Genomic DNA, 55,682 nt, shown 5'->3' with positions numbered 1-55,682 from the left:
TTGGCCGGGTCGCTCGCAGGAGCGGCCCGGCCTTTTTTATGCCCTGCCCAATCTAGCGCAGTTCGAAGCGCATCGAGAGCGTCATGGCGATTTCCTGCTCGCCCGGACGAATGGGTACCGAGCGCGAGCCAGTCGCGACGATCTGGTCGGACATGGCCATCGTTTCCGGCGGCGGCGGCATGTTCCCGCCCCCCTCGGACACGTGCGCGAGCCGCACGACGCGCATCCCCAGCGCATTGGCATATGCCTCGGCACGTTGCCGCCCGACGGTCAGTGCATTGAGCCGCGCGCGATCCTGCAGGGGCTTGGCATCCGCAAAGGTTAGCGACGGCCCGTTGATCTGGTTAGCACCGGCCTTGACGAGCGCATCGACGATTTCGCCCGCCTGCTCGATGTCGCGAAACCGCACGGTGACGCTATTGCCTGCACGATACCCCGTCAGTCTCGGTTCGCGATCGTTCTGATAGTCGAACTGGGGATAGAGGTTGATGCGGCTGGTCTGGATATCGCGCTCGGCCACGCCTGCCCGATCGAGGGCCGCGAGGATCGCCTCGACGCGCGCGCTGGCCTCGCTGAGGGCCGCATCGGCGGTCGCACCGCGCGTCTCGACGCCGGTGTTGATGATCGCGAGGTCGGGCACGGCGTCGACGGTGCCGGTCGCGGCGATGTCGAGATAGGTGGGCGCGGTCGCCATGTTCTGCGCAGCCGCCGGAGCCGCCGCAAGCGACAGCGGAGCGACGGCGCACAAGGCAAGTGCGGTTTTCAGATGACGCATTCGTAAAGTCTCCCGAAATGAAGAAAGGCCGGTTTGTGCAGAGACGCACGACCGGCCTTTCCTGGTGCTGAATATGGTGAGGACTAGCGGCGTTTCATCACCAGTCGATACAAGACCAGAAGGATCAGCGCGCCGACGATGGCAGCGATGAAGCCCGCACCCTCGCCCGCTTCGTACCACCCGACCATCTGACCGAGGAAGCCCGCCAGCAATGCCCCTGCGATTCCGAGCAGGATGGTCACGATGCATCCGCCCGGGTCCTTACCCGGCATGATAAGCTTCGCGATCGCACCGGCGATCAGGCCGATGACGATCCAGGCAATCACTCCATAATCTGCAAGCATCTCGGTCTCCCTGTCATTTCTCGTAATTCGGCGGGCAAGACGCGCATCGCCTCCCGCTGTGAAATCGGTTTGCCTAGAATGACCACAATGCATGACAGAGGCAATGGCTTCTGCCATTCGTCGAAAGGTTGCTGCGATGGCTTGCGGAATCGTCTTTTTAGGCGGTGCAACTGTGCTACTGATGTGATACGCCTCCAGCGAAGATGGCGGAATTCTCCGAACAAGACGGACATGAAATGGATACGATGACCCGCGAGACCACGATGGAATGGCCCATGCTGACCGACGAAGCCGCAAAGACGCGCAAGCGGCGGCGTATCGCGCTGATCGCCGGGATCATCATCGTCGTCGCAGCACTCGTGTTCGCCTTCACATTGATGCGCGGCGAGGAAGAGGGCGCCAGCGGCCCTGCCGCCGCCGGCGCGCAGAGTGATGGCCGCGCACCGACCGTGACCGTCATCGTGCCGGGCCAGAGCGAGGTCGGACAGACGATCGTGGCCTCGGGCACGATGGGTGCGCGGCGCGACCAGTCGATCGGCGTTTCGGGCCAGGGCGGCCGCGTGACCCGAGTGCTTGTCGAGCAGGGCGATTTCGTGCGCCAAGGCCAGCTTCTCGCCTCGATCGAGCGCGACGTGCAGACGCAGCAGGCCGCACAGCAGCGCGCCTCGATCGCCGCCGCGCAGGCGGATGCCGAGCTCGCGCGCAACAATCTCGAACGCGCCCGCCAGCTCGTCGAACGCGGGTTCGTGAGCCAGGCCGACATCGACCAGCGCCAGGCGACCTACGATGCCGCTGTCGCGCGGGTCGAAGTCGCCCGCGCCCAACTTCGGCAGACGCAGGCCTCGATCGGGCAGCTCGACATTCGCGCCCCCAATTCGGGGCTCATTCTCGAGCGAAACATCGAAGTGGGACAGGTCGTCGGGGGCGGCACGCCCGTCTTCCGCATGGCGCGCGGCGGCGAGATGGAGATGCGCGCCGAGGTCTCGCAGCAGGATCTCGCCAGCATCAATGTGGGCATGAACGCCATCGTGAAGCCGACGGGTACCGAAAGCGAGTTCCAGGGCCGTGTCTGGCAGGTGGAGCCGACCATCGACCCGCAGAGCCGCCAGGGTGAAGTGCGCATCGCCATTCCCTACGATCCCGTGATCCGGCCCGGCGGGTTCGCCGAGGCGCGGATCGGCGCGGGCGCCACCACCGCTCCGCTGCTTCCCCAGTCCGCCGTCCTCGCCGATGCGCGCGGCAACTACGTGATGATCGTCAACGACGAGAACAAGGTCGAGCGGCTCGACGTGGTCATCGGCGCGGTCGACGACCGCGGCGTGACCATCGCCTCGGGCCTCTCGGGCAACGAGCGGATCATCAGCCGCGCGGGCAGCTTCGTCACGGTCGGCCGCGAAGTCTCACCGGTGCGCGCCGCCGCACGACCCGCCGCGAACGGAGCGCAATAGTGAACTTTCGCAACATTTCCGCATGGAGCGTGCGCAACCCGGTGCCACCCATCGTGCTGTTCGCGATCCTGCTCCTCGCAGGCATCGTGTCGTTCAGCCGGATGGAGATCACCAACAACCCCGACATCGATTTTCCCGCCGCCACCGTGACGGTCGTCCAGCCCGGCGCGGCGCCCGAGGAGCTCGAGAACCAGGTCGCCCAGCGCGTCGAGGCGGCGATCCGCTCGATCGAAGGCGTCGACGAGATGGAAACCACCATCAACCAGGGCAGTTCGAACACGTTCGTCCAGTTCGAGATCGGCACCGATACCGATCGCGCGGTCAACGACGTGCGCAACGCCATCTCGCAGATCCGCGGCGATCTGCCCGCCGGCATTCTCGAGCCGCGTGTCGGTCGCGTCGATATTTCCAACGATTCGCTGAGCTTCATCGCGGCGCGCACCACCGACATGACCCTCGAGGAACTGTCCTGGTTCATCGATAACGAGGTCTCGCGTCGCCTGCTCGGCGCCGAGGGCATTGCCGAGGTCAGCCGTTTCGGCGGTGTCGACCGCGAGATCAAGGTGACGTTGCGGCCCGAAGCCATCCAAGCGCGCGGCCTCACCGCTGCCGACGTCAACAACCAGCTGCGCCAGCTCAACATCAACGCGGCGGGCGGGCAGACCGAACTTGCGGGCTCGAGCCAGTCGGTTCGCGTGCTCGGCAATGCCGATACTGCCGCCGAACTCGCCGAGACCGTGCTCTCGACCCGGCAGGGCACGGTGCGCCTTCGCGACATCGCCGACGTGCGCGATGCCGCCAGCGAACAGACCAGCTTCGCGCGGATGAACGGCGCCGAAGTCGTCGTCTTCAACTTCAGCCGGGCCAAGGGCCAGTCCGACATCACCGCCTATGATGCGGCGTGGGAAGTGCTCAACCAGATCGAGCAGGACGATCCGCGGATCGATTTCATCGAGATTTCCAACAGCGTCGATTACACCCGGACGCAGTACGAAAGCTCGATGCAGGCGCTCATCGAGGGCGCGGTGCTCGCCGTGCTCGTCGTCTTCCTGTTCCTGCGCGATTTTCGCGCCACCATCATCGCTGCCGTCGCGATCCCGCTGTCGGCGATCCCGGCCTTCTTCTTCATGGACCTGATGGGGATCAACCTCAATTTCCTCAGCCTGCTGGCGCTCGCGCTGGTGGCGGGGGTGCTGGTCGACGATGCGATCGTGGAGATCGAGAATATCGTGCGCCACATGCGCATGGGGAAGACCCCGTATCAGGCCAGTATCGACGCCGCCGACGAGATCGCGTTGGCCGTGCTCGCCACCACGACCACGATCATCGCGGTCTTCCTGCCCGTCGCGCTGATGCCGGGCATTTCGGGACAGTTTTTCCAGAATTTCGGCTTCACGGTCGTTCTCGCCGTGCTCGTCTCGCTGTTCGTCGCGCGCATGATCACGCCGCTGATGGCTGCCTATTTCCTGCGCGACGAAGGGCATGAACAAACCGCCGACGGCTATTTCATGCGCAAGTATCTCAACGTGCTGCGCTGGACGATTTCGAGCCGCAACTCCAAGGCGCGGCTTGCGCGCCTCGAGGCACCGGACGGCCGCACGTCGTACAAGCGCGTGCCGCTGATCATTGCGGCGATCCTCGCCTTTGCGGGCGCGCTCATGCCCTATCTGTCCGGCCGTCCGGGCCCGGACGGCGAAATGATACCGCCCAAGGCCTTCGAAGGTCTTTCGAGCATCTTCGAATTCCTCCTGATGTTCGGGCTCTATTTCCTCGTCGCCGCGGTTCTCGTGAGCCTCGTCACCATCCTCATCGGAAGCCTTTTCGGCGCGATGAACGGGCACAGCGGCTGGGGACAGCGCGCGCGCTATCGCCTCAAGCGGATCTGGGCGCGCCTGCACGACCACCGCCTCTCCGCAGTCGTCGCGGGCATCGCGATCCTCGCGCTGACCGGTGTCCTGTTCGGGATGCTTTTCCAGACCTTCCGCTTCAGTCCCGAAGAGAACCGCGACACGTCCTCGGTCTCGATCAGCCTGCCTCCGGGGGCGACCATCGAAGCGACCGCCGACGTCGTCGAGGATGTCGCCACCATCGTCCAGCAGCATCCGCAGGTCGAGACGGTCTTCCAGCGCATCTTCGCCGGCAGCGGCTACGTCAACGTCATCTGGAACGAGGATCGTCCGCGGCCCTCGCCCGAATATGAGCGCGAACTCGCCCCCGAACTTGCCGCCGTCCCCGATGCCCGCGTCAACTTCCAGTCGCAGGGCCAGGGCGGCGGTGGCGGGCAGGCCATTACGGTCAACCTCGGCTCGAGCGATCCGCAGCTGCTCGAGGAGACGGCCTACAAGCTGGTCGAGGAAATGTCCGGGCGCCCCGAACTGGTTGGCGCGCGCGTGACGGGCGACGACATCCGTCCCGAGATCAACATCATCCCCCGCTTCGACCTTGCGGCCGATCTCGGCGTCACCACGACCTCGCTGAGCCAGACGATCCGCATCGCCACGCAGGGCGAGATCGACCAGAACAGCGCGCGCTTCAGCCTGTCCGACCGGCAGGTGCCGATCCGCGTCGCGCTGTCCGAAGCCGAGCGCGAGAATTTCGACACGCTGTTGAACCTTCCCGTTCCCACCGCGAATGGCGGCTCGGTTCCGCTTCGCGCGGTCGCCGAGATCGGCTTCGGCGCGGGTCCGACGTCGATCCGTCGCTACGACCAGCAGCGCACGCTGGCGGTCGGCACCGACCTTGCGCAAGGCGTCGAGCAGGGCGTGGCCCGCAAGATCATCGACGAACTGCCGACGATGCAGAACCTTCCGCGCGGCGTGCAGAAGGTCGAGCGAGGAGAGGAGAAGTGGCAGGGCGAGCTTCTCAATAACTTCTTCGTCGCGCTGGGCTCTGGCGTCCTGCTCATGTTCGCGGTGCTGGTGCTGCTCTACCGCCGGTTCCTCGCGCCGCTCGTCAACATGGGGTCGCTGCTGCTCGCGCCATTGGGCGCCGCGATCGCGCTGCTCCTGTCGGGCCTCGTGCTGTCGCTCCCCGTCTTCATCGGCGTGCTGCTCCTCTTCGGCATCGTCGCCAAGAACTCGATCCTGCTGGTCGATTTCGCGCTCGATATGATGGACCAGGGAATGACCAAGGACGAAGCTATCGTGGAAGCGGGACACAAGCGCGCCCAGCCGATCGTCATGACCACGGTCGCGATGGTGGCGGGGATGATCCCGATCGCTCTGTCGCTGCACGGCGATTCCAGCTGGCGCGCGCCGATGGGCGCGGCGGTGATCGGCGGTCTCATCTTCTCGACCGCGCTGACGCTGCTTCTGGTTCCTGCCTTCTTCAGCCTCGCGCTCGACGTCGAGAAGAAGCTGGCCGGACGTCTCGGAGGCCTCGTCAACGAGAATGAGCAGGATCCGCATCGCATCACGCAGGGCGAGCCGACGCGCGCCTTGCCCGCGGAGTGACTTTCGCAACCCTGATGCGTTAGGCGGGGACGATGACCGGCCCCGCCTCCCTCTCGCGATTTTCGCCCGACCAGCCAGGCGCCGGGGGCATGAAGCGGCTCGCCACGGGACTTCTGCTCCTGATGGCGGTCCTCTACTTCGGTTCGCGCCAGCTCGAGCCCGCGTATCCCTGGCTCGAATGGGTCGAAGCCTTCGCCGAGGCCGCGATGGTCGGCGCACTCGCCGACTGGTTCGCGGTGACCGCGCTCTTCCGCCATCCGCTCGGCCTCCCCATCCCGCACACTGCCATCATTCCGCGCAACAAGGAGCGGATCGGGAACGCCCTGTCGCGCTTCCTCAAGGAGAATTTCCTCACGCCCCCCGTCATCGCGCGCCGGATGCGCCGGACCGACGTGGCGGGAGCGCTGGGTCGCTTCCTCGCTCGCCCCTCGGGCGCGGAAAGCCGGATGCGCGCGGGCGCCAGCCGTCTCATCGCCGATGCCTTCGAAAGCCTCGACGACGAACGCCTGGGCGGGATCGCCAAGCAGGCGCTCGCCACGCGTCTCAAGCGGATGCAGGTCGCGCCCGTCCTCGGCCGCGCACTCGCGGTCGCCATCAACGAGGACCGCCACCTGCCCGTCATCGACAAGGCCGTTGCCTATCTCGCCGACGCGCTCGACGACAATGAGCATATGATCCGCGACATGGTGCATAAGCGCACCAGCTGGCTGCTGCGCATGGCGACGGTCGATGAAAAGATCGCCGACCAGATCGTGGAAGGGCTACGGAAGCTTTTCCGCGACATGGAGGGTGATCCCGCGCACCCTGTCCGCATCCAGATCGAGCATCGCCTCGCCGACTTCGCCAACGACCTCCAGACCGACCCCGCGCTGCAGACCAAGGTCGAGGCGTGGAAAATCCGCGCGCTCGAGAACAACAGCTTCACGCTCTGGCTCGACGATCTGTGGCAACGCTTCCGCAAGGGCATCGTCGACACCGCCCATGCCCCCGATACCGCCATGGCGGGGCAATTGGGCGACGTGCTCCAGTCGATGGGGACCAGCCTTCAGGAAGACGAGCGCCTCAAAACCGCGATCAACCGCTTCACCCGCCGAACCGTCGTCGGCATGGCGGCGAGCTACGGCGACAGCATCGTCACCCTCGTCAGCGACACGATCCGCTCGTGGGACACGTCCACGGTTACCGACCGGCTCGAGGGCGCGGTCGGGCGCGATCTTCAATATATCCGCATCAACGGAACGCTGGTGGGCGGGCTCGTCGGTGCGAGCCTGCATGCGCTGGGGAAGCTTGGGATTTAATTTACCGCCCACTCGAGGCCTTCGCCGGGATGACCTATCGCGAAATCAATCTGCAAAACGCGGCGGCGTCGATGAGTAACGGAAGGAGCGGATCGATGGACGATCAAGGTCCGATAAGCCCACAGGTCGCCAGCGGCCGCAAAGCATCGGTACACGTCGTCCGCTTGGTTCGCCCGCGCCTCCAACTTGCTTTTTAAGATGCGGCCTTCACGATGTGATCCGGGAAGAACTTCCAACGCGCCATTGTCGCGATCGACTGGATCGAGATGCGCCCTCAGGGTGATCATTTCCTGCAGCAAGGCGACGGGCGGCTCGGCATGCGGAATCCCGTCCTTAACTGTCCAAGGCCCAAATCCGATAGCATCGGTCCGCTTTGCCAACGCCACCGTGCGGTCCTGATGCCATCCGACGCCCCAATTGGTCTGCAACTCTTTATCGAAGAGCGTAATACGAACTGGCCGCGCTGTGCCCTGCAAAAGTCGGCTCGCGGCGCGGACAAGGCTGGACTGCTCGGCCAATAGCGGTCCGGCCTCCTTTCGATTGTGCAGTCGGAGGCCGGGGCGCCCGGCCAAGCGCTCGAACAAATTCTTGCCGAATGAAAGCTCATCGCAGGACATAGCGCCTGCTAGATGAAGGTAACCCAACCGCTCGAAGTCGGTCGTCACCCGCTACTCCGAGCGCCGCTCGATCGTCGCGCCGACCGCCGCCAGCTTTTCTTCCAGCCGCTCGTAGCCGCGGTCGAGGTGGTAGACGCGAAGGACTTCGGTCTCGCCCTTCGCCGCCAGCCCCGCGATCACGAGGCTCATCGAGGCGCGCAGGTCGGTCGCCATCACCTTGGCGCCCGTCAGCCCCTCGACGCCGCGCACGATCGCGCTGCGCCCGCGCGTCTCGATCTCGGCGCCCATGCGGCGGAGTTCGGGAACGTGCATATAGCGGTTCTCGAAGATCGTCTCTTCCATGAAGCTGTCGCCGTCCGCGAGCGTCATCATCGCCATGAACTGCGCCTGCATGTCGGTCGCGAAGCCCGGATAGGGTGCGGTCGAGATGGCGAGCGGACGCAGCTTGTCGGTGGCGGAGACCTTGATGCCTTCGTCGGTGAACTCGGTGAGCAACCCAGCCGCCGCCAGCGCATTGGTGGTCGCCAACATGTCGCCCGAACGCGCGCCGACCAGCTCGATCGACCCGCCGGTGATTCCCGCCGCACAGGCGTAGCTGCCCGCCTCGATCCGGTCCGGCATGACCTCGTACTCGGCCCCGTGCAGCGCTTCGACGCCCGTGATGATGAGGTGTCCCGATCCGATCCCGTCGATCTTGGCGCCCATCGCGACGAGGCAATTGCACAGGTCGATGATTTCGGGTTCGCGCGCGGCGTTGAACAGCTGGGTCTGACCCGTCGCCAGCGTCGCCGCCATCACCGCATTTTCGGTCGCGCCGACTGAAACAACCGGAAACGTATATTCGCCCCCAGGCAGCTTCCCGCCCGGTGCGCTCGCCTTCACATAACCCTCGGCCAGCTCGATATCGGCGCCCATCGCTTCCAGCGCGCGCAGATGCAGTTCGATGGGCCGATCGCCGATCGCGCAGCCGCCGGGGAGCGAGACGGTGCTCTCGCCCATCCGCGCGAGCATCGGCCCCAGCACGAGGATCGAGGCGCGCATCTTGCGGACGAGCTCGTAGGGCGCGACGGTCGAATCGATATGGCTGGCATCGAGCGTGATCGCGCGGTTGGTGCGTCCGCCCTTCTTGCCCGCAAAGGCGGTGCCGACGCCAAGCTCGTTCATCAGGTGCGAAAAACTGTCGACGTCCGCAAGACGCGGCAGGTTCGACAGCGTCAGCTTCTCTTCGGTGAGCAGCGCGCAGGGGATGAGCGTGAGCACGGCATTCTTCGCGCCCGAAATGGGGATCTTCCCCTCGAGCCGCTTGCCGCCTTCGATCCAGATCGTATCCATGGGGAAAAGGGCTTAGCGCCGCCGACGCTCAGCGCAAGGGCAGGCTCACGCCTTCTCGAGCGTGCACTGTAACGGGTGCTGGTTCTCGCGCGCGAAATCCATCACCTGGCTGACCTTGGTCTCGGCCACCTCGTAGGGAAAGACGCCGCAGATCGCGACGCCCTGCTGGTGGACCTGCAGCATCACGCGGGTCGCATCCTCGATGCCCATATTGAAATAGCGCTGGAGGACGAGAACGACGAATTCCATCGGCGTATAATCGTCGTTGAGCATCAGCACCTTGTAGTTGCTGGGCTTCTTGGTCTTGGGGCGCGTGCGGACCGCGACGCCGGTATCGGTATCGTCGTCCTCGTCGGCAGGACCCGCCATCATCGGCTGATTCGTCAGTTCAAGCATCACGGCACCTGATATGGGATGGCGCACGCGCATCGCAACAGGGCGATACGTCCACACCGGCTTCCAAAAGAAAAGGGCCGCCGTCCCGCAATGGGAAGGCGGCCCTTCTTCTCGATCGGTCTTTACCGAGGCTTACGCCATCAGGCTCTTGACCTTTTCGGCGTTGACGCTGGCGCGGTTCGAAACCGGCTGCATCGCGTCACCGGCGAGCTTGACCATGCGTTCGGTCAGCTTGCTCGATTCCGAAATCATGCGATCGAAGCTCGACTTGGCGAGTTCGGCCTGGAGGCTCATGAACTCGGCCGGGGTCTTGGCTTCGGCGAGGAGGCGCAGATTGTCCGAGCCACGCTCGAACTGGCTGCGGCTGTCCTCGATCATCTCGGTGCCGAGATCCTTGGCACCCGAGGCGGCAATGCGCGTGGCTTCGATCACGGCTTCGACGTTGGCCTTGGCCATCTCGGCCAGTTCCTCGGTCGCGGCGCGCGACTTGGCCATCAGCTCTTCGCCCTGCTTGCCGGCGTTCGCCATCAGTTCCTCGACCTTGTCGGCGTTCGGCATGTCGTAGCCACCAAACCAGCTGTTCATGTCAAAATTGGTCATTTTCTTTCCCTTATTCTTGTTCGGCGCGACCTTGGCAGCGGCGTCGATGTTGTTCTTGGCGGCCTTGGCGACCTTGCGGTTGGCAGCGGTGGTGGCCTTGGCGGATTTCTTCACCGTCTTCTTCGCAGCAGCAGCAGTCTTTTCGACCGCCTTCGTCTGCGTCTCGGCGACCTTCGCGGTCACGTCGGCAACGGCTTTTTCGTTATTCTCGACCGCTTTCTTCGCGGTTTCGTCAAGTTTCTTCTGATCGGTCATCGTCTCGTTCTTCCTATCTCTTTGTTGCACCCATTTTATGGTGCAGCGCACAATATGTCAAGGTCTATGCTGCGATGCACAATGGTTCGTCGCGGCTGGGCAACGACTTGACGCGCGGCCCCGCGCTCGCCATCCATTCGCGATGGAACGGCTCTCCAAAGATCGCCGCGGTCTGCTGATCGTATTGTCCAGTCCCTCGGGGGCCGGAAAGACCACGATCAGCCGCGCGCTGATGGCCGCCGACCCGACGATTTCCATGTCGGTCAGCGCCACTACGCGTCCGCCTCGTCCCGGCGAGGAAGACGGCGTGCATTATCACTTCGTATCGGACGCGAAGTTCGACGAGATGGTCGAAGCCGGCGAATTCGCCGAATGGGCCTATGTCTTCGACCATCGCTACGGCAGCCCCAAGGAGCCGATCAAGCAGTCCTTGAAAGACGGCCGCGACATCCTCTTCGACATCGACTGGCAGGGGACGCAGAGCCTCGAATATGCCTTCGGCAACGAGTTGGTGCCGATCTTCATCCTGCCCCCTTCGATGGCCGAGCTCGAACGGCGCCTGCGCAGCCGCGCGACCGACAGCGAGGAAGTGATCAAGTCTCGAATGAAGCGCGCCGCCAGCGAGATCGGCCACTGGGACAGCTACGATTACGTCCTCATCAACGATGATGTCGAAATGTGCCTCGCGCAGGTCAAATCGATCGTCGAGGCCGAGCGGCTTCGCAAGATCCGCCATCCCGATCTGCCCAATGTCGTTCGCGCGATGGTCGAGCGCCCCAACTAGAGAAGTTCAAGAAAGCGCGCGCCCGCGAGGAAATCCGCGCGCCGTGCGGCGGCGGCCTTTTCGGCTTCCTCGTCCGCGCCCCATTGCTCGTTCTGGTACAGCCGATCGACCTCGACCGCGTCCCACGCCGCCTCGGGCGCCACCGCCCCGTGCCGCACGGCGAGCGCCGCCACGAGCGAGCCCCCAATCCGCACCAGCGGCGTCAACCCCGCGAGAGCGAACGCATCCTCGCTTCTGACGGCTCCTGCCAGCCGCTCGAGCGTCGTCTCGGGCTGGTCGACCGGCGCGATGCCGGAGGTGCGCTCGAACGCGACATCGTAGCGCTGCGCCGCCCAGTCGAGGAGCGGGTCCCACGCTTCTGCTTCGCGCTCGGCCAGCGCGTCCGGATGGTCGGCGCGGTAGCAGCACAATTCGCTCGTCGCGAAACCTGCAAGCTCGTCGGCAAAGGCGTCGCGGCCGTTCTCGATGCGATCGATCGCGGCATTGGCCAGCCCCGTCAGCGGCATGTCGCGCGGGTCGATGTCGCCCTCGCCGACAGTGTTCCATTCATCCGCGATCGCGTTCGCCAGTGCCTCGCTCGGCACCACGAGCGCCTTGCGCGCCGGCGTCTGGACGTCGCGCCCGTCCAGCACGACGCCCCAGCCGTCTTCGCGTTCGACGACGGCGGCCTCTTTCCAGAACCGTTTCACGCGCGGTCGGCCATTTCCCACCGACGGCGTAACAGCCGCGGCCCGCCAAAGCCGGTGGCGACGCCGGCGAGCGCCAGCAAGACGCCCAGCACCGGCTGATCCTCTCCCAGCGGATTGCGTGCGCCCAGCAGCGCTCCGGCGAGCACCAGCACGACGCCCGTCATCCGCACCAGCGCGAACGCCTCGAACCGGCGCTTCCACTCCGCATCGCTGACGCTCACTGCCCGTCTTCCCACCACGCGCCCGCGCGCCAGGCCTGCGACAGCGTCAGCACGTCCTCGGGCTTGGCGGCGATCGCATGCGCGCCGCCTTCGTCCAGTTCCTGTGTCGAGTGATAGCCCCAGGTGACTCCGATCGCCCCCACGCCGGCATTGCGCGCCATGCGCATGTCGTGCGCGGTATCGCCGATGAGCACGGTGTCCTTGGCCTCGGCATAACAATCGCTCATCGCCGAATAGATCATCGACGGGTTGGGCTTGGAGGGATGACGGTCTGCGGTGTGGAGACATTTAAAGAGATCGTGCCAGCCGTGCAGGTCGAGCACGTGGTGCAGCCCCTTTTCGGACTTCCCCGTCGCGACCGCCAGCGTCCAGCCCTCGATACGGAAGGCTTTCAGGAGATCATCGATGCCATCGTAAGGCGTCTCGACGGCTTCGCCCCGCTGCCGCAGATCGACGAAGGCTTCCTTGTAGGTCTCTGCCAGCGCGGCATGATCGGCGTCGGGAATGAGTGCCTGCATCGCTTCCACCAGCGACAGGCCGATGACCTTTTGGGCCTCCTCGCGCGGCGGACAGTCGTGCCCGTGGCGCCTGAGCGACTGATCCAGCGCCTGGTGGATGGTCGCACCGCTATCGACGAGCGTGCCGTCGCAATCGAAGATCGCGAGTTTGGTCACGGCATCGTTCACCGCCCACGCCCCTTCGGCGGCCCCTTGCGCCCCGGCTTGCCGCGTGCGGGATTGGCCCGCCCTCTTGCGCCGCGACTGCGACGCTCGGTCTTGCGGACCTTCTTGAGATCCTTCTGGATGTTCTTCTTCCGCCGGATCTTCGCCTCGAGACTCTGCCCAGGATCGGGGGCGGTCAGCGGCAGGTTGTCGCCATCGCGCGCCTCGAAGCCGAGGTTGGCGAGGCTGTCGGAAAAATGCGGCGGCAGATCGGCTTGTCGATCGATGGTCTTGCCGCCGGGCGCATCGATCCGCAGACGCCGTGCGTGGAGGTGCAACTTGCGACTGATACCCCCCGTCAGCATCGCGTCGGCACCGCCATATTTGGCATCGCCCACGATCGGATGTCCCACCGCCGCCATATGCGCGCGCAGTTGGTGGGTGCGGCCCGTAAGCGGCTGCAGCTCGACGAAGGCGGCACGATGGCCGGCGCGGTCGATGACGCGGATCTTGGTGCGCGCCGACTGGCCGCCTTCCATGTCGACGTGCATCTTCTCGCCGCCCGAACCCGGCTGCTTGGCGAGCGGCAGGTCGATGATCCCGTCCGAGACCTCGGGCACGCCCGCCACGATCGCCCAATAGACCTTCTTCGCCGTCCGCCCCGCGAAGGCTTTCGAGAAATGCGCCGCCGCCCGCGGCCCGCGCGCCACGAGGATGACGCCCGACGTATCCTTGTCGAGCCGGTGGGCCAGCTTGGGCTTGCCCTTTTCGTCCTCGTCGAGTCCGTTCAGGAGGCGGTCGAGATGCTGATTGGTCTTGGTCCCGCCCTGCGTCGCGAGGCCCGGCGGCTTGTTGAGCACAAAGGCATCGGGCGTTTTGGCGATCACCATCGCCTGCACCGCGTCCAGTTCATCGTCGGTCAGTTCGACCTTCGGCTTTTCGCGCTTCTCGACCTGCGGTTCGTGATCGGGCGGCACGCGGATCTGCATGCCCGTGCCGATGCGGTCGCCGGGGTTGGTGCGCCCGCCATCGAGGCGCAACTGCCCGGTACGCGCCCATTTGGCGATCGTGCCGAAGCTCGTCTCGGGCTGGTGGCGCTTGAACCATCGGTCGAGGCGGATGCCGTCATCCTCCTCGTCCACGGTATAGGTGCGGACATCGTCGCTCATGCGCCGCTCCCTAGCGCCTCGCCGCCCAATAGTCGAAGACCTTCTGCTGGCACGCTGCGATATAGCGCGCGGCCTCGGGCCCTTCCCACGGGCCTCTATAGTCGCCCGTGTCAAGTCCGATCCACCAGCCCTGCCCGGGCAGCCCGTCCGACTGGCGAACGACCAGCACCGCAAGCTCGGGCTCGCCACGCCCCCGCGCATCGGCATCGACGTCGGCGAGCGTGGCGCACAGGGCGCGCATCTTGGGGCGCGAGAAGCGATAGCCGAGATGTTCGAGAATTTCCGAATAGGTCAGCGCGGTGCCGGCCTGCGCCGCGCCGACCAGATGCGCGCGCACTTCTTCTGGGTCGTCGATTGCCATGGTGCCAGACGTTAAGGCTGGTCGGGCGTCGGCACCAGTTCGAAGACGTCGAGGATGCCGCCGTTGCGCGGATAGGGGATCGAGAGCCGCCAGCGGAACGGGCCGACCCGTTCCCACACCCCTGCCATGTCGCGCTCGGGATCCTCGCCATAGGCCAAGGGTTCGCGTTCGTTTCCGAGCGCCAGACTGCCGAGGAAGATATAGCGCGAGCCTGCATCGTACAGCCGCCCCGTCGGGCGCTGGCTGCCGGTCTGCTTCACGATCGTGAAATTCTCGTCCTCGATCTCGACGTAACAGAAGAAGGGATTGTAGGCGATGAAAGCGGGGTCGCCGGACTTTGCAGCGCCGAGCTTGACGAGGCGACACTGGTAGCTGCCCGGCGTCGGATCGGGGCGTTCGAGGGCGCCGTCGGGATCGAGGAGCGCGCCTTCGTCCTCGATCGCGCTCACGAACCCTTTGCCTCGCGCGGTTTCCAGTCCTTCGGTCCAGGCATCGCCGAGCGTATCGATCCGGTCGGCATCCGCGGGTGCCGCATAGCCGCGCCAGTCGGCATCGGGGTCGACGCCCGCCGCGCTGACGGGTTCGCTCGGGACGACCATTCCCTGCCGTTCAGGCTCCAGCGCCGCGCAGCCCGAAAGCGCCACCGTCGCGGCGCAGGACAAAGCAAGGCGAAGAAGGGCGGTCATGCCGGCTCAACGTGACGTGCGGCGATGGGTTGCGCAAGGCGATTGACATTCCCGCAGCGGGACAGCAGCGGCACGATCATGTCCGATGATGCCCGAACCCGGAGCGGCTATGCCTACGCCATCACCGCCTTCGGGCTGTGGGGCGTCATCCCCCTCTTCTTCAAGGCGATGTTACCCATTGATTCGATGGACATCGTCTCGTGGCGCGTCGTGCTCGGCGTTCCGACGCTCGCCCTGTTCATCGCCGCGGTTCGCAAATGGGACGCGGTTCGCACGGCGCTCGCCAACCGGCGCGTCATGTGGACGTTGCTCGCCAGCGCGGTGCTGATCGCGATCAACTGGGTCGTCTATGTCGTCGGGGTCAATTCGGGCCGCGTGCTCGCCACCAGCCTTGGCTATTATCTCAATCCGTTGCTCAACATCCTGCTCGGCCACTTCATCCTCAAGGAGAAGCTCGGCCCCTTTCGCTGGGCGGCGCTCGGCGTCGCGAGCATCGGGGTCGGCGTGCTGGCCTTCGGCGCGCTCGGCGACCTGTGGATCACGCTCACGCTCGCCTTCTCCTTCGCGCTCTACGGCCTTCTGCGCAAACAGGTCGACGTCGGCGCCGCCCCCGGTCTGTTCGTCGAGACGCTGCTGCTCGCACCTTTGTTCGCCGCCTGGCTGATCTTCTTTCGCGACATGGGCGATCCGCTCTTCGGCCCCGAACCCTACCATCTCTGGTTGATCCTCGCTTCGGGCGCGGTCACCTGCGTGCCGCTGCTGCTCTTCACCGAGGGCGCCCGGCGCCTGCCCTATTCGACCGTCGGCATCCTGCAATTTTCCGCGCCCACGGTGCAGTTCCTGCTCGGCGTTCTCCTGTTCGGGGAAGCGTTCACGCCCACACGCATGATCGCGTTCGCAGCCATCTGGATCGCCGTCATCCTCTACACGATCTCGCTGGTGCGCGATGCGCGGCGGTCCAAGCGTGTTAGCCTTGTAGAACAGTCGATCTGATCCTATATCAAGATCATGCTCAATATCGTCTCGATCCTCATCGGCATCATCGCCATCCCGTTCCTGATCATCGGGCAGGTTCCGCTGTTCGGCTGGACCAACCTGTTCTGGGTGATCATCCCTATCATCGGTGTGATCGTGGGCGCGCTGTCGTCCAAGACCTCGGGCCGCAACTTCAACGCGATCATCCTCGTGCTGATGGTGCTTCGTCTCGTCCTTCTCGGCGGGATCTAGCGCGTCTTCACGTAGCGCCCCGGCGCGTCCTCGATGGGCTCGAGCTTCCCTTCGCCCGGGATCCGTGCGCCGGTCGCGTCGACTTCGGCGCTGTCGATGCCCTTCAGCCAGTCGATCCAGTCGGGCCACCAGCTGCCCTCGCTTCGCTTCGCCTGCGACTGGAACGCCTCGAGGCTGTCTGCGCTCGCCCCCGCGTCCAGGACCGAATAATGATATTTGTTCGCATTGGGCGGATTGACGACTCCCGCGATATGCCCCGACCCCGCGAGCAGGAACCGCACGGGTCCCTGCACATGATCCTGGATCTTCCAGACGCTCGCCGCCGGCGCGATATGGTCCTGCTCACCAGCCTGCACGTACATCGGCGTCTCGATCATCGTGAGGTCGATGGGATGGCCGCCGATCTGGATCGCGCCGGGCTGCACCAGTAAGTTGTCGCGATAGAGCCGCGCCAGATAATCGCGATGCCAAGCGGCCGGCAGGTTCGTCACATCGCCGTTCCAGTGCAGCAGGTCGAAGGGTCGCGGCTCCTTGCCCATGAGGTAGTTGTTGACGACATAATTCCAGACGAGGTCGCGCCCGCGGAGCAGGTTGAAGGTCGCCGCCAGCACCCGCCCGTCGGTCACCCCCGTCTCGGCCGAAAGCTGTCCCAGCGTCGCCAGCGTCTCGTCGGAGACGAACATGGTAAGATCGCCCGCATCCTCGAAATCGACCTGAGCGGTGAAGAAAGTGGCGCTCGCGACCTTGTCCGCCTCGCCGCGCGCCGCCAGCTGCGCGAGCGTCATGCTGAGCACCGTGCCTGCCACGCAATAGCCGATCGTGTGGACAGCCTCGACGTCCAGCAGGTCGCGCACCGTGTCGATCGCCTGTTCCTGCGCGGCGACATAATCGTCCATCTGGATATGCGCGATACTCTCGTCGGCCGACTTCCAGCTGACCATGAACAGCGACACGCCCTGGTCCACCGCCCATTTCACGAAGCTTTTTTCGGGCGTGAGATCGAGAATGTAGAAGCGGTTGATCCACGGCGGGAAGATCACCAGCGGCGTCGCCAACACCATGTCGGTCGTCGGTGCGTAGTGGATCAGCTGGAAGAGCTCGGTCTCGAGGATCACCTTCCCCGGCGTCGTCGCCAGATCCTTGCCCAATTCGAACGCCCCTTCGGGCGACTGCGTCACCTGCCCGCTCGCGAGGTCCGCGAGGAAATTACTCATGCCCTGCGCCAGGCTGTCGCCCTTGGTCTCCGCCGCGCGCGCCAGCACTTCGGGATTGGTCAGGGCGAAGTTGGCGGGGCTCATCGCGTCGACGAACTCGCGCGTCGCGAAACGCAGCGTCTCGCGCGCGTCTTCATCGAGGCCGTCGAGTACATCCACCGTCCCCATCATCTTCTCGCTCCAGGCGAGATAATTCTGCTTCATCGCGGCGAACAGCGGATGGGCCGACCATTCCTCCGCCGAAAAACGGCGGTCGGGCTTGGAGCCGGCCGCCTGCATGTCGGCCATCATCTGGCCCCACGCCTGCATTCCGTCGGTCCACGCCTTGGCCCCCGCGTTCATCAGTTCCATGGGGTCCGCGCCCATCGGATTGCCCGGTGGCGGTGCAAAGCCGAGGCCGGGTTTCTGCGCACTCGCGCCGAAACTGTCCGCCCAGGCGTCCATCCACATCTTCTGCGTCGTCGCCATCATCGCGGCCCAGTCCTCGGGCCCTGCCTGCTTGTCGTCGCTCATGCGCCTCTCCTTGCACCTCGCCATAGCCTAAATGGATTGCACCGTCGCTTGGCTCCGTTATGGGCGAGGAAATGGAGCCCGACATCATTCCTTCCGGCCCGTTGGTACTGCTCGACTTCGTCGGGATCGGCGTTTTCGCCGTTTCCGGCGCTCTCCTCGCAGCGAAAAAGGGCCAGACGCTCGTCACCTTCTTCTTCTTCGCGCTCGTCACGGGCGTTGGTGGCGGCACGCTGCGCGACCTGTTGATCGGCGCACCCGTCTTCTGGGTCCAGCACAACGAAACCCTGTTCGTCATCACCGCCGCCGCGCTGGCCGTCTGGTTCATCAAAGGCCTGCAGAAGTCCGAAAAGCCGCTGCTCTGGTTCGACGCCATCGGGCTCGCCGCCTATTCGGTATACGGAGCCTCCAAGGCCCTGCGCTACGATATCGCGCCACTGCCCGCGATCGTCATGGGCGTGATGACCGCCTGCGTGGGCGGCATCATCCGCGACGTGCTGGCCAATGAACCCTCGATCCTCATGCGCCCCGAACTTTATGTCACCGCCGCCGCGCTGACCTCGGGGAGTTTCGTCGTCATGACACTTCTCGGCTTTCCGATCCTCATCGCCGGCAGCATCGCCGCGCTGCTCGGCTTCGCCCTTCGCGGCGCGGCGATCGCGCGCGGTCTCTCCCTGCCCTCCTACGCCAACGCCAATCCCTATCCGACCGAGGACTAGAATGAGCGACTATTATCGCATCGAGCGTCTCCCGCCCTACGTCTTTGCCGAAGTGAATGCGATGAAGGCCGCCGAGCGTGCCAAGGGCCGCGACATCGTCGATCTGGGCATGGGCAACCCCGACGGCGCGCCGCCCGCGCACGTGATCGCAAAGCTCGCCGAGGTTGCCGCCAAGCCGACCGCGCACCGCTACAGCGCGAGCGCGGGCATCAAGGGTCTGCGCAAGGCCCAAGCCGATTATTATGCCCGTCGCTTCGGCGTGTCGCTCGATCCCGATGCCGAGGTGTGCGTGACATTGGGGTCGAAAGAAGGCTTCGCCAACCTCGCGCAAGCGATCACGGCACCGGGCGACGTCGTGCTGACGCCCAACCCCAGCTACCCCATCCATCATTTCGGCTTCATCATCGCGGGTGCCGCCATCCGCTCGATCCCCGCCGCGCCCGGGCCCGACTTCTTCGACAAACTTCAGAAAGCGATGCGCTACTCGGTGCCGCGCCCCAAGGTGCTGGTGCTGGGCTATCCGAGCAATCCTACCGCGCAGACCGTGGGGCTCGATTTCTACGCGGGCGTCGTCGCCTTCGCGAAGGAGGAACGGCTCAAGATCATCTCCGATCTCGCCTATGCCGAAATCTATTTCGGCGACACGCCGACACCCTCCATCCTCGAGGTCCCCGGCGCGCATGACGTCGCGGTCGAATTCACGTCGATGAGCAAGACCTATTCGATGGCGGGCTGGCGGATCGGGTTCGCGGTCGGCAATGCCGAGATGATCGCGGCCTTGAAGCGCGTCAAATCCTACCTCGATTATGGGGCCTTCACGCCCATCCAGGCCGCCGCCGTCGCCGCGCTCAACGGCCCACAGGACATTATCGCCGAGAACCGCACCCTCTATCGGCGGCGGCGCGACGTGATGGTCGACAGTTTCGCCCGTGCGGGCTGGAATGTTCCGCCGCCCGAAGCGACAATGTTCGCCTGGGCGCCTATTCCCGAACGTTTCCGCGGCATGGGAAGCATGGAATTCTCGAAGAAACTGATCGCCGAGGCGGGGGTCGCGGTCGCGCCCGGCATCGGCTTTGGCGAAGAGGGCGAAGGCCATGTTCGCCTTGCACTGGTCGAGAACGAGCAACGCATTCGGCAGGCTGCGCGCGGCATCAAGAAAATGTTCGGCTGAAATTCGGTAACGCGGTTTACGACCGAAGGCCGCGCGTGGCCGACGAACGGTCGGTCGCCTTGGCCCATGTCGCGGCGAAAACGTCTAAAGACCGGCACATGAACGCTTTTTTCCGCATTGCCCTCCTCGCACCCGTCGCGCTGCTCGCGGCCTGCTCCGCTACGCCCGAACCGATCGTCTCGGCCCCCGTTGCCGAAGAGCCGGTGGGCTTCGTGATGCCCGAAGGCTATCGCTGGAGCCACGGCCATGGCCCCCGCAGCCATGCCGCGATGGCCGACACGTTCGGGAAAAAGGCGCTCGCACCCAACCAGTTCGTCTGGGCCGAGACCATTCCCGAGGACGGCGAGGTCAAGGTGGTCGTCGACCTCAAAACGCAGATGACCTACGCCTGGAAGGGCGAGACGCTCGTCGGCGCTTCGTCGGTATCGACCGGCAAGGAAGGCCATGAGACGCAGTTGGGCTTCTGGCCGATCCTCTCCAAGCACCGTCACTACAAGAGCCGCAAGTACGACAATGCGCCGATGCCTTATTATCAGCGGATGGATCGCTTCGGCATCGGGCTGCACGGCGGCCACAACCCCGGCACGCCCGCCAGCCACGGCTGCATCCGCCTCCCCGACGCCTTTGCCGCCAAGCTCTTCGCGTTGACCCAGACCGGTGACGAAGTAATCGTCGAGGGCTAGGCCGTGCGCCCCGCCTCTGGCAAAGGCGCGGCATGATCGATTCCACCGACCTCAACCAGCTCGGCCATACCATCGAGCTCGCGATCGCGCCTGTCTTCCTCCTGGTCGCGGCGGGCGGCTTTCTCAACGTGCTGTCGGGCCGCCTCAGCCGCGTCGTCGATCGCGCCCGAACCCGCGCGACCGACCTGCTCGGCGCGCGCGGCGAAGAGCATGACCGGATCCGCGCCGAGTTGCGCGTGGTCGACCGGCGGATCACGCTCGTCAACGCCGCGATCGGCCTCGTCGTCCTTGCCGCCGTTCTGGTGTGCTGCGTCGTCATTCTGATCTTCATCGGCAAGACCAGCGGATTTATTCTCAACCATGTCATCACCTGGCTGTTCGGGCTCGCCATGCTGCTGATTGCGGCGAGTTTCACCGCTTTCCTGATAGAAACCCGCATCGCGAGCCGCTGGCTGCGCGTCTCCGCCGACCTGCTCGACCACCAGGAGGAGCGCGACTGACCTCGACAGCGTCGCCATCGCTTGTCAAAGCGGAGAACGTCAGGAGAGAAGATTTCATGCCCAAAGCCTCGTCCGTGCTCGACCGCGTCCTCGTCCTCGAGATGGTGCGCGTTACCGAAGCCGCCGCCATCGCCGCCGCGAAGCTCATCGGCCGCGGCGATGAAAAAGCCGCCGATGCCGCCGCCGTCGAAGCGATGCGCGAGGCGCTCAACCGCCTCCCCATGAAGGGCACCGTCGTCATCGGCGAGGGGGAACGCGACGAGGCGCCCATGCTCTACATCGGCGAAAAGGTCGGTTGCGCGAGCGACGAGGATGCGCCGGTCATCGACATTGCGCTCGACCCCTTGGAAGGCACGACCATCACCGCCAAGGCCGGTCCGAACGCCCTCGCAGTGCTGGCCATCGCCGAGCAGGGAAACCTGTTGAATGCTCCCGACACCTATATGGAAAAGATCGCCGTCGGCCCCGGCTATCCCAAGAATGTCGTACGCCTCGAAGACGATGTGGAGACCAACATCAGGAGGCTCGCCGACGCCAAGGGATGCAACACGGGCGACATCATCGCCTGCGTCCTCGATCGTCCGCGCCACCGCGAGATCATCGCCGAACTGCGCCGCCTCGGCTGCGGGGTAAAGCTCATTCCCGACGGCGACGTGGCGGGCGTCATCGCCACCACCGACGAAGCGACCGGCGTCGACGTCTACCTGGGGACGGGGGGCGCGCCGGAAGGCGTGCTCGCTGCAGCCGCGCTTCGTTGTGTCGGCGGGCAGATGCAGGGCCGCCTCGTTTTCCGGAACGAGGACGAGAAAGCCCGCGCGCGTCGCTGGGGTATCGAGGACCTGGACCGTATCTATAAGCTGAAGGACATGGCGCGCGGCGACTGCATCTTCGCCGCGACCGGCGTCACCGACGGATCGCTGCTGGCCGGGGTTCGCCGCCGCAAGTCCGGAAGCATCGAAACCGAGACCATCGTCATGCGCGCCTCCTCGGGAACCGTCCGCACGGTGAGGACCGAACATCGCAAGGGCGTTGCCTGACGGGCGCACCCGCGGCCTTTTCCGCTGTCCTTCGGTCGTGCCGCCTTTCCCCTTGGCGCGGGACGACTTACATTGGGCGCGATGACCGACACCATCTATGACGACGCGGCCGGCGGCCCGCTCCCCGAGGCGCTCGACGCCGATCGACCGCACTTGCCTGCCGGTCTGCACCCGGTCGAGCCCGCCTATCGCGCGGTCCTGCGCACCAAGTTCGCGCTTTTCTGGCTTCCCTTCCTGGTCGGCGCGCTCGTCCTCGACAATTTCGCCTTCGACGGCCAGAGCTTCCGCGGCATCGCCAGCCTCGTCGTATTCGTCCTCATGGCCTCGATCGTCAGTCTGGCGCCCAATCGCATCTGGCGGCGTCTCGGCTATGCCTTGGGTGAGAAGGAATTGCGCATCGTGCGCGGCTGGCTGTTTCATGCCGACACGATCGTCCCCTTCGTGCGCGTCCAGCATCTCGACGTCGCACGCGGGCCGCTCGACAAGCTGTTCGGCACCGCGAGCCTCATCGTGCACACCGCGGGCACCCACAATAGTGTCGTGACCCTTCCCGGCCTCGATCCCGAGCGCGCGATCGCGCTGCGCGACACCATCCGCGCGCAGATCAAGACCGATTGGCAATGAGCGAGGCGGGGGCAGCACTGGCTATCGAGAACGAGGATATCGCGCCCGAGCGCGAACGGCTCCATCCGCTCACCCTCTTTACCGGCCTCGGCGCGGCGCTGAAGGGGGCCTGGGGCGCGGTGCTGGGCGGCCTCTTCTTCGTTGCGCAGGGGCGGGCGTGGATCGCCGCGCTCCTGTTCGGCGGGGTCCTCTTCCTCTCGCTCGCATCGATCGTGGCGCGCTACCTCAGCTTTTCCTTCCGCGTCGAAGACGACGAGATCGACCTCGCCAGCGGTATCCTCAGTCGCAACCAGCGCTCGATTCCCTTCGACCGGATCCAGGACGTCAATATCGAGCAGGGCATCTTGCACCGCATCGTGGGACTCGCGCGAGTCAAGCTCGAGACGGGCGCATCGGCCGCCTCCAACGAAGAGGATGGCGTGATCGACTCGATCGCGCTCACCCGCGCGGACGACCTGCGCGACCGCATCCGCGCGCATCGCAGCGGCGTTATCGCCCCCTCCCCCGACGCGCCCGTCGAGGAGCAGGCCGATCGGCCCGCCCTCTTCGCGATGGACGTCAAACGTCTCGTCCAGCTTGCGCTGTTCAGCTTCTCGCTCGCCATCGTCGGCGCGCTGTTCGGTGTGTTGCAGACGTACGGTGAAGCGCTCGGCATCGACATGTTCGAGGCCCAATTCTGGGAAGGCGCGCTCGCGCGCACCGGCCCCCTGCAGGATTTCGTCCTCGCCAACCGTATCACCACCGCCGCCTTCGGCGTCTTCACCTTGCTCCTTGCGGGCGTCCTCACCGGTTTCGTGCGCGTCATCCCGCGCGACTGGGGCTTTCGCCTCGACCGTACCGAAACCGGCCTTCGCCGTCGCCGCGGCCTCTTCACGCTCACCGACGTCGTCGTGCCGCTGAAGCGCGTGCAGGCGGCGATCATCGCAACGGGCCCCGTCCGCCGCCGGTTCGGTTTCGCCGAGTTGAAGCTCCAGAGCCTCGGGCGCGATACCGCCAAGGCAGGCGACCATGTCGTCGTCCCGCTCGGGACCGACGCCGAGATCGACGATGTGCTGGGGGAAATCGACACGATCCACCGCGACGCCGGCAACGCGCCATGGCACCAGCCAGCGCGCGGCTTCATCACCAGCTATCTCGTCTCGGCGTCGCTGTGGCTCGTTCCGATCAGTGTCGGTATCGCCGCGGCGGTTGCCGGTATCCGCTTCTCGGGCCAGCGCGACCTTGCCGATCCCTTCGACGGCGCGCTCCTGACCGTTGCCATCGCCTTCGCCGGCCTGCTCGTCCTGACCGCGCTCTTCCGTCTCCTCGACTATCGCCACCGCCGCCACACCATCGCCGACGGGCGACTGCTCGCCCATCGCGGCTGGTGGCGTCGACGCCTCGTCATCCTGCCGCTCGGTCGCATCCAGAGCGCCGACATCCACTCCAGCTTCTTCAAGCGTTGGTTCGGCATCGCCGACGTGCGGCTCGGGGTCGCGGGCGGCTCGGGGTTTTCGGCGCACGGCGTCGAAGGCATCGCGCTTGCCGAGGCCTATGCGCTGCGCGACGCGTTGCTGGAGCCCGTCCGATGAGCCTCGACATCAAGGAGAGCCTGTCGGGCCAGCCGTGGCGCTGGCGCTACAAGGGCGGTGACGACCTCACCCGCGACCTCACCGACCAACTGCTTCTCGCGCGCGGCGTCACCGAGGACGACCTGCCCCGCCAGCGCGAACCCAAGCTGCGCGACTTCCTTCCCGACCCCTCGGTCTTCAAGGACATGGACAAGGCTGCCGCGCGGCTCGCCGATGCGGTGGAGGCGGGCGAGCGCGTCGCGGTGTTCGGCGATTATGACGTCGATGGCGCGACGTCCGCCGCGCTCCTCGCGCGCCTGCTGCGCCCGTTGGGACTGGACCCCATTCTCTACATCCCCGATCGGTTGATGGAGGGCTACGGCCCTTCCGGCCCCGCCCTCGTCAAGCTGAAGGAGCAGGGCGCCACGCTCTGTATCACCGTCGATTGCGGCGCGCAGGCCTTCGAGGCGCTCGACGAAGCCGCGGCGGCAGGGCTCGAGGTGATCGTCTGCGACCACCACCAGTGCGACACGCGGCTCCCCATCGCGCACGCCCTCATCAACCCCAATCGGCTCGACGAGAGCGAGGACGGGGCAGCGCACGGCCATCTCGCTGCCGTCGGCATGGCGTTCCTTCTAGGCGTCGCGTTGCTGCGCGAACTGCGCAGGCGCGGTCGCTTCGTCAACGGAACGCCCGAGCCCGACCTGATGCCGCTGCTCGACCTCGTCGCGCTCGGCACCGTCGCCGACGTCGCCAAGCTGAAGATGCTGAACCGCGCGTTCGTCACGCAAGGTCTCAAGATCATGGCGCGCCAGCGCAATATCGGCCTTACCGCGCTCGCGCGCGTGGCGGGCCTCAAAAAAGCCGCCGCCTCGCGCGACCTCGGATTCGCGCTCGGGCCGCGCATCAACGCGGGCGGGCGCGTCGGCGAGGCCGATCTGGGCGTGCGCCTCCTCACCACCGAGGACGAGGCCGAAGCGCAGGAGATCGCCGAGCGGCTCGACCGCTACAACGAAGAGCGGCGCGCCATCGAGGCCGCCGTCACCGAAGCCGCGCTCGCCGCCGCCGAAGCGCAGGCCGACCGACCCGTCATCCTCGTCTCGGGGGCGGGCTGGCACCCGGGCGTCGTCGGTATCGTCGCCAGCCGCTTGAAAGAACGCTTCGGCCGCCCCGCCTTCGTCATCGGCGAGGACGAGGACGGCATCGGGAAGGGATCGGGTCGCTCCATCTCGGGCGTCGATCTCGGCGCCGCGGTGCTGGCCGCGAAGGCGAAAGGCCTGGTCCTCGCCGGCGGCGGCCATGCGATGGCGGCAGGCGTTACCGTGCCGCCAGGGGGCGTGGAGGCGCTCGCCGAGGAACTCTGCGCCCGCCTCGAGAAAACCGTCGAGGAAGCGCGCGCGGGCCGGGCGCTGATCATCGATGCGATGCTGACCCCCGGCGGGGTCGCGGCAAGCTTGTGCGATCGGATCGATCTTGCGGGCCCCTATGGCGCCGGATGGCCCGCCCCGCGCATCGCGGTCGGCCCCGCGCGGCTTCTGCGCCCATCGGTCGTTGGGAACGGCCACGTCCGATTCCAGGCGCTGGGCGATGACCGTCGCAGCTTCAAGGCGATCGCCTTCCGCGCCGCAGATACGCCCTTCGGCCAGGCGTTGCTCGCCGCTCGCCCCGACCAGTATTTCTGGCTGGCGGGCGTCATGAAACGGGACGACTGGACCGGCGGCGACGCGGCGGAGTTGCACGTGGAAGACGCGGCCCGCGCATAATTTCGCATCACTCGCTTGACGAACCCATCCGCATCTTTTAGTCGCGCCCCACACCACCGAGTGGCCCCTTCGTCTAGCGGTCTAGGACGTCGCCCTTTCACGGCGAAAACACGGGTTCGAGTCCCGTAGGGGTCACCACCTTTTCCATCGGCGAAAAGATCGTGCGCGCCGCTCGTGTGCAGGTTCAAGCATAACGCCGTCCCCGCAGGGTTTCGCCGAGCCGAGGCGCGCATGCGCGCGGCGCCCTAGTGGGCCATCAGAAGCGCGACCGGACACCCCTTCAGCATCGTGCGCGTCAGTCCCCCGAAAATGCGCTGGCCGAGGCGACTTTGCGTATAGCCGCCCATCGCGATCAGGCCCGCCTGCTTCTGTTCGGCAAAGTCGAGCAGCGCGGTCGATGTCTTGCCGTCGATTTCGGCGATTCGCGAATATTCGGCATGGACGCCGTTGCGCGAGAGATACTGCATCACGCGCGTCAGCGGATACATGCCCGGCTCGACCTCGCGCGCGCCTTCCGACACCCGCACGACATGCACCGCGCGCGTCTTCTGCAGGAAAAAGATCCCGTCCCGCACCGCATTGGCGGCCTCGAAACTGCCGTCCCAGGCGATGATGGCGGGGGCGGTCGGGTCGAACTCGCTCTGCTCGTCGCCGCGGATGAAGATCGGCACCTGAAGCGAGATCAGGAGGTCGCCCAGCATGGTGATGGCGCTGCTGTCGCTCGCACCGAGGCGGCTCTTGCGCCCCGCCACGATCATGTCGGCAAAGGCCGCATACCGGGCCAGCGCCGAGGTGCTCGAGCCCGTGACCCGCTCGAAATCATAGTCGACGCCGCTCTTGCGCAGCATCTCGCGAACGCGCGTTTCGAGCTGGTCCTCCGACGCGGCGAATTCGCGCGCTCCCGAGCGATCGGCGTCGATCCCGCCGAAACTCTCGAACGAGGCGAGCGTCTCTTCGGCGGTGACGTGAAGCGCGTCGATGTGCGCGTTGCACGCCCGCGCGATCGAAATCGCATTGTCGACACGGGCCTCGACGCGCGGGTCGGCCTGAACGTGGAGAAGCAGCGTTTTCATCTAGTCGCCTTTCAGTCGCTCGGCGTGCCAGTCGACATGGTCGCCGAGGAAGCTCGATATGAAATAATAGCTATGGTCATAGCCGGGTTGCCGCCGAAGGTTTAGCGCGATCGACGAACCGCCACACGCCGCCTCCAATGCCTCGGGCTTGAGCTGCTCGTGCAGGAACGGATCCTCGGTGCCGACATCGACGAGAATTTCCGACCGCTTTGCCCCGTCCTCGATGAGCGCGACCGCATCGTAGGCCCGCCAGTCGGCCTCGTCCTCGCCCAGGTAGAGCTCGAACGCCTTTTTCCCCCACGGCACCGCCGCAGGGTTGGCGATCGGAGCAAGCGCGGAGACGCTGCGATACCGACCCGGGTGCCGCAACCCCGCGACCAGCGCACCATGCCCACCCATCGAATGCCCCGTGATTGCCTGCCGCTTCATGTCGAGCGGGAACTGCTCGGCGACCAGCGCGGGGAGTTCCTCGGTGACATAGGACCACATCTTGTAGTTGGCGGCGTAGGGTTTCTCCGTCGCATCGACATAGAATCCTGCGCCCAGGCCGAAATCATAATCGCCGTTGCTATCGTCGGGCACGCCCTCGCCGCGCGGGCTGGTGTCGGGCGCGATGAAGGCGATGCCGTGCCGGGCGCAGGCTTCGCGAAATTCGCCTTTTTCGGTGACGTTGGCGTGGGTGCAGGTCAGCCCCGACAGATACCACAGCACCGGTAACCGCGTGCCGTCATGGTGCGGCGGAAGATAAACCGAGAAGGTCATCTCGGTCCCGGTGACGGCGCTGTCGTGCTTGTAGACGCCTTGCCAGCCACCGTGGCTCTTCCAGCAGTCGATCCGCTCGAAACTCATTGCTTGGGCACGCGGTAAAGACCGCACAGCTTGTTGCCCGCAGGATCGCGCATATAGGCGAGATAGAGTTCGCCGAACGGGTTTTGACGGATACCCGGCGGATCCTCGATCGCCTTCCCGCCCGCGCCGATGCCGGCCTCGTGCCAGGCATCGACCATCTGGGGGCTGTCGCACGCGAAGCCGATCGTCATGCCGTTGCCGCAACTGGCCGCCTCTCCGTCGATCGGCTTGGTCAGCATGAAAACGGCACCCTTGTGGATCCAGCTCGTGCGCCCCTTGTCGTCGGTCATCCCGGGTTTGCCGCCGATCGCACCGAACAATGCATCGTAGAAGAAACGGGACGTATCGAGGTCGTCGGCGCCGACCATCACATGACTGAACATAGTGCTTCTCCTGAACTAGTAGACGACGACGCTGCGGATCGACTTGCCCTCGTGCATGAGGTCGAAGCCCTTGTTGATTTCCTCGAGCGTGAGCTTGTGGGTGATCATCGGGTCGATGGCGATCTTGCCGTCCATGTACCAGTTGACGATCTTGGGAACGTCGGTCCGTCCTTTCGCGCCGCCAAACGCGGTGCCGCGCCAGTTGCGTCCCGTGACGAGCTGGAAGGGCCGCGTCTCGATGGTCTTGCCGGCTTCCGCGACGCCGATGATGATGCTGGTGCCCCAACCCTTGTGGCAGCATTCGAGCGCCTGCCGCATGACGTCGGTGTTGCCGGTGCAGTCGAAGCTGAAGTCCGCCCCGCCATCGAGCATGTTGACGATCTTCTCGACGACGTCGCCGTCGCGTGCGTCGATGAAATCGGTCATGCCGAACTTTTCGCCCCATTCGGCCTTGTCGGCATTGAGGTCGACACCGACGATGCGGTCGGCGCCTGCCATCCGCGCGCCCTGGATGACGTTCAGCCCGATCCCGCCTAGTCCGAAGACGACGACATTGTCTCCCGGTCGCACGTCGGCGGTATTGACGACCGCGCCGACTCCGGTGGTGACCCCGCATCCGATGTAGCAACTCGTCTCGAACGGCGCGTCCTCACGGATCTTCGCGACCGCGATCTCGGGCAGCACGGTGAAGTTCGAAAAGGTCGAACAGCCCATGTAGTGGTAGAGCGTCTCGCCCTTGTAGCGAAAACGGCTGGTTCCGTCGGGCATCAGCCCCTTGCCCTGCGTGTCGCGGATCGCGCTGCACAGGTTGGTCTTGCCCGACAGGCACATTTTGCACTGGCGACACTCGGGCGTGTAGAGCGGGATGACATGGTCGTCGGGTTTCACCGACGTCACGCCCGTGCCCACCTCGCGCACGATTCCGCACCCTTCGTGGCCGAGGATCGAGGGGAAGATGCCCTCGCTGTCATGCCCCTCGAGCGTATAGGCGTCGGTATGGCAGATGCCCGTCGCCATGATCTCGACGAGCACTTCACCCGCCTTTGGCCCCTCGACGTCGATCTCGACGATCTCCAACGGCTTGTTCACCTCGAACGCAACGGCGGCGCGGCTTTTCACGATGCATGGACTCCTTCGTCTGCGGTGTTTGGAATGCTCGAGGCGGTCGCCTTGCTGACCAGCCAGATGGCGGCCCAGGCGGCGGCGAACCCCGGAACGATCTCGTAAAGCGCGCTTCCCAGCCCCGCTGCGATCCAGACGATGACGACGAGCGCGCCGGTCACCAGTCCCGCCAGGGCACCCGCGCCCGTCATATTCTTCCACGTCAGCGAAAGGATGATCAGCGGCCCGAAGGCGGCACCGAAGCCCGCCCAGGCGTTGGACACCAGCCCCAGCACTTCGCTGTCGGGATCGGACGCGATCAGGATCGCGGCCACTGCCACCAGCGCCACGCACACCCGCCCGACGTTCACGCTCTCGCGCTCGGACGCATTCTTGCGGAAGAACAATTTGTAGAAATCCTCGGTCAGCGAGGAGGACGCCACCAGCAGTTGCGAGGAGATGGTCGACATGATCGCTGCCAGCAAGGCGGCCAGCAGAAATCCCGTCACCAACGGGTGGAACAGGAGGTTGGCAAGCACGATGAAGATCGTCTCGGGATCGTCCACCACAAGGCCGTTCCGCTCGACGAAGGCGCGCCCCGCGATGCCGATTCCGATCGACCCCAGGAGCGCGACCCCCATCCAGATCATGCCGATATTGCGTGCCGGCCGGACCTTCTCGACCGTATCGATCGCCATGAAGCGCACGATGATGTGCGGCTGGCCGAAATAGCCCAGTCCCCATGCCATCAGGCTGATGAAGCCCACCAGCGTCAACCCGTTGGTGACGTCGAGGAAGCCCTCGACCGGCACCTCGCTCAAGGAACCGCCCGCGCTTCCGCCGGGCCCGAACAGCACCACCAGCGGCATGACGACCAGCGCCGTGACCATGATCAGACCCTGCACGAAGTCGGTCAGGCTCACCGCGAGAAAGCCGCCGACCATGGTATAGGCCAGCACGACCAGCGCCGTGATCCAGATGCCGGTCATATAGTCGGAAAGACCGAGGCCCGGGAGCAGCCCGGCGAAGCTCGTTTCGAACAACTTGCCGCCACCGACCAGCCCCGCCGCGGTATAGACCGCGAAGAAGACGACAATGATAAAGGCGCTGACGACCCGCAGCGCGACCGCCTTGTCGGGAAAGCGGTTGGCGAGATATTCGGGAATGGTGAGCGCATTGCCCAATCGCTCGGTCTGCGCGCGCAGCCTCGGCGCCACGATGATCCAGTTGGCGAGCGCGCCCAGGAACAGACCGATGCCGATCCACGCCTCCACGAGCCCCGCCGCATAGAGCGCGCCCGGAAGCCCCAAGAGCAGCCAGCCCGACATGTCCGACGCCCCCGCCGACAGCGCCGCGACCGCAGGCGGAAGGTTGCGCCCCGCGAGCAGATAGCCCTCGCTCGTATCGGTCGATTTCTTCCATGCCCAAAGCCCGATGCCGATCATCAGGACGAAATAGGCGGCGAGCGAAATATAAGTGCCTGTCTCCATGCGCGCGGAAGCTAGGGATGATGATGCGGCGCGTAAACCCGATGCGGTTTACATGAGGTGAGGTGCGGTCGCGGAAACTCGCCAGCCGCTGGCAACGAAGGGCCCGACGACGAAGGTCGCCCGCTCGTCAATACCGCGACTAGCGCGGCAGCGGCATGTGCATGGTGGCCCGGTACCAGTCCGCCCCCTGTTCGGTCTCGAACGAGCCGCGGAACAGGCGAAGCACCTGGGTCATCAGGTCGCGCCCGCGCCCACCCGAAGGCAATCCCAGCGAGGGTGCGGCGATGGCGGCATCGAAATCGTCCCGCCATACGAGGTCGAGCGCGCCGTCCTGAAGCGCACAATCGAGCGTCACCTTGCCGCCGCGTCCCAACGATCCATGCTTGAAACTGTTGTTCGCCAGTTCTCCGATTACGAGCGTGAAGGCACGGGCGCGCTGTTCGTCGAGTTCGACCGCGCGACACTCGACCGTGAGATCGATCTCGTGCTCGTCGCTGTAGGTATGTAGCGTATGGTCGATCAGCTCGCCAAGCGTCATCGCGCCCGCCGATTCCACCAGCTTGCCTTGCAATTGAGCGAGCGCCCCCAGCCGTTCCGCCGCCGATCGGGCAAAGTCGGCATGTTCCGGCGCGCCCCGCGCCAGCGTCAGCAACAAGGACGACGCGATCGTATAGGCATTCATCAGCCGGTGCCGCATCTCGCCCGAGATCGCCTCGAGGACCTCTTCGCGCTGCTTGCGCTCGGAAATGTCCTGACTGGTCGAAAGAAGAGCGCGAACCTTGCCGTCGGGGTCGCGGATCGGCGAGACGGTCACCTGCCACCAGCGATCCTCGCCCTTGGCGGTCGGGCATTCGGCCTCGAACCGCGCAAGGTTGCCACCCATCGCGGTCTCGACCGCCGAATCGATCGCCCCGCGCGAGGCTTCCGGCCAGAGCTCCGACCAAGCCATGCCCTTGACCGTCTCGAAATCGTCGATCTGCATCGCCTGGCGGCCGTTGCAGCTCATGAACTGGAGGCGACCCTCCTCGTCGATGATCTTGATGCAATCGTCACTCTGGTCGAGCAGCCCCATCAGCATCGCCGAGAGAGGCAGCCCGCTCTTGTGCAGGGTATCCGCGTCCTGCCCGCGTCCCGGAGCGGAGAGGTCGGGCATGCCAAGGTCGCAGACCGTCCCGCTTTGCTCGTTTTCTGACAATTGATTCATCACCGGCCCCTCGCAGCGCCCCGAACGGAATTGATCAATTATGGACGAGACCCAGCTACGTCAATGAAATGCGGTCATTTTTTATCGACCCGCCGTGCCGCCTCACTCGAACTCGACGATGACCTCGTCGACTGCAAGGCTCGCGCCTTCCTCGACCGGCGTCAGCTTGATCGTCGCGGCTTTCTCGGCGCGCAGGATGTTCTCCATCTTCATCGCCTCGACCACTGCCAAAGGCTGACCCGCCTCCACTTTCTCGCCGACCGCAACGTGCAGCTTGGTGAGCAGCCCCGGCATCGGCGCCATCAGGAAACGCGACAGGTCAGGCGCGACCTTTTCGGGCATGTGGCGCATGAGTTCTGCGACCGTTCGCGTCACCATGCGCGCATGATGGCTCTTGCCGCGCGTCGTCAGCTTGAACCCGCGCCCGTTGTGCGCGATCCGCACCACGCGGTGCCGCCCGTCGCAGTCCGCCGCCAGCAACGTCTGCCCCGGCGCATAGTCCGCGATCACGTCGACCGCATCGCCTGTCCCGAGCTCCGTCGAGGGGTCCCCGACATGCACCAGCGTCCCGCCCTCGTAGGGCTCGACCGTGATGTCGTGGCGCTCCTCGCCGAGAAAGAGGACCTGTTCTGCCGACGGCAGCGCCGGGTCGCCCAATTGCCCGTCGATGAGGCTCATCCGCGTTTCGTGCACCATTGCCACGACCGCCGCCACCGCGACCAGATCGCGCTTCAGTTCCTCATCCGCCGGCGCGCCTTCGAAGCCCTCGGGGTATTCCTCCTCGATGAACTTGGTCGTCAGTTCGCCAGAACGGAACCGCTCGTGCTGCAACAGCGCCGAGAGAAAATCGACATTGTCCGCCAGCCCTTCAAGTTCGAACGCGTCGAGCGCGCCTACCGCCAAGTCGATCGCGCCCTCGCGCGTGTCCGCATGGGTGATGAGCTTGGCGATCATCGGGTCGTAGAACATCGACACTTCGCCGCCCTCGCGCACACCGTCGTCGACGCGCACCACCCCATGCTCTTCGTCGCGCATTTCTGCTGGGGGCGAATAGGTCGTCAGCCGGCCCGTCGAGGGCAGGAAGCCGCGATAGGGATCCTCGGCATAGACGCGCGCCTCGATCGCCCAGCCGTCGTAGGTGATATCCTCCTGCGCAAACGGCAGCTTCTCGCCATAGGCCACGCGGATCATCTGCTCGACAAGGTCGATCCCGGTGATCTCCTCGGTCACCGGATGCTCGACCTGGAGGCGGGTGTTCATTTCGAGGAAGTAGAAACTCTCGCCCGTCTTGTCGGCGCCCGACACGATCAACTCGACGGTGCCTGCCGAATGATAATCCACCGCCCGCGCCAGCGCGACCGCCTGCTCGCCCATCGCCTTGCGCATTTCGGGCGTGACGAAGGGCGAGGGCGCCTCCTCGATCACCTTCTGGTGACGCCGCTGGATCGAGCATTCGCGCTCGCCCAGATAGACGATATTGCCGTGCTTATCGCCCAGCACCTGGATTTCGATGTGGCGCGGATCCTCGATGAATTTCTCGATGAACACACGGTCGTCGCCGAAGCTCGAGAGCCCCTCGCGCTTGGTCGCCTCGAACCCGTCGCGCACGTCCTGCTCGCTATAGGCCAGCCGCATCCCCTTGCCGCCGCCCCCCGCCGACGCCTTCATCATGACGGGATAGCCGATGTCGCCGGCGATCTTCACCGCTTCCTCGGTATCGGCGATCTCGCCGAGATAGCCCGGCACCACGTTGACGCCCGCGTCCCGCGCGAGCTTCTTGGATTCGATCTTGTCGCCCATCGCCGCGATCGCAGGCCCCGGCGGCCCGATAAAGGCGATCCCCGCTTCATCGAGCGCATTGGCGAAGCTCTCGCGCTCGGACAGGAAGCCGTACCCCGGATGCACCGCCTCGGCGCCCGTATCCTTGCACGCCTGAATGATCTTCTCGGCGACGAGATAGCTTTCCGCCGCCGCCGCCGGTCCGATGTTCACCGCTTCGTCCGCCATGGCGACATGCGGCGCATGCGCGTCAGCGTCCGAATAGACCGCGACCGTCGCGATCCCCATGCGCTTGGCGGTCCGCATCACACGGCAGGCGATTTCGCCGCGATTGGCGATCAGGATTTTCTTGAACATCTATCCATCCGTTTCTTGATTTCTCGCTCGCCGAAAGACCTTCCAGCTCAGCCAGTAGATCAGCCCAGCGATGAGAATGACCCCGAGGGGAGTAAGCGCAGCCAGGATAGCTCCGAATAAGTTGGGGCCCTCCGTGTCGCAACTGATGTCGGGCGCAAAGCCGCACGGCGCTCCTAGCGAGGCGACGAAGAAAAACAACGTCAGAAGGACGAAGACGATGGTCCAACAGACGAAGATCGCGTCACGAATCATGCGGTGTTCGATTCCGTAGCGTCATCGCACCTTACTCCGCCGCTTCCTCATCACTCGTTGGCGGCATATTGTGTCCCAGCAGGCTCAGCACCTGCCCCGCCGCATCGGCGAGGTTAGTGCCGGGCCCAAAGATCGCCTGCACGCCCTTATCACGTAGAAAAGCATAATCCTGTTGCGGAATGACACCGCCCGCGATGACCTTGATGTCGCCGCGGCCTTCGTCCTTTAGATGCTGGATGAGTTCGGGAATGAGGCTCTTGTGTCCCGCCGCCAGGCTGCTCGCGCCGACCACATCGACATTTTCGTCGATCGCCATGCGCGCCGCCTCCTTGGGCGTCTGGAACAGCGGCCCCGCGACGATATCGAAACCCAGATCGCCGAACGCCGAACTGACGAGATTCGCGCCGCGATCATGCCCGTCCTGTCCCATCTTGGCGACGAACATCTTGGGCTTGCGGCCCAGCCGCGAGGTCACCGCGCCCGTCCCCTCGACGGCCGCCGCCCACGCCGCATCGCTGCGCTGCCCATAGATGCCACTGACGGGGGTGGGACTGGTATCGTAGCGCCCGAAGACATTCTCGAGCGCGAGGCTGATTTCGCCCAAGGTCGCGCGCGCCCGGGCTGCCTCGACCGACAGGCGCAAGAGGTTGCCACCACCCCGCGCACCTTCCTCCAGCGCTTTCAGCGCCTTCGTCACCGCAGCATCGTCGCGCTTCGCCCGCACCTCGTTGATCCGCTCGATCTGCGAGCGTCGCACCTTGGCATTGTCGATATCGAGAATGTCGATCTCGGGTTCTTCGTCGAGCTTGTAGCGGTTCACCCCGACGATCACGGTCTCGCCCGTGTCGACGCTCGCCGCGCGCTGCGCCGCCGCTTCCTCGATCCGCCGCTTTGGCAAACCCTCGGCGACCGCCTTGGTCATCCCGCCCGCAGCCTCGACCTCGTCGATCAGCGCCTTGGCCTTGTCGACCAGTTCGGCCGTCAGTGCCTCGATATAGTAGGACCCGCCAAGCGGGTCGGCGACCGAGGTGATCCCGCTTTCCTCGGCGAGGATCAGCTGCGTGTTACGCGCGATACGGGCCGAGAAATCGGTCGGCAGTGCGATCGCCTCGTCGAAGCTGTTGGTGTGCAGGCTCTGCGTCCCGCCGAGTGTCGCCGCCATCGCCTCGATCGTGGTGCGCACGATATTGTTGTAGGGGTCCTGCTCGGTCAGCGACACGCCCGACGTCTGGCAGTGCGTCCGCAGCAGCTTGGACTTTTCGTTCGTCGCCCCAAGCCCCTCCATCAGCTCGGCCCACAAGGTCCGCGCCGCCCGCAGCTTCGCGATTTCCATGAAGAAGTTCATGCCGATGCCGAAGAAGAAGCTCAGCCGCGGCGCGAAGCTGTCGAGGTCGAGCCCCGTTTCCATCGCGGTGCGCGCATATTCGACCCCGTCGGCGAGCGTATAGGCCAGTTCCTGCACCGCCGTCGCGCCCGCCTCGTGCATATGATAGCCCGAGATGGAAATGCTGTTGAAGCGCGGCATTTCCTCGCTGGTGTAGGCGATGATGTCCGACACGATCCGCATGCTGGGCGCCGGCGGATAAATGTAGGTGTTGCGGACCATGAACTCCTTGAGAATGTCGTTCTGGATGGTCCCAGAAAGCTGGGCGTGCTCGACCCCCTGCTCCTCGCCCGCGACGATGTAGAAGGCCATGATCGGCAGCACCGCGCCGTTCATCGTCATGCTAACCGACATTTCGTCCAGCGGAATGCCGTCGAACAGCAGCTTCATGTCCTCGACCGTATCGATCGCGACCCCCGCCTTGCCGACATCACCGATCACGCGCTCGTGATCGCTATCGTAGCCGCGATGGGTGGCCAGATCGAAGGCGACCGACAGCCCTTTCTGCCCCGCCTTCAGGTTGCGGCGATAAAAAGCGTTCGATTCCTCCGCGGTCGAGAAGCCCGCATATTGGCGGATCGTCCACGGCCGCCCCGCATACATGGTGGCATAGGGCCCGCGCGTATAGGGCGCGACGCCCGGAAAGCCGGGGTCGTCCTGAGGCGCATCCTCCGGCCCATAAACGGTCTTGAGCCTGATCCCCTCGGGCGTCTCGACCGTAAGGTCCTTGCCCCGGGCTTCCTTGGCGGCCTTCTCGGCCCATTCCTCTTGGCTGGTCATGGCCGCCGTCCTAGCCGGAGCGGCGGGCGATTGCCAATCGTTCAGCTTTCCGTGTCCGGCATACCGAGCGTGACCTCTACCGGTTCACGACGCTCTTGTTGACGATAGGGGAAGACGAAGGTCCATTTCGTCCCTTCCTCGTCGCTGTGACGATCGAGCTTTCCGCCGATCTGTTTGGCCAGCGCCTGAATGATTTGGCTGCCCGATCCCGTCTGCCCGCCGTCGACGATCCCGCGCCCGTTGTCGGCGACGCGTACTTCGAGCTTGTCTTCGCCATTCTTCTGGAGCGCGACATGCACGCGTCCGTCGCGATCGTCGGGGAAAGCATGTTTGAGCGTGTTGGTGATCAGTTCGTTGATCATCAGCGAGAGCGGTGTCGCATCGCGCACGTGCAGCTTCACGTCGAGCAGCTCGTTTTCGATCCTGATGTTGTCGCGCGTCAACGATCCGTCGAGCTGCGTACACAACTCCTCGATCAGCGCGCCAGCCTGCACCCAGTCGATCTCCCCCGCCCGATCAAGCAGCTCATGCACTGCGCGAATGGCGTGGATCCGGCCTTCGAGCATCTCGAGCGCCTCGATCGTTTCCTCGCCCTTGGCCGACCGGCGACGCAGGTGGACGAGCGAGTTGAGCAAGGCGAGATTGTTCTTCACGCGATGAATGAGTTCGCTGTGGAGGCTGCTCGCTCTCCAGCGCGTCTTCCAGTTTGCCCTGAAGCGTCTTGCGCTGGGCGAGTTCGGCATTGAGGTCGCGGACCAGTTTGCGCAGCTGTGTGAACCCTGCGTCGCGCTCCCGGTCGGCGATCAGCATCAGCAATGTCGTCCCGTCGTCCGAGGACCGCAGCCCGCGCGCGCGAAACTTCATTTCCATGCCGGCATATTGCCCGCCGCGCGACGTCAGGTTCATGGGGACCAGGGTGGAGCTCTGGGCTGCATTGCGCATCCGTCCCTGCCACAATCCGTCGGGCGGTTTCAGGATGTCGTCCAAAGCCCCATGCTCGTCGACGTCCAGGCCGAATGTCTCGATCGCCGCCCGGTTGGCGTAGCGTATCTTTCCGGCCGGGCCGACGAGCAGAATCTCCTGCGCCATCGCCGCGAGGACGTCCCCGCAGAAATTCTGAGATTGGCCCCCGTCGCGCATGTCAGCTCCCGGGTTCTTCGATCCGATAGAATTCCTGCGCCACATCTTCCTTCCCGTCGGCGGGAAGGAGGTGGATGACAATGTGACACCCATCGTCGCCCTTGGCGATCGTGTCGACGAGATCGACCCGTGCATAGCCAAGCTGGTTCGCGGTGATCCGCCCGAACACGTTCGAGGTCATTTGACACAGTGATTCGCGTCCCGCCGCGAGCTTGCCGAAGGGACAGTCGTTATTGCCAAGGACGATCCGCTCCTCGGACACTTCCTTGACGAAGAAGTCGCCGCCAATGCGCCGCTTGAGGTCGACGAGCAGGTTGGCCAGCCCTTCGGGCGAGAAATCCTTTTTCTCGGCGGCGTCCTTATATTGCTCTTCGATCCAGTTCCCGATGTCGGACCCGACGAGCGAGACATAGCCCTCGGCCTCTTCCATGCCGATGGTTTCCTCGGGTGATCTCGCGAAGCTCCGGATCATCTGGCGGAAGAACAGGTCCCGATCCAACGGCACCTCCAGTTCACGCATCGCCACGATTGATCCCCTACTTACAAGTGCCCGGCGTTCGACCACCCCGTTGGAAATCAGTATGTTAAGCAGGCCTCGCGATCAGCGAACGCGGAGAACGAGGATGAGGTCGATCGCGATGAAGGCCAGCAGGATCGCAAGAGCAGCGTGCACCGCGACCAGCGCCGCGAACTTCGGCGACCCCAATTCCTCACGTGTCTTGCGGGTCTTGTAGAGCGGCACCACGCCGTCGCGCAGCGCGGCGCGGACTCGCCACAGCGAGACGATCGCCAGCACGCCCGCGATGATGCCGACCAGCATTTCCTCGGGCCGCCCCTCGCCGAAGCTCATGCCACGTCCACGAGGATCGCGATCGTCGCGACGACGAAGAAGGCCGCCATCGCCAGATCGACGCCGAGCGCCAGCGCGAAGCCGCGCTCGCCCCGCGCCACCGCCGCGTCCGGCCATACGGTCAGCGGAAAGCGCGCCACGCCCTCGCGCAGCGCCACGATCGAGGCGCGCACGAACAGGGTCGCCAGCAAGGCGCAGACCATCGCCGCCAACGGCTCCATGCCTTCGGGGATTGTCGCCCAGTCCATCGCGCTAGTGCGCCTGCTTTGGCGATTCCATGATCTCGGTCAGCACGCCCTCCATGTCCTTTGGATGGAGGAAAAAGATCGGCGTGCCGTGCGCCCCCGTCCGCGTCGGCCCGGGGATTCGCTTGCCGATGCCTTCGAAATGCGCCCGCGCTTCCTCGATATCGGGCACCTCGAAACAGACATGATGCTGCCCGCCCAGCGGGTTCTTCTCCAAAAACCGCATCACCGGCGAATTATCGCCCAGCGGCTCGATCAACTCGATCTGGCTGTTGGGCGTATCGACGAAACAGACCTTCACCCCCTGCGCGGGCAGGTCGAACGGTTCGACGGTGACGGTGGCGCCCATGACGCTCTCGTAATGCGCGATGCTGTCCGCGATCGAGCGCGTCGCGATCCCGACATGGTTGAGGCGGCCTAATTTCAAATTTCCATCTCCTGCTCGATCCTGACTTCAGCCCGCTCGGCCGCGACGAAGGTCGCTCCACCAAAAGCCATCATGACCGAGGCTAGATAGACCATGAGGGCCAGGTGGCGCCACCCAATCCGCTTTCGCACGAAGGCGACGACGGGATCGATAAAAAGCAAGGCGGCAACCGCGACGAAGACCCAGCCGACAATCCGCATGTCGGAGGGCATTTCGGGCGAAGGTTCCACGTAGGTCTTCGTCAGAAAGGCGTCGCTATATGGATCGAAGCCGAGCGCTTTTCGCCACGCAAGGATCACAAGTATCATGAGCGCAACGGCGAATAGGAACCGCATGACTCTCAGCATAGATCGCGCGGCTTTATTCACGTGAAGAACCCAAACTCAAAATGCGAGAGTGAGCCGTCGCGACAAGTCCAGACGACCAGGATGAACCCTACAGCGGAATATTGTCGTGCTTCTTCCACGGATTTTCCAGCGCCTTGTCGCGGAGCTTTCGAAGGCTCACCGCCACCCGCCGACGCGTCGAATGCGGCATGATCACGTCGTCGATGAAGCCCTTGCTCGCAGCCACGAAGGGGTTGGCGAAGCGGTCTTCATATTCCTTCGTTTTCTCCGCGATCTTCTCGGGGTCGTCGCGGTCCTTGCGGAAGATGATCTCGACCGCGCCCTTGGCGCCCATCACGGCGATTTCGGCGCTCGGCCAGGCATAGTTGACGTCGCCGCGCAGATGCTTGGAGGCCATTACGTCATAGGCGCCGCCATAGGCCTTGCGCGTGATGACGGTGATCTTGGGAACGGTCGCCTCGGCATAGGCGAACAGCAGCTTTGCGCCATGCTTGATGATGCCGTTTTGCTCCTGCCCCACGCCCGGAAGGAAGCCCGGCACGTCGACGAAGGTCAGGATCGGGATCTCGAATGCATCGCAGAAGCGCACGAAGCGCGCGGCCTTCTTCGATGAATTGATGTCGAGCACGCCCGCGAGCACCATCGGCTGGTTGGCGACAACGCCGACGGTCCGCCCCTCGATGCGGATGAAACCGATGAGGATATTGCCCGCATGCTTGGGTTGCAGCTCGAAGAAACGCCCCTCGTCGGCGACCTTCCTGATCACCTCGTGCATGTCGTAGGGCTGATTGGCGTTGGCGGGGATGATCTGGTCGAGCAGCGGTTCCTCGCGGTCCCACGGATCCTCCGTCGGCACTTCCGGTACGTCGTCGCGATTGGAAGCCGGCAGGTAGGAGAAGAATTCCCGCGTCGCGAGCAACGTGTCGATGTCGTTCTCGAACGCCGCATCAGCCACGCCCGATTTTTGCGTATGCGTGATCGCGCCGCCCAGCTCTTCCTGCGTGACTTCCTCGTTGGTCACCGTCTTCACGACTTCCGGCCCGGTCACGAACATGTAGCTGGTGTCCTCCACCATGAAGATGAAGTCGGTCATCGCGGGGGAATAGACCGCGCCGCCCGCGCACGGCCCCATTATGACGCTGATCTGCGGTACGACCCCGCTGGCGAGCACATTGCGCTGGAACACCTCGGCATAGCCCCCGAGGCTGGCGACGCCTTCCTGGATGCGCGCGCCGCCGGAATCATTGAGCCCGATCACCGGCGCACCGACCTTCAGCGCCGCGTCCATGATCTTGCAGATCTTCTCCGCGTGCCGCTCCGATAGCGAACCGCCCAAAACGGTGAAGTCTTGTGCGAAGACATAGGTCAGGCGGCCGTTGATGGTGCCCGATCCGGTGACGACGCCGTCGCCGGGGAAATGCACCTTGTCCATACCGAAGTCGGTGGCGTTATGCTCGACGAACATGTCGACTTCTTCGAAGCTTCCTTCGTCGAGGAGGACGCTCAACCGTTCGCGCGCGGTCAGCCGGCCCTTGGCGTGCTGCGCGTCGATGCGCTTTTGCCCGCCGCCCATGCGCGCGGCCTCGCGCCGGTCTTCCAGTTCTTCGATCGTCGTACCCAAGTCAGCCCTCCTGTGCTTGGGCGATGCGGTGGCACAGGCCGCGCGGCTCCGTCAATCGCTCCGCGGCGGCGGGGGCGGCGGGGGCGGGGGTGGCGCGGGTGGGGGCACCGTCCCGACACCGGTGCCGGGATTGCGCCCATTGAATCGCGCGAGGCTTTCGGGATTGCCGATGTTGAGCACTTCGCCCGGACAGGCCGCGCGCAACGCCTCGATCCCCACCATGCCCTTCTCGGGAATGGCATTGGGCGCCCCCCACGCCATCTCCTCGCCGATCCGCCCGCGGACGCTTCCGTCCATCCGATCAATGAGGACGAGATAGCCGTGTTGGTCGAGCGAAATGCCGGTCTCGTAATGGAAGGCCGCAACCTTCTTCGCGCCATCGCCCTGCGCCACCATCAGGCAACCGTTCTCCAGCGTCAGCCGCCCGATCCCGAGCGCTTGAAGCTGCATGAGCGTGTGCCGCTTTTCGTGCGCAAAGCCCGTGAGAAACGACGCGACGCGCGGGTCGACCGCTGGGCGCTTGGGCTCGTCGGCGAACTTAAGCACGATCGGTGGCGGCGGCGTCCCCCAACCCCGCTGCTTCGCCAGCGCGCGATAGTCGGCGGCGGTGATGCCGAGTTCGATGTCCATGGTCGGATAGACCGCGTCGAGCCCGTAGCCGAAGGGGATGCCTTCCGCGCTCCACCGCTTATTCCACGGAGCGATCAGCGCTTTGCGCTCTTCCTGACTGAACGCTCCCGACCGGGCGGAAAAACGCGTTTCGCTCGTATATTTGGCCAGCGTCTTTGCGGGGTCGCGCTTGAAGAAATAGACGTATGACCAGTCGGGATCATGCTCGAGCATCCAGTCGAGGAAATTGCCTTTCTCCTCGCGCCGCAGCCGTTCGGCGAGCGCGGCGGCCTTCCCCGACATCGCATTCTGGGCCTCCAGCCGCGCAGCCGCCTCTTCGACGGAGAGCCCGTGCGCGCGCCCGTACCAATGCTCCTCGGCTCCCCCGACCGGCGGGGCGGCGACTGCCGAGACCAGTTCGGGGTCGAAGGGGGCTTCCATGATCGTCGCATGACCCGTCGCCGAGAGAGTCGCTCCCACGGGCGCTTCGGGCATCGGCAAAAGAGCCTCCCCCGGCGGCGGACTGACGACCGGTGGCACCGCGCCTTCCGAGGGCGCGCAGGCGGCGATGGACAAGGTAAGCAGGTGAGCTAGGCGCATCGATCGGTCCTCGAAAAGTTCGCGCGCCACCAGGCACATAATGCGCTTTCGGAGGGCTGAACCGGTCTACAGCTCCAGCGAGCGCTGGTAGGTGTTCAATTCGTCGCCCGTCAGCCGCACGACATGCACGACGTTGGTGCTCCCCGATACGCCGAACGGCACGCCTGCCATCAGGACGATGCGATCGCCGCCACTCGCAATCTCGTGCCGCAGCACCATGCGCTTGGCCTTGCCGACCATCTCCTCGAAGCTCTCGACATCGCGGGTGCGAACGGCATGGGTGCCCCAGAGCAGGCCAAGCCGCCGGGCGACGTGCATCGAGGCGGTCATGACGAGGATGGGCACTGCGGGCCGCTCGCGCGCGATCCGCCGCGCGGTCGAACCCGAGGAGGTATAACAGGCCATCGCCTTGGCATCGATCGTGCGGGCGATGACGCGCGCGCTTTCGGAGAGCGCGTCGGCGGTGGTTGCATCGGGCAGCGTCTCGGTGAAGTGGACGCGGTCGCCGTAGCGCTCATCGGCCTCGACCGATTTGCCGATCCGGTCCATCATCGTCACCGCCTCGACGGGATAGTCGCCCGCCGCGCTCTCGGCCGACAGCATTACCGCATCGGCCCCGTCGTAGATGGCGTCCGCGACATCGTTCACTTCGGCGCGCGTCGGGGTCGGCGAATTGATCATGCTCTCGAGCATCTGCGTCGCGACGACCACCGGCTTGCCGTGCTGGCGCGCGGTCGCGACGATACGGTTCTGCACCGGCGGCACCGCCTCGGGCGGCAATTCGACGCCGAGGTCGCCACGTGCGACCATGACCCCGTCGGCCTCCTTGAGGATCGTATCGAGACTGTCGACCGCCTGCGGCTTCTCGATTTTGGCCATGATGGCGGTTCCGCGGTCCCCGACGAGTTCGCGCGCCTCGATCACGTCCTCGGGCCGCTGCACGAACGACAGTGCGATCCAGTCCGCCCCCTGCTCGAGCGCGAATTCGAGGTCGCTGCGATCCTTTTCGGTCAAGGCGGGAATGGGGATGAGCACGTCGGGAACGTTGACGCCCTTGCGGTCGCGGATCGTCCCGCCGACCATCACCTCGGTCACGATCCTGCCGTCCGAGACTTCGATCGCCCTCAGCCGGATCTTTCCGTCATCGACCAGTAGCGTCGAACCGTCGGTAATCGCCTCGAATAGTTCGGGATGCGGCAGGTTGACGCGATCGGCATCGCCCGCCGCCTCGTCGCGGTCCAGCGTGAACCGCGCGCCTTCCTCGAGTTCGGCCGACCCGCCGGCGAACGGCCCGACCCTGAGCTTGGGACCCTGCAGATCGAAGACGATCGTCGTCGGACGTCCGAGCTTGTCCTCCAGCCCGCGGATATGGTCGACCAGCGCTTTCTTGTCGGCCTGCTTGCCGTGGCTCATGTTGATGCGGAACGCGTCTACGCCGGAGCGCATCAGCGTCTCGATCATTTCGGGCGTGTCTGAAGCAGGTCCCAATGTCGCGAGAATTTTCACCTTGCGCCCGCGCGGTTTCATTTTCTCACTCATGCCCTTGCTCCGTAACGTTCGTTCTTCCTGCGTGGCCATAGCGCGGGGGACATTTATCGCAACCGGCTTGAGCCTTTCCGCCGCCCCCTCTATCGCACCCGCCGACCCTTTCATCCATCAGGAGAATCACCATGGCCGACGGCGCCATCGCAGCCGACCAGCTGCGCCTGTTCATCGAACGCATCGAACGTCTGGAAGAAGAGAAGAAAGCGATCGCCGACGACGTCACCGACGTCTACAAGGAAGCCAAGGCGAACGGCTACTAACCGACCCCTCCATCCGTAATTAGACAATGATTTCAGTATTTTGGCTCAGGAACGCGCGTTCTGAGCGTGTAAGGCGAAAGGATTACATGGTGCCACTGCAATTTGAAGGTGACCAAGGTAACAATACGGCGGAGGAACTTCGCCTGCTTATAGAGCGGACCGAACGCCTCGAAGAGGAGAAAAAGGCAATCGCTGATGACATCAAGGATGTCATGGCTGAAGCAAAGGCTCGTGGTTTCGATACGAAGGCTATCCGCAAGATCTTGCAAATTCGAAAGAAAGATGCGGCAGACTTTCAGCAGGAAGAGGCTGTGCTAGAGACCTACATGTCAGCGCTCGGCATGATCTAGAGGCTGGCTTGATCAACCACTTTCAAAAGCGTCTCTAATTCTTGGCGGTTCAGAAGTGGCGCTCCTAATGCTGCTGACTTCAGACGCTTGTTTTCGTATACAAGTCCGATTGGCTTCAATTGGTCGTTGTCTACAAGTCGGGATCGTATACTTCGTAGGGACTTTTTTTCGTCGGCCGAGAGATCCGACGAGAGAGCGGCTCGCTCCGAGGGATTTCCGAAAAGGATCGCTTCGAGAACATCTTCTGGGAAATGCTTTTCGATAGCCTTTTTGAGTAGCTCGTATTGCTTCGCTTTCTTCCCCGCTTCTTCGAGAGCAAATCGCAGTTCTTGCTGGTCTTCCATCGGCGTTATATTATTTACTATTTCTCGGAGACGTTTGGCACTGTTTGACGGTCGCGGACGGCGCCCCTCGCGGCGAGAGTCACGTCGGGCAGTCCAATAGTCGTAAACTGGCCCCGACTTCCGTAGGGTTGCGGCCCTTGGACCCGCCCATTCGCGTTTGCCGTCCTGGCCCTTTTCACTGTCTGATCGCAGACGAATGTAGGCTTCGATTGTCGTAGAGTGAATCTCCGTATATCTGCTTTTGAACGGATGATCCTTCGGGCCTAATCGTTGCGCAAGCTCGAAAGCTTCGCCGGTCTCAATCGCATCACAGGCCATCACCGTGTTGACTAAAGTGCGCAACATAGTCTCGCTGCGATCGAACTGATTAGCACGCCCAAATGCGGTTGCGAGCAACTCTTTCAATCTATCGTTTTTTTCGTGTTCGACCCTCGCTTGCAAGAATGCGCGGAGTTCCGAACGCTTCCGCCTAACCATTTGTCGCTATTCCGAGGGAGATTTCCGCATTTCGGTTCGTTTTCGCACGAAGCAAGTTTTGGACTACGGCGCGAAGGCCTTCGATAACGTCAAATCTGACTTTGCCGGAAATGAGATCTTCCACTTCATCCGAGCTAGTGAAATTCTCTGAAAGGAGATTCCCAAATTCGTCTAGCGCTGCCTCTTTTGCCGCATCATCCAGTGAATAAAACAGATCGGCCACGTCATTGGAAGCGGCTATCTCGAGAAGTTTTTGATCCCGATATAGTTTTACATCAGCTGGAAGATCCAAGTTTGCGCTCTGTCTCGCCGCCTCTTGCACAAGTGTATGCGCCATTTCGAGCTCATGGACCTCCTTCAACTCGACGTGCGAGCCCTCTTTGAGATCGACTACGGCGTTTTTTGTCCTGTCGACCTCGCTTGATACGTTTATCATCCTCTCGCACTCATGAACTGTCTTTTGCTCGACGCACCACTCGTCCAAGAGGTGGTCACGAATATACTCTTCTTGCCGAGCCTGAGATCGCAGAGCTGACACTGACCTCCCCTCGTCCTCAAGCGCTTCGACCTCTTCGTAAAGGGCGCGGATCTTATTCGTGGACGATTTGATCTCCCACATGAGTAAATTGGCACGCTGTACCAGTCCGTTGAGAAAGGCGGGACCAGTAACTCGATATCTGCAGCTCGAACAGGCTCTTGGTCGCCAGGTGGGACCGTAACGTCCCGGCATGATCCTTTTGCCTCCAGTCTCGCACTTTCCTCCAGGACAGATGCCGTGGGCGAAGATGTCTACAGGCAGCCGCGCGCTTTTGTGCGACGCCAAAAGTTCGGCGCCTGCGAAATCTTTCTTGGTTCTGAGAGTTACGAGGTCACCACCCAAGTTTGCAGACCAATCGCCCTCCTCATCTGAGCTTTCTAGCATCCTAAGCTTTCGTCTCTGCAAGGCCTCAGAAAGCGCTGAGTGAATTTTGTGATTAGAGACATCCTGATAATAGAAGGTCATGAGCGGGGTCTTGTGACCCGCGAGCATCTGCACAACGGACACCGGGACGCCGTTCTCTAGTAGGGTAGTAATCATTGAGACGCGGAGAGAGTGTATGTCGAACCGCGCTTTGCCCGATGAGTCAAATAGAGGATACTTATGTCCAAGCCTTGCCTCGAAAATCGGCTCACAGTGCCTTAGCAACCCCTTCCAGTAATCGAGCAGGATGGACGCGGAGATCGGCTGTCCCATTTTATTGTTTGGATCTCGAGCAATCGGAAATGCGGCACCCTTTGAAACTCTAAATTCATCATGCAAATTAGGATTTAGTATTATTGGGATTGGCTTCGAGAGATTTCCGTATTTCTTTTGAAATTGTTGTAGCTTCTCAATGACGGGGGGAATGCTCTGATCGACCCACGGCACCTGGTAAGGGCCAAATTTTGCGCTGTTGATCCACATGCCTAGGACGCGGGTTCTCTTAAACCCACTCACCTCGCATACGCGAAGAAATCCTTCGTTTCGGCCTTCGATTGCTATATCGGAGACGTTTCTCACAGGGGATAGATCCTCTGGATCGTAAGTCCATTCGTCCCCTTCGCCGCTGTCGAGCCATCGCGCGGAAGCGCCGCGCATACCAGATGTCAGAATGATGTGTATCAATACCGGGGCAGCGGGAAAGAACATCTCGCACATTCTGCCAGTATCGGGATCGATGACCTTTCGCCAGTTTGTTTTTTTCCGTTTTCCAAAGTCCCGCGCAAATGCAAAATCATCGCGGAGGTTTTCTTCAATCAGAATTTCCGCAATTTCCATCGGCAATGCAGATCGAGACGAGGTTGACCGGGCACGACGGGCTTTGACTGGGGTGTCCGAATGATCGATTGGGTTTGCGAGATCATTGTAAGCGCCAGCGAGTGAAGCTAAATCCCACGCCCTTCTGAGTGTAGGCATAGCATTTATAGAAGCTCGATAATTGGTCGTGGCACACTTTGCTACAAAATCATGAAATTGCAAATCGTCGGTTCTTCGGTCGTTCCGGATGTGTTTCAAGCGAGTGATCTCGCGGAAATTTTTGGGCGGGTCTTTCAAGGTTGTAATAAATAGGAGCCAAAGGTTCAGGGCATCTATTTTTGCCTGGGGATGCTCCACGTTGAATAGTGGCAGCACCGCCTCCAGTTCATCTGCCCAGCCAATGATCTCTTGCGAGAAGGACGCCGGTGCATCGCAGCCGAAAACTTTTCGAAAGAGTCTTGTGTTCTTTCTCGTGGGTCTCCTCACCCAATCGAAGGGTCTCAGTCCAGTCGATACTAAACTCTTGGCCAGATAAAAGGCATGGGCGTCCGGATGCTTATTTGGCTCAAACTCATATTGCCGCAGCTGCACGTCCCAGATCCGATTTGCGGCCCAGGAGCGGTGAGAATTCCCCTGCTGATTCTCGAGGCGCACCCGCTTGTAGGCGAGCAGTGGGCCGGCGATCGGTTTCGCAGCCAGAAAAAAGTTAGACGCGAGTGCCAATTCCAGCGCTGCGTGAATTACCATGGGATCGCTCGAGGATGGTGCATCTCCTCCATTATGAAGGGAGAAAATTTCCTCAACGAAGACCCACGACTTTCGGGGAACTGTCATCCACGCCTGTACAGGTCGTAGCCAACGCGGATAAATGTTTCCAGAATTCCGAGCGACTGCGTCTGGCAGAATCCACACGCCTTCCCTGACAAGAAATGCGGAGAACCACATCGGAGCGAGCCATTTGAGATTGTCGCACCGCTTGCCAGCTTCGCTATTCCCAGTCATCGCATTTTGGCTCGCGAGCCTCGCAAAATTATTCAGAAGGCCATGGACGTCGGAGGTATTCTCGACAGCCTCTCGCGCTTCAGCCAACCCAAGTCTCGTTCCCTGCGGGCAGACCAGAATCTCGTCTAAATTGGCGCCCATTGCCAGGAGCTTCTGCACAAAAACAAGCTGCTTCTCTTTGCTCGATGCCCGCACGATTTCTGGAAGCGTCGCGTCGCCTCGATACCGCTTCTGCGAGGCAAATTTGAGTGGGATGATGTTTGCTCTTGCGGCCGCGATCACTGCTGGCCGTTGCGCTATTCTTTGGAAAGTCGGCATCTCGCTGAAATTTTTGGGGCTCACGCCCCATATGGTTCCAACCTGTTGATCGTAATGTCGTTTATTGCTGCCCAGCCATCCGAATTGCTGCACCACATCGACGTAGTCCATCGTCCAAAGTCTAGCGATGCATTGAAGCAGTTCGTCTTCGAATAGCTCCCAATACCTCAGAATTTCCTTTCGGGAAGGAAGCCGCAAGACTGCGGTGAACTCACTATCATTGTAAAAGTGACCGGGATCGTTCGGAAACTCGGTCAAGCCGCAATTCTCGATCGGCTCGAGGCGCGTCATGCCGCGCGATGCCCATTCGCAATCGACGATCGTATTTCGGCGCTGATTTTGCCGTAGGCTTCTTGGCTGACAATCGAACGATGCCGAAGTGCGATCTGCAACTGCTTATCGCTCAAGCCGAGATCGCGCAGCTGAGAAACGTATAGGTGCCGCAAGCCATGAAGACGCCGGCCTGCTTGTGACGGACGGAGTCCGGCGCGCTCGCAAGCTCGGTAGAAGGCCTTCTTAGCCATTGCATATGCAATGGGTTCGCCCTGTCCAGCGCCTTTGGCCATATTCACCCACAGATATGGATGCATTTCGCTTGTGCGATTTCTTGAATGCAAGCTTCGGACTTCAGCATAGTCGCGAGCGAACGACGCCGCTTCGGCAGGATCGGACCAGAACATTTCGGAGATATGTAGGTCACCATCTATCTCTAGCATTCCCTTCCATCCGAGATGTCGATATCCGCTTATTTGCGTCCGCGGTGCTAATCCGTAGCGCTTTCTGAGATGCTGTTCCCGATCCACACGCGTGCGGGTGAAATTGCCCAAGTATTTCGATTGTTCTGGATGCGCGAGGATGGGCACGATCAGTTCTCGGTATCCGCCCGGCATTTCGGAAGGGGGCAACACGTCACATTGCCACATGTGCAAGGCTTCCGAAATTCGGCATCCGCCAAAAGCCAGCAAGCGCCAAAGGGCGCGGTAAGCTGGATTTGGCTCACGGGCGATCAGTTCACGAGCATCTTCAATGTTGATGGCTCGATCGAGCGAAAACGATGCACCGCCCGTATCGGTACTTCGACGCGAATTTTTATCGAAATTAAATGACAACTCGGTCACTACACAAAATCGCTTGAAGCATGCCGCCGTGCTTCCAACAATCGAATTCGCTCTCTTCCCTTGTTCCGATCCAAAATGTTCTTGCAGGCGTGTTGCTGTTTCGCGATCTACCAATCCTTCCCCGGCAGCCATCTTAAAAGCTTCGCAAAGTAGGCGCGCCTCATTCCTCAAGGTACCGTGTGAAATTGGCGACCAACCTAACGTCACCAATTCTGCAATGTCGGCGGTGCCGCTTCTTCTCAGGTGCAGATACGCCCCGACGAGGGTAATCCACTCTTGGGGCCATGCAGTTCGTAGGCTCGATACTATCATCAAGTCGTGAAGTCGGCCGAGACATCTTAAAGTATCCAGAGCGTTGCGTCTCTTCGCACCAAAGTTTGCAGGATCAACGAGTAGATTATTGAAGGGGTGAACGACCGCTCCATCCCCCGTCTCTATGAAAAGAACCGGCTGTGACTTGGCCCATGCGCCGCGCCCAAAACATTGCAAAACGTGGTGGACACTAAGAGGAGAGTAAGTAGCTCTTTCATGAACAACATTCGTTGACGACATTCTAGCCGTTCCCTTTGCACCGAATCTAATTCCATCAACTAATACCGATTCTTTCTATTTGTCAATATTAGGCATGTCCGGGACAGAAAGTCTTAACCTTGTTGCTACTTTCCCTGACGTACAAGGTTTTTAACTATGATTTTCCATAAAGATGCAGAACGTTCTCTCTCGCTAGTCAAATTTGTGGAAAATTCTGGTTCTTCGCTGCCGTCATTTTATGCAGAGGCTGGAGATTAATGTGGGTCTTCGAAGCTGGAATTGGCCTGCAACTTGCTAAGAATTGTCCGTGCCGGCGAACTTTCATGCGCTCACGGGCGACCGCGCTGGCGACTATGCCATGACGGTCACCAAAAACTGGCGGCTCACGTTCACCAAGGTCGCCGAACAGACGATCGCCGACCTCCATCTGGAGGACTGCCACTGATGGCCATTCAGCTTCCTCATTCGATTTCGGCGCACCCTGGAGGGTTTGCGAAGCGCAACTTCATCGAGTATCGCCGCATCGCTGTCGCGAGGCTCGCCGATCATATCGACGTGTCACGCGGCAACGTCTCCAAGGTGCTGAACGAGCGAACCCGCATGACCGCTGACATCGCGCTGCGCCTGGAGGGCGCGCTCGGCGTCAACGCCGGCACGCTTATGCGCATGCAGGCACGCTGGGACGAGAAAGTCGCGCGCGAAACATTGACGCGCGAGATCGAACCGATGGAAGAGATAGCGTGAACACGAAACCAAACAGTTTGATACGGCTAACTATCTCGGCAGCGCCGCTGACCAGGCGCCGTTGGCCGATGCACGGACAAGAAGAGCCAAAAACCTCCGGAGCATCGTTGCCGTCATGGTTTCACACTACACTAATGCACTAGCTTTGCTCATCATTCGGATTAAGGGGAATTTCTCCATGTTTACCAGCTAAGGCTGCTTTCAAGCGCATCTCCGCCATAACCAGACCGTCGCAAAAGCACCCAACTCGATCATCGCATGGGCTATCTCGTTTACACCGAGAGGATCGACGGCTTCTGGGCCGATAGCGGAACGTCCGCTAATTTTCCGAATGATCAGCGAAGCAGACATTTGGTGTTGATGGACGCACTAATGGCGCGAGTTGCTGGTCAGCGATTGCGTTCATTCCATTGGTTTCGCAAACGAGGCGGGGAACTCGATCCTCGCGAAGAATCCATCGTCCGATCCTGTCGACAGGGTAGCCGCCAGACGAGACGTCAGCGCCCGGATCATCTTCCAACCCAGCGAGTCCGATTTTTCGGGCTTCACCTCATCGGCGAGACCGACACCATCGTCCTTCACCAACAGCACCCATTTGGGTTCGCTATTGCCGTCATCCTCGTACTCGAAGGTGATTGAAATCCGGCCCGTACTCCGTCCGGTGAAGGCGTGCTTGTAGGCATTGGTGATCAGTTCGTTGACGATCAGTCCGAGATCGACCCCCGCGCTTCCCGAGACGTTCGCCGCATCGCCAAAGACGTCGATCGAGATATCGAGTTCGTCCGACGAGAATGCGGCCGTCGCATGCTTGGCTACCTTGTCGAGGATCGGCAGCAACGACACGCGGTCCGCCATGCTGGAGCGTTGAAGCTCCTGGTGGACGTTCGCCACCGAATGGACCCGCGCTTCGAGTTCGGTCATCGCCGACCGGGTCTCGTCCGACGTCGCTGCGCGTTTGCTCAGCTGGATGAACCCGACAATCAGCGCGAGATTGTTGCCGGTTCGATGATGCACCTCGGCGATCAGCAATTCGCGCTCGGCCATCGCTTCGGCCAATTCGCGGTTCTGGCGCGATAACTCCGCCAGCGGGTCGGTCTTGCTCAGCCCCTCGATGTTCTGACGAATGCGCGCGGCGAGATCGTTCCGATCGATCGAGGCGTTCGGAAGATGGAAGGCCATTTCTACCCTCGTGCCCTCCGACGTACTTTGCAGGTCGAACCTGTCGGCAAGGCGCTTCACCCCCGAGAGCCCGAGCCCCAAGCCGGACGATCGAGCGGAAGATGCGGCACTGTTGAGCGGATGGCGATTGGTATCGAGTTTCGTCCGGTCAGGAAGGCCTTCGCCCTGGTCGACGATCCGGACGACGAGCAAACAGCCCATCGAGTCGCTCCGCAACAGATAGTGAGCTCGGCCGCCGCCTGCGTATTGCAGGGCGTTTCGAGCGATTTCTAGGACCGCGGTAACGGCCCGCGTTTTGGCGAAATTCTCCAGCCCGCATGTCTGGGCGATCGTACCCGTCACCTGCCGGATCCGCGAGATGTCCGTTTCGGCGGCGATCCTGACGGTCAACAGTTCCATGTCACAATGTCCTCGCGTGTGACGCCCGAGCAACGAGAATGCTCGCATCGTCCCGGCCACGTACGAAGCGGGCGAGCAGGCTTGCGGCAATGACGGGCGCGCTGCGCTGCATCAGGCTTGTCAATTCATCGAGGGTGCGCAGCGTGGTGAGGCCGTCCGAATGCATGAGAAGGACGGTGTTGTCGCCGATGTCCACGGTTTCCTCGTGTGGGCTCGAGCGACGCCCGCCGAGCAGCCCGTCGCGGACCGCAAGCCGGCGGATGGTCTTGCCTTGCACGAGGATCGAGCTGACATTCCCGATCCCGGCGTAGCGTAGAGTGTTGTTCGATCGGTTCATGGCGACGACGGCCCCGACCGCACCCCGTGTTCCGGCGATCGCGTCGGAAATCTGTGTAAGGATATCCGCAGGGTCCTTCCCGGTCGCCTCGAAAAAGGCCTTGCGGGCCGCCAGGGCTGCGATCGCGGCTTTCGCCCCGTGACCGAGTCCGTCGGCCAGAAAGTAGAAGCATTCTTCGCCAGCGGACCGGGCGGCCACCACATCGCCGCATCGACGCTCGCCAGGGTAGGCGAGCTTGAGTCCGGCATGGTCGCACGGATCGCTCGCGCGCACCGCCTGCCGCCGGAACTCCGCCGCCACAACGGTCTCGCCCGGCTGGCTGAAGATGTCGATCCGGTCGGCAAGCCGTTTCATCGCGCCGAGACCGGTCCCGGGAGAACCTTTGGTCGTTTCTCCATCGCGCATCATCCGGTCGATCCGTTCGATGCCGGGCCCCTCATCGTAGCCGACGATATGCAGGCGCTCCAGCGAGGGTGCGCCGAACACCTCGACCAGCAACTGTCCACCGCCGCCGTGGCGCAGCACATTCTGGGCGATCTCGGTCGCGACGATGGCGGCATGCTCGACCTTGATCGAGTTCAGCCCGATCGCGTTGGCGGTCCGCCGCGCCCGACGCCGCGCTTCGGCGACGGCACTGGGTTCCTGTATTTTCAGCCAGCCGATCATCTCAGCTTGCACGAACCGACCATGCGCACCGTCGTTCCTTCCCCGGCGATGCTCTCGATCTCGAATGTCTTGGCCAGTCGTTTGGCGCCGCCAAGACCGCGGCCCATGCTGCCGCGCCGTGTTGTGAAGCCATCGACCATCGCTTCTTCGAGGTCTGCTATGCCATTTCCGATATCTCGGCAGATAACGCCGATGTGACACGCGTCGGGGAAGACGAACACGTCGAGCGTGCCACCGTTGGCATGGGTCAGCGCGTTACGCACCACCTCGCTGACGGCAGTGACGAAACGCGTCTGCATGAGGTCGCTGCTCCCGTTCGACTTCATCGCTTCGGCGACTTTCGAGCGCGCGCGAACGACGTCCCGATCGCTTGCGAGTTCGACGGTCGCGACCTTACGAGCCTTTGCGAAGTCCATCGACCAATCCCGACTGACGCATCTTCTCGAGCGCATGGGACAGGGTGAGCGCGGTTTGATTTTCGGGCAGATACATGCCGAGTTCCACCAGGGTCATCGCAACTGCCGGGCGCATTCCGACCACATAGGTCTGCGCATCGAGCAACCGTGCGATCGACGTCAATTGCGCGAGGACGCGTCCGACGAACGTATCGACGATTTCGAGCGCGGAAATGTCGACCACGACCCCGCGGCACTGCGTCGAGGCGATCCGGCGCGAGAGCGCGTCCTGAAGATCGATGATGTCGCTGTCGGTGATGTCGCTCGTGATCGACACTAGCAGCACCCCCTCGACGGCGTAGATAGCGGCCGCGTTCATTTTTTCGAAGGTTCGTTGCCGTCGATCGGTCTAATGGCGACGCCCACCGCCGTGAGCGCGTCCATCAAGGCGCTCCGCAGCGAGGAGCGCGTCCGCACTTCTCCGACGTCAACGCCCAGTTCGACCATTGTCTGCGCGATCTTGGGGCTGATCCCGCTGATGATGCAGCGCGCGCCCATCAACCGGACGGCAGCAGCGGTGCGCAGGAGGTGCTGCGCGACCTGTGTATCCACCGTCTTCACACCGGTAATATCGAGGATCACCACTTCTGCCTGTCGCTCGACGATCGCCTGCAGAAGATTCTCCATGACTTCCTGCGCGCGCAGGCTGTCGAGTGTGCCGATGAGCGGCAGCGTGAGCACCTTGTCCCAAAGTTCGACCACCGGCGTCGAAAGTTCCATCATCTCGTCGCGTTGACGCTCGATGACCTGCTCGCGTTCCTGGATGAAGACCTCGTTGGTGTAGATAGCAAAGGCGTCGATGGCCTTCGAAACCAAGAGGATTTCCTCAACCAGCTTTTGCGGGTCGTCATCCAGCTTTTCGGAAAGCCGCTCGAACAACGGCGTCTTCAGCGCTAGGACAAGCGCTGCCATTTCGCCAGGACGCACGCCGCGCTCGACGCGCTCATGGGTGATTTCCGAGAGGATACCACGCAGGTCGGCCCAGCTTTCGTCTTCTAAGTCGAACTCGCCTTCTTTCGAAGCATCGCGCACGCCAAGCCGAAACGACCGGAGGAGGCTAGCGGCCTGGTCGCGCTCTTCCTTTTCAGAAAAGAGATCAATTCGCTTGGCCCCATCCTCGTCGGCCTGCTCGATCCAATCGCTCAGGATCCCCTCGGCATCCTCTTTGAGGACCTCAAGGGTGATTTCGAGAATCTTGTTGGGCATTGGGTTCTCACTCGCGATTATCTGGTGACCAAGCCCAATAGGCTCGCGCCATCATTGTCAATGACGGGCATTGGGATTGGTCGATATTCGAACAGCTTGCCTGATATTCAGGTGCGAGGGTCGGACTGGCGGAAAATGAGCCGGAAGCGGAAAGGCAGCTTTTATATCTTTGAGCGGATTATGCGGACAGCGACTGCTGACCGAATCGCAAGCCGGTGCATTAGAGAATGGTCTGGAGAAACCCCTCTTGGCATAGACTTTTGCCGTCGTTGAAACGCCCCTGCAGGACAGTCAACACGGAGCCGAGAGCCACAAACTAAATCGGTTTACTATTTAGCGCGCCTTTCTTACCATCCAGAGATGGCGAGAGAAACCTTTATGATTGAGGGCGCAGGC

The 55,682-nt window shown here is 63.1% G+C and carries 57 protein-coding genes, 1 tRNA gene and 1 pseudogene (1 of these 59 cut by a window edge); 20 read left to right on the top strand and 39 right to left on the bottom strand.

Translation table 11 applies throughout. The features are described from left to right. Nucleotides 1-52: 52 nt before the first annotated feature. Together WJS89_RS09760 and WJS89_RS09755 are read right to left on the bottom strand one after the other, a co-directional pair. Nucleotides 53-775 (bottom strand): SIMPL domain-containing protein, encoded by a 723-nt coding sequence (locus tag WJS89_RS09760; RefSeq protein ID WP_346340742.1) that lies wholly within the window; start codon nucleotides 773-775, stop codon nucleotides 53-55. Nucleotides 776-858: 83 nt separating this feature from the next. After that, nucleotides 859-1,119: a GlsB/YeaQ/YmgE family stress response membrane protein gene (locus WJS89_RS09755; RefSeq protein WP_346340741.1), complete on the bottom strand. Its 261-nt coding sequence runs from the start codon at nucleotides 1,117-1,119 to the stop codon at nucleotides 859-861. A 236-nt stretch (nucleotides 1,120-1,355) separates the two neighbouring features. On the opposite strand from WJS89_RS09755, the gene WJS89_RS09750 reads away from it, so the two are divergent. From WJS89_RS09750 to WJS89_RS09740, 3 genes are all read left to right on the top strand, one after another. Then, a complete protein-coding gene (locus WJS89_RS09750; RefSeq protein ID WP_346340740.1) occupies nucleotides 1,356-2,567 on the top strand; it encodes an efflux RND transporter periplasmic adaptor subunit in 1,212 nt (403 codons plus the stop codon). Next, nucleotides 2,567-6,019 carry an efflux RND transporter permease subunit gene (locus WJS89_RS09745; RefSeq protein WP_346340739.1) on the top strand — a complete coding sequence of 1,151 codons (3,453 nt, stop codon included), beginning with the start codon at nucleotides 2,567-2,569 and terminating at the stop codon, nucleotides 6,017-6,019. The genes WJS89_RS09750 and WJS89_RS09745 overlap by 1 nt, the downstream gene beginning before the upstream one ends. A gap of 89 nt (nucleotides 6,020-6,108) precedes the next feature. Beyond that, a complete protein-coding gene (locus WJS89_RS09740; RefSeq protein ID WP_346340738.1) occupies nucleotides 6,109-7,317 on the top strand; it encodes a DUF445 domain-containing protein in 1,209 nt (402 codons plus the stop codon). On the opposite strand, the gene WJS89_RS09735 is transcribed toward WJS89_RS09740, so the two are convergent. The 4 genes from WJS89_RS09735 to WJS89_RS09720 all read right to left on the bottom strand — a co-directional run bounded on the left by WJS89_RS09735 (nucleotide 7,314) and on the right by WJS89_RS09720 (nucleotide 10,517). Further along, complete coding sequence (locus WJS89_RS09735; protein WP_346340737.1) at nucleotides 7,314-7,982, bottom strand: phytanoyl-CoA dioxygenase family protein; 669 nt, start codon at nucleotides 7,980-7,982, stop codon at nucleotides 7,314-7,316. The two genes, WJS89_RS09740 and WJS89_RS09735, sit on opposite strands and share 4 nt — an antisense overlap. 3 nt (nucleotides 7,983-7,985) lie before the next feature. After that, nucleotides 7,986-9,266 carry a UDP-N-acetylglucosamine 1-carboxyvinyltransferase gene (gene murA / locus WJS89_RS09730; RefSeq protein WP_346340736.1) on the bottom strand — a complete coding sequence of 427 codons (1,281 nt, stop codon included), beginning with the start codon at nucleotides 9,264-9,266 and terminating at the stop codon, nucleotides 7,986-7,988. Between the two features lie 45 nt (nucleotides 9,267-9,311). Beyond that, entirely contained in the window at nucleotides 9,312-9,635 is a 324-nt protein-coding gene (clpS, locus tag WJS89_RS09725) for an ATP-dependent Clp protease adapter ClpS (RefSeq protein WP_346341204.1), read from the bottom strand. Nucleotides 9,636-9,794: 159 nt separating this feature from the next. Beyond that, complete coding sequence (locus tag WJS89_RS09720; protein WP_346340735.1) at nucleotides 9,795-10,517, bottom strand: phasin family protein; 723 nt, start codon at nucleotides 10,515-10,517, stop codon at nucleotides 9,795-9,797. A gap of 142 nt (nucleotides 10,518-10,659) precedes the next feature. Here WJS89_RS09720 and gmk point away from each other — a divergent pair, with 142 nt between their 5' ends. After that, nucleotides 10,660-11,301 carry a guanylate kinase gene (gmk, locus tag WJS89_RS09715; protein ID WP_346340734.1) on the top strand — a complete coding sequence of 214 codons (642 nt, stop codon included), beginning with the start codon at nucleotides 10,660-10,662 and terminating at the stop codon, nucleotides 11,299-11,301. Here the strand turns inward: gmk and WJS89_RS09710 are convergent. Genes WJS89_RS09710 through WJS89_RS09685 form a run of 6 tightly spaced genes read right to left on the bottom strand, consistent with a single transcriptional unit; the run spans nucleotide 11,298 to nucleotide 15,089 of the window. Beyond that, nucleotides 11,298-11,990, bottom strand: a complete 693-nt coding sequence (locus WJS89_RS09710; RefSeq protein ID WP_346340733.1) for an ATP12 family chaperone protein — start codon at nucleotides 11,988-11,990, stop codon at nucleotides 11,298-11,300. The genes gmk and WJS89_RS09710 overlap by 4 nt on opposite strands. Further along, complete coding sequence (locus WJS89_RS09705) at nucleotides 11,987-12,226, bottom strand: hypothetical protein (RefSeq protein WP_346340732.1); 240 nt, start codon at nucleotides 12,224-12,226, stop codon at nucleotides 11,987-11,989. The genes WJS89_RS09710 and WJS89_RS09705 overlap by 4 nt, the downstream gene beginning before the upstream one ends. Then, a complete protein-coding gene (locus tag WJS89_RS09700) occupies nucleotides 12,208-12,897 on the bottom strand; it encodes an HAD-IA family hydrolase (RefSeq protein WP_346340731.1) in 690 nt (229 codons plus the stop codon). The genes WJS89_RS09705 and WJS89_RS09700 overlap by 19 nt, the downstream gene beginning before the upstream one ends. Beyond that, on the bottom strand, nucleotides 12,894-14,042 hold the full coding sequence (locus WJS89_RS09695; protein WP_346340730.1) for an RluA family pseudouridine synthase: 1,149 nt from the start codon (nucleotides 14,040-14,042) through the stop codon (nucleotides 12,894-12,896). Before WJS89_RS09695 ends, WJS89_RS09700 begins: the two co-directional genes overlap by 4 nt. 10 nt (nucleotides 14,043-14,052) lie before the next feature. After that, a complete protein-coding gene (locus tag WJS89_RS09690; protein ID WP_346340729.1) occupies nucleotides 14,053-14,403 on the bottom strand; it encodes a ribose-phosphate pyrophosphokinase in 351 nt (116 codons plus the stop codon). Nucleotides 14,404-14,414: 11 nt separating this feature from the next. Further along, nucleotides 14,415-15,089, bottom strand: coding sequence for a DUF4893 domain-containing protein (locus tag WJS89_RS09685; protein ID WP_346340728.1), 675 nt, complete (start codon nucleotides 15,087-15,089; stop codon nucleotides 14,415-14,417). Between the two features lie 78 nt (nucleotides 15,090-15,167). On the opposite strand from WJS89_RS09685, the gene rarD reads away from it, so the two are divergent. After that, on the top strand, nucleotides 15,168-16,082 hold the full coding sequence (gene rarD / locus WJS89_RS09680) for an EamA family transporter RarD (protein WP_346340727.1): 915 nt from the start codon (nucleotides 15,168-15,170) through the stop codon (nucleotides 16,080-16,082). Nucleotides 16,083-16,097: 15 nt separating this feature from the next. Further along, nucleotides 16,098-16,316 carry a hypothetical protein gene (locus WJS89_RS09675; RefSeq protein WP_346340726.1) on the top strand — a complete coding sequence of 73 codons (219 nt, stop codon included), beginning with the start codon at nucleotides 16,098-16,100 and terminating at the stop codon, nucleotides 16,314-16,316. On the opposite strand, the gene WJS89_RS09670 is transcribed toward WJS89_RS09675, so the two are convergent. Continuing rightward, nucleotides 16,313-18,001: a PHA/PHB synthase family protein gene (locus WJS89_RS09670; protein ID WP_431994016.1), complete on the bottom strand. Its 1,689-nt coding sequence runs from the start codon at nucleotides 17,999-18,001 to the stop codon at nucleotides 16,313-16,315. The genes WJS89_RS09675 and WJS89_RS09670 overlap by 4 nt on opposite strands. A gap of 101 nt (nucleotides 18,002-18,102) precedes the next feature. Between WJS89_RS09670 and WJS89_RS09665 the strand changes: the two genes are divergently transcribed. The 9 genes from WJS89_RS09665 to WJS89_RS09625 all read left to right on the top strand — a co-directional run bounded on the left by WJS89_RS09665 (nucleotide 18,103) and on the right by WJS89_RS09625 (nucleotide 26,225). Next, a complete protein-coding gene (locus WJS89_RS09665; protein ID WP_346340724.1) occupies nucleotides 18,103-18,759 on the top strand; it encodes a trimeric intracellular cation channel family protein in 657 nt (218 codons plus the stop codon). Nucleotide 18,760: 1 nt separating this feature from the next. Then, a complete protein-coding gene (locus tag WJS89_RS09660) occupies nucleotides 18,761-19,930 on the top strand; it encodes an LL-diaminopimelate aminotransferase (protein ID WP_346340723.1) in 1,170 nt (389 codons plus the stop codon). Nucleotides 19,931-20,028: 98 nt separating this feature from the next. After that, entirely contained in the window at nucleotides 20,029-20,613 is a 585-nt protein-coding gene (locus tag WJS89_RS09655; RefSeq protein WP_346340722.1) for a L,D-transpeptidase family protein, read from the top strand. Between the two features lie 32 nt (nucleotides 20,614-20,645). Continuing rightward, nucleotides 20,646-21,113 carry a DUF2721 domain-containing protein gene (locus WJS89_RS09650; protein ID WP_346340721.1) on the top strand — a complete coding sequence of 156 codons (468 nt, stop codon included), beginning with the start codon at nucleotides 20,646-20,648 and terminating at the stop codon, nucleotides 21,111-21,113. Nucleotides 21,114-21,169: 56 nt separating this feature from the next. After that, a complete protein-coding gene (gene glpX, locus WJS89_RS09645) occupies nucleotides 21,170-22,150 on the top strand; it encodes a class II fructose-bisphosphatase (RefSeq protein ID WP_346340720.1) in 981 nt (326 codons plus the stop codon). An 81-nt stretch (nucleotides 22,151-22,231) separates the two neighbouring features. Further along, nucleotides 22,232-22,774, top strand: a complete 543-nt coding sequence (locus WJS89_RS09640; RefSeq protein ID WP_346340719.1) for a PH domain-containing protein — start codon at nucleotides 22,232-22,234, stop codon at nucleotides 22,772-22,774. Next, nucleotides 22,771-24,345: a PH domain-containing protein gene (locus WJS89_RS09635; RefSeq protein WP_346340718.1), complete on the top strand. Its 1,575-nt coding sequence runs from the start codon at nucleotides 22,771-22,773 to the stop codon at nucleotides 24,343-24,345. Before WJS89_RS09640 ends, WJS89_RS09635 begins: the two co-directional genes overlap by 4 nt. Beyond that, on the top strand, nucleotides 24,342-26,087 hold the full coding sequence (gene recJ / locus WJS89_RS09630; RefSeq protein WP_346340717.1) for a single-stranded-DNA-specific exonuclease RecJ: 1,746 nt from the start codon (nucleotides 24,342-24,344) through the stop codon (nucleotides 26,085-26,087). Before WJS89_RS09635 ends, recJ begins: the two co-directional genes overlap by 4 nt. A gap of 62 nt (nucleotides 26,088-26,149) precedes the next feature. Further along, nucleotides 26,150-26,225 (top strand) — tRNA-Glu (locus WJS89_RS09625). A gap of 107 nt (nucleotides 26,226-26,332) precedes the next feature. On the opposite strand, the gene WJS89_RS09620 is transcribed toward WJS89_RS09625, so the two are convergent. The 18 genes from WJS89_RS09620 to pyk form a co-directional block, all read right to left on the bottom strand. After that, nucleotides 26,333-27,160, bottom strand: coding sequence for a universal stress protein (locus WJS89_RS09620; RefSeq protein ID WP_346340716.1), 828 nt, complete (start codon nucleotides 27,158-27,160; stop codon nucleotides 26,333-26,335). Then, nucleotides 27,161-28,009, bottom strand: coding sequence for an S-formylglutathione hydrolase (gene fghA / locus WJS89_RS09615; protein ID WP_346340715.1), 849 nt, complete (start codon nucleotides 28,007-28,009; stop codon nucleotides 27,161-27,163). It lies immediately after the preceding gene. Next, the gene (locus WJS89_RS09610) at nucleotides 28,006-28,392 is read right to left on the bottom strand and encodes a VOC family protein (protein WP_346340714.1); all 387 of its coding nucleotides are present in this window, start codon (nucleotides 28,390-28,392) and stop codon (nucleotides 28,006-28,008) included. The genes fghA and WJS89_RS09610 overlap by 4 nt, the downstream gene beginning before the upstream one ends. A gap of 15 nt (nucleotides 28,393-28,407) precedes the next feature. Then, complete coding sequence (locus tag WJS89_RS09605) at nucleotides 28,408-29,511, bottom strand: S-(hydroxymethyl)glutathione dehydrogenase/class III alcohol dehydrogenase (RefSeq protein ID WP_346340713.1); 1,104 nt, start codon at nucleotides 29,509-29,511, stop codon at nucleotides 28,408-28,410. Continuing rightward, nucleotides 29,508-30,983 (bottom strand): sodium/proline symporter PutP, encoded by a 1,476-nt coding sequence (gene putP, locus WJS89_RS09600; RefSeq protein ID WP_346340712.1) that lies wholly within the window; start codon nucleotides 30,981-30,983, stop codon nucleotides 29,508-29,510. The genes WJS89_RS09605 and putP overlap by 4 nt, the downstream gene beginning before the upstream one ends. A gap of 139 nt (nucleotides 30,984-31,122) precedes the next feature. Next, on the bottom strand, nucleotides 31,123-32,187 hold the full coding sequence (locus tag WJS89_RS09595; protein WP_346340711.1) for a sensor histidine kinase: 1,065 nt from the start codon (nucleotides 32,185-32,187) through the stop codon (nucleotides 31,123-31,125). Between the two features lie 102 nt (nucleotides 32,188-32,289). Next, complete coding sequence (locus WJS89_RS09590; protein ID WP_346340710.1) at nucleotides 32,290-34,323, bottom strand: acetyl-CoA carboxylase biotin carboxylase subunit; 2,034 nt, start codon at nucleotides 34,321-34,323, stop codon at nucleotides 32,290-32,292. 283 nt (nucleotides 34,324-34,606) lie between these two features. Next, nucleotides 34,607-36,739, bottom strand: a complete 2,133-nt coding sequence (gene scpA / locus WJS89_RS09585) for a methylmalonyl-CoA mutase (RefSeq protein WP_346340709.1) — start codon at nucleotides 36,737-36,739, stop codon at nucleotides 34,607-34,609. Nucleotides 36,740-36,780: 41 nt separating this feature from the next. Next, nucleotides 36,781-37,374 (bottom strand): sensor histidine kinase, encoded by a 594-nt coding sequence (locus WJS89_RS09580; protein WP_346341203.1) that lies wholly within the window; start codon nucleotides 37,372-37,374, stop codon nucleotides 36,781-36,783. After that, the gene (locus WJS89_RS09575) at nucleotides 37,265-37,879 is read right to left on the bottom strand and encodes a nitrogen regulation protein NR(II) (RefSeq protein ID WP_346340708.1); all 615 of its coding nucleotides are present in this window, start codon (nucleotides 37,877-37,879) and stop codon (nucleotides 37,265-37,267) included. The genes WJS89_RS09580 and WJS89_RS09575 overlap by 110 nt, the downstream gene beginning before the upstream one ends. Nucleotide 37,880: 1 nt before the next feature. Next, nucleotides 37,881-38,399, bottom strand: a complete 519-nt coding sequence (locus tag WJS89_RS09570) for a methanogen output domain 1-containing protein (protein WP_346341202.1) — start codon at nucleotides 38,397-38,399, stop codon at nucleotides 37,881-37,883. An 81-nt stretch (nucleotides 38,400-38,480) separates the two neighbouring features. Further along, nucleotides 38,481-38,729 (bottom strand): hypothetical protein, encoded by a 249-nt coding sequence (locus WJS89_RS09565; RefSeq protein WP_346340707.1) that lies wholly within the window; start codon nucleotides 38,727-38,729, stop codon nucleotides 38,481-38,483. After that, nucleotides 38,726-38,977, bottom strand: a complete 252-nt coding sequence (locus tag WJS89_RS09560; RefSeq protein ID WP_346340706.1) for a hypothetical protein — start codon at nucleotides 38,975-38,977, stop codon at nucleotides 38,726-38,728. Before WJS89_RS09560 ends, WJS89_RS09565 begins: the two co-directional genes overlap by 4 nt. A 4-nt stretch (nucleotides 38,978-38,981) precedes the next feature. Then, nucleotides 38,982-39,401, bottom strand: a complete 420-nt coding sequence (mce, locus tag WJS89_RS09555; RefSeq protein WP_346340705.1) for a methylmalonyl-CoA epimerase — start codon at nucleotides 39,399-39,401, stop codon at nucleotides 38,982-38,984. Continuing rightward, entirely contained in the window at nucleotides 39,398-39,748 is a 351-nt protein-coding gene (locus WJS89_RS09550) for a hypothetical protein (protein WP_346340704.1), read from the bottom strand. The genes mce and WJS89_RS09550 overlap by 4 nt, the downstream gene beginning before the upstream one ends. Nucleotides 39,749-39,836: 88 nt before the next feature. Continuing rightward, entirely contained in the window at nucleotides 39,837-41,321 is a 1,485-nt protein-coding gene (locus WJS89_RS09545) for an acyl-CoA carboxylase subunit beta (RefSeq protein ID WP_346341201.1), read from the bottom strand. A 99-nt stretch (nucleotides 41,322-41,420) separates the two neighbouring features. Further along, a complete protein-coding gene (locus WJS89_RS09540) occupies nucleotides 41,421-42,578 on the bottom strand; it encodes a hypothetical protein (RefSeq protein WP_346340703.1) in 1,158 nt (385 codons plus the stop codon). 66 nt (nucleotides 42,579-42,644) lie between these two features. After that, nucleotides 42,645-44,117: a pyruvate kinase gene (gene pyk, locus WJS89_RS09535; protein WP_346340702.1), complete on the bottom strand. Its 1,473-nt coding sequence runs from the start codon at nucleotides 44,115-44,117 to the stop codon at nucleotides 42,645-42,647. Nucleotides 44,118-44,248: 131 nt separating this feature from the next. Here pyk and WJS89_RS09530 point away from each other — a divergent pair. Next, nucleotides 44,249-44,380 (top strand): annotated as a pseudogene (locus WJS89_RS09530) (GapR family DNA-binding domain-containing protein); the annotation flags it as partial. Nucleotides 44,381-44,469: 89 nt separating this feature from the next. Further along, nucleotides 44,470-44,733, top strand: a complete 264-nt coding sequence (locus tag WJS89_RS09525; protein WP_346340701.1) for a DUF2312 domain-containing protein — start codon at nucleotides 44,470-44,472, stop codon at nucleotides 44,731-44,733. On the opposite strand, the gene WJS89_RS09520 is transcribed toward WJS89_RS09525, so the two are convergent. The 3 genes from WJS89_RS09520 to WJS89_RS09510 all read right to left on the bottom strand — a co-directional run bounded on the left by WJS89_RS09520 (nucleotide 44,730) and on the right by WJS89_RS09510 (nucleotide 49,901). Further along, nucleotides 44,730-45,482: a hypothetical protein gene (locus tag WJS89_RS09520; RefSeq protein WP_346340700.1), complete on the bottom strand. Its 753-nt coding sequence runs from the start codon at nucleotides 45,480-45,482 to the stop codon at nucleotides 44,730-44,732. The genes WJS89_RS09525 and WJS89_RS09520 overlap by 4 nt on opposite strands. 64 nt (nucleotides 45,483-45,546) lie before the next feature. Next, a complete protein-coding gene (locus WJS89_RS09515; protein ID WP_346340699.1) occupies nucleotides 45,547-48,942 on the bottom strand; it encodes a VPA1269 family protein in 3,396 nt (1,131 codons plus the stop codon). After that, nucleotides 48,939-49,901 (bottom strand): site-specific integrase, encoded by a 963-nt coding sequence (locus WJS89_RS09510; protein ID WP_346340698.1) that lies wholly within the window; start codon nucleotides 49,899-49,901, stop codon nucleotides 48,939-48,941. The genes WJS89_RS09515 and WJS89_RS09510 overlap by 4 nt, the downstream gene beginning before the upstream one ends. Before the next feature lie 706 nt (nucleotides 49,902-50,607). Between WJS89_RS09510 and WJS89_RS09505 the strand changes: the two genes are divergently transcribed. Further along, on the top strand, nucleotides 50,608-50,745 hold the full coding sequence (locus WJS89_RS09505; protein WP_346340697.1) for a hypothetical protein: 138 nt from the start codon (nucleotides 50,608-50,610) through the stop codon (nucleotides 50,743-50,745). Further along, nucleotides 50,745-51,044, top strand: a complete 300-nt coding sequence (locus tag WJS89_RS09500; RefSeq protein WP_346340696.1) for a HigA family addiction module antitoxin — start codon at nucleotides 50,745-50,747, stop codon at nucleotides 51,042-51,044. The genes WJS89_RS09505 and WJS89_RS09500 overlap by 1 nt, the downstream gene beginning before the upstream one ends. A gap of 402 nt (nucleotides 51,045-51,446) precedes the next feature. On the opposite strand, the gene WJS89_RS09495 is transcribed toward WJS89_RS09500, so the two are convergent. The 5 genes from WJS89_RS09495 to WJS89_RS09475 are packed head-to-tail and all read right to left on the bottom strand — an operon-like array spanning nucleotide 51,447 to nucleotide 55,286. Beyond that, a complete protein-coding gene (locus WJS89_RS09495; RefSeq protein WP_346340695.1) occupies nucleotides 51,447-52,622 on the bottom strand; it encodes a sensor histidine kinase in 1,176 nt (391 codons plus the stop codon). 1 nt (nucleotide 52,623) lies between these two features. After that, nucleotides 52,624-53,637 carry a SpoIIE family protein phosphatase gene (locus WJS89_RS09490; RefSeq protein WP_346340694.1) on the bottom strand — a complete coding sequence of 338 codons (1,014 nt, stop codon included), beginning with the start codon at nucleotides 53,635-53,637 and terminating at the stop codon, nucleotides 52,624-52,626. Then, nucleotides 53,622-54,041 carry an ATP-binding protein gene (locus WJS89_RS09485; protein WP_346340693.1) on the bottom strand — a complete coding sequence of 140 codons (420 nt, stop codon included), beginning with the start codon at nucleotides 54,039-54,041 and terminating at the stop codon, nucleotides 53,622-53,624. The genes WJS89_RS09490 and WJS89_RS09485 overlap by 16 nt, the downstream gene beginning before the upstream one ends. Next, complete coding sequence (locus WJS89_RS09480; protein WP_346340096.1) at nucleotides 54,019-54,399, bottom strand: STAS domain-containing protein; 381 nt, start codon at nucleotides 54,397-54,399, stop codon at nucleotides 54,019-54,021. The genes WJS89_RS09485 and WJS89_RS09480 overlap by 23 nt, the downstream gene beginning before the upstream one ends. Beyond that, entirely contained in the window at nucleotides 54,396-55,286 is an 891-nt protein-coding gene (locus WJS89_RS09475) for an STAS domain-containing protein (RefSeq protein ID WP_346340692.1), read from the bottom strand. Before WJS89_RS09475 ends, WJS89_RS09480 begins: the two co-directional genes overlap by 4 nt. A 360-nt stretch (nucleotides 55,287-55,646) precedes the next feature. Between WJS89_RS09475 and WJS89_RS09470 the strand changes: the two genes are divergently transcribed. Continuing rightward, on the top strand, nucleotides 55,647-55,682 hold the start of the coding sequence (locus tag WJS89_RS09470; protein ID WP_346340691.1) for an alpha/beta fold hydrolase. 870 nt of this gene lie beyond the right edge of the window; the window shows 36 of its 906 coding nt (coding positions 1-36); its start codon is at nucleotides 55,647-55,649; its stop codon lies beyond the right edge, outside the window.

Origin of the sequence: Sphingomicrobium aquimarinum, from assembly GCF_039655735.1 — a bacterium.
Lineage (GTDB): Bacteria > Pseudomonadota > Alphaproteobacteria > Sphingomonadales > Sphingomonadaceae > Sphingomicrobium > Sphingomicrobium aquimarinum.
The sequence above is the reverse complement of the archived record's forward strand: the minus strand, read 5'-3'. Positions and strand labels throughout refer to the sequence as shown.

Bases quoted from the DNA above. Each gene is read 5' to 3' on its own strand.
- WJS89_RS09760 (WP_346340742.1), bottom strand. From the start codon at position 775: ATGCGTCATCTGAAAACCGCACTTGCCTTGTGCGCCGTCGCTCCGCTG.
- WJS89_RS09755 (WP_346340741.1), bottom strand. From the start codon at position 1,119: ATGCTTGCAGATTATGGAGTGATTGCCTGGATCGTCATCGGCCTGATC.
- WJS89_RS09750 (WP_346340740.1), top strand. From the start codon at position 1,356: ATGGATACGATGACCCGCGAGACCACGATGGAATGGCCCATGCTGACC.
- WJS89_RS09740 (WP_346340738.1), top strand. From the start codon at position 6,109: ATGAAGCGGCTCGCCACGGGACTTCTGCTCCTGATGGCGGTCCTCTAC.
- murA (WP_346340736.1), bottom strand. From the start codon at position 9,266: ATGGATACGATCTGGATCGAAGGCGGCAAGCGGCTCGAGGGGAAGATC.
- clpS (WP_346341204.1), bottom strand. From the start codon at position 9,635: ATGGCGGGTCCTGCCGACGAGGACGACGATACCGATACCGGCGTCGCG.
- WJS89_RS09720 (WP_346340735.1), bottom strand. From the start codon at position 10,517: ATGACCGATCAGAAGAAACTTGACGAAACCGCGAAGAAAGCGGTCGAG.
- gmk (WP_346340734.1), top strand. From the start codon at position 10,660: ATGGAACGGCTCTCCAAAGATCGCCGCGGTCTGCTGATCGTATTGTCC.
- WJS89_RS09695 (WP_346340730.1), bottom strand. From the start codon at position 14,042: ATGAGCGACGATGTCCGCACCTATACCGTGGACGAGGAGGATGACGGC.
- WJS89_RS09690 (WP_346340729.1), bottom strand. From the start codon at position 14,403: ATGGCAATCGACGACCCAGAAGAAGTGCGCGCGCATCTGGTCGGCGCG.
- WJS89_RS09685 (WP_346340728.1), bottom strand. From the start codon at position 15,089: ATGACCGCCCTTCTTCGCCTTGCTTTGTCCTGCGCCGCGACGGTGGCG.
- rarD (WP_346340727.1), top strand. From the start codon at position 15,168: ATGTCCGATGATGCCCGAACCCGGAGCGGCTATGCCTACGCCATCACC.
- WJS89_RS09675 (WP_346340726.1), top strand. From the start codon at position 16,098: ATGCTCAATATCGTCTCGATCCTCATCGGCATCATCGCCATCCCGTTC.
- WJS89_RS09670 (WP_431994016.1), bottom strand. From the start codon at position 18,001: ATGATGGCGACGACGCAGAAGATGTGGATGGACGCCTGGGCGGACAGT.
- WJS89_RS09665 (WP_346340724.1), top strand. From the start codon at position 18,103: ATGGGCGAGGAAATGGAGCCCGACATCATTCCTTCCGGCCCGTTGGTA.
- WJS89_RS09660 (WP_346340723.1), top strand. From the start codon at position 18,761: ATGAGCGACTATTATCGCATCGAGCGTCTCCCGCCCTACGTCTTTGCC.
- WJS89_RS09655 (WP_346340722.1), top strand. From the start codon at position 20,029: ATGAACGCTTTTTTCCGCATTGCCCTCCTCGCACCCGTCGCGCTGCTC.
- WJS89_RS09650 (WP_346340721.1), top strand. From the start codon at position 20,646: ATGATCGATTCCACCGACCTCAACCAGCTCGGCCATACCATCGAGCTC.
- glpX (WP_346340720.1), top strand. From the start codon at position 21,170: ATGCCCAAAGCCTCGTCCGTGCTCGACCGCGTCCTCGTCCTCGAGATG.
- WJS89_RS09640 (WP_346340719.1), top strand. From the start codon at position 22,232: ATGACCGACACCATCTATGACGACGCGGCCGGCGGCCCGCTCCCCGAG.
- WJS89_RS09635 (WP_346340718.1), top strand. From the start codon at position 22,771: ATGAGCGAGGCGGGGGCAGCACTGGCTATCGAGAACGAGGATATCGCG.
- recJ (WP_346340717.1), top strand. From the start codon at position 24,342: ATGAGCCTCGACATCAAGGAGAGCCTGTCGGGCCAGCCGTGGCGCTGG.
- WJS89_RS09620 (WP_346340716.1), bottom strand. From the start codon at position 27,160: ATGAAAACGCTGCTTCTCCACGTTCAGGCCGACCCGCGCGTCGAGGCC.
- fghA (WP_346340715.1), bottom strand. From the start codon at position 28,009: ATGAGTTTCGAGCGGATCGACTGCTGGAAGAGCCACGGTGGCTGGCAA.
- WJS89_RS09610 (WP_346340714.1), bottom strand. From the start codon at position 28,392: ATGTTCAGTCATGTGATGGTCGGCGCCGACGACCTCGATACGTCCCGT.
- putP (WP_346340712.1), bottom strand. From the start codon at position 30,983: ATGGAGACAGGCACTTATATTTCGCTCGCCGCCTATTTCGTCCTGATG.
- WJS89_RS09595 (WP_346340711.1), bottom strand. From the start codon at position 32,187: ATGAATCAATTGTCAGAAAACGAGCAAAGCGGGACGGTCTGCGACCTT.
- WJS89_RS09590 (WP_346340710.1), bottom strand. From the start codon at position 34,323: ATGTTCAAGAAAATCCTGATCGCCAATCGCGGCGAAATCGCCTGCCGT.
- scpA (WP_346340709.1), bottom strand. From the start codon at position 36,739: ATGACCAGCCAAGAGGAATGGGCCGAGAAGGCCGCCAAGGAAGCCCGG.
- WJS89_RS09575 (WP_346340708.1), bottom strand. From the start codon at position 37,879: ATGCGCGACGGGGGCCAATCTCAGAATTTCTGCGGGGACGTCCTCGCG.
- WJS89_RS09570 (WP_346341202.1), bottom strand. From the start codon at position 38,399: ATGCGTGAACTGGAGGTGCCGTTGGATCGGGACCTGTTCTTCCGCCAG.
- WJS89_RS09565 (WP_346340707.1), bottom strand. From the start codon at position 38,729: ATGAGCTTCGGCGAGGGGCGGCCCGAGGAAATGCTGGTCGGCATCATC.
- WJS89_RS09560 (WP_346340706.1), bottom strand. From the start codon at position 38,977: ATGGACTGGGCGACAATCCCCGAAGGCATGGAGCCGTTGGCGGCGATG.
- WJS89_RS09550 (WP_346340704.1), bottom strand. From the start codon at position 39,748: ATGCTGAGAGTCATGCGGTTCCTATTCGCCGTTGCGCTCATGATACTT.
- WJS89_RS09545 (WP_346341201.1), bottom strand. From the start codon at position 41,321: ATGGGCGGCGGGCAAAAGCGCATCGACGCGCAGCACGCCAAGGGCCGG.
- WJS89_RS09540 (WP_346340703.1), bottom strand. From the start codon at position 42,578: ATGCGCCTAGCTCACCTGCTTACCTTGTCCATCGCCGCCTGCGCGCCC.
- pyk (WP_346340702.1), bottom strand. From the start codon at position 44,117: ATGAGTGAGAAAATGAAACCGCGCGGGCGCAAGGTGAAAATTCTCGCG.
- WJS89_RS09525 (WP_346340701.1), top strand. From the start codon at position 44,470: ATGGTGCCACTGCAATTTGAAGGTGACCAAGGTAACAATACGGCGGAG.
- WJS89_RS09515 (WP_346340699.1), bottom strand. From the start codon at position 48,942: ATGACGCGCCTCGAGCCGATCGAGAATTGCGGCTTGACCGAGTTTCCG.
- WJS89_RS09510 (WP_346340698.1), bottom strand. From the start codon at position 49,901: ATGGCTGCCGGGGAAGGATTGGTAGATCGCGAAACAGCAACACGCCTG.
- WJS89_RS09500 (WP_346340696.1), top strand. From the start codon at position 50,745: ATGGCCATTCAGCTTCCTCATTCGATTTCGGCGCACCCTGGAGGGTTT.
- WJS89_RS09495 (WP_346340695.1), bottom strand. From the start codon at position 52,622: ATGGAACTGTTGACCGTCAGGATCGCCGCCGAAACGGACATCTCGCGG.
- WJS89_RS09485 (WP_346340693.1), bottom strand. From the start codon at position 54,041: ATGGACTTCGCAAAGGCTCGTAAGGTCGCGACCGTCGAACTCGCAAGC.
- WJS89_RS09480 (WP_346340096.1), bottom strand. From the start codon at position 54,399: ATGAACGCGGCCGCTATCTACGCCGTCGAGGGGGTGCTGCTAGTGTCG.
- WJS89_RS09475 (WP_346340692.1), bottom strand. From the start codon at position 55,286: ATGCCCAACAAGATTCTCGAAATCACCCTTGAGGTCCTCAAAGAGGAT.